This window comes from Bacteriovorax sp. PP10, assembly GCF_035013165.1.
In the GTDB taxonomy this organism is placed as follows: Bacteria; Bdellovibrionota; Bacteriovoracia; order Bacteriovoracales; family Bacteriovoracaceae; genus Bacteriovorax; species Bacteriovorax antarcticus.
Map to the genome: position 1 here is coordinate 1,550,328 of NZ_JAYGJQ010000002.1, position 57,671 is coordinate 1,607,998.

38 protein-coding genes and 1 pseudogene (2 of these 39 cut by a window edge) are annotated in these 57,671 nt (G+C 38.8%); 19 read left to right on the forward strand and 20 right to left on the reverse strand.

The window, feature by feature from the left end:
* From SHI21_RS17515 to SHI21_RS17535, 5 genes are all read left to right on the forward strand, one after another.
* Nucleotides 1–2,712, forward strand: the 3' portion of a protein-coding gene (locus SHI21_RS17515; RefSeq protein ID WP_323578270.1) for a 2-oxoacid:acceptor oxidoreductase family protein. The gene continues 645 nt to the left of window position 1, outside the view; only the last 2,712 of its 3,357 coding nucleotides appear in the window; the start codon falls outside the window, past its left edge; it ends in the stop codon at nt 2,710–2,712.
* Between the two features lie 90 nt (nt 2,713–2,802).
* Nucleotides 2,803–3,228 carry a hypothetical protein gene (locus tag SHI21_RS17520; protein ID WP_323578271.1) on the forward strand — a complete coding sequence of 142 codons (426 nt, stop codon included), beginning with the start codon at nt 2,803–2,805 and terminating at the stop codon, nt 3,226–3,228.
* A gap of 156 nt (nt 3,229–3,384) precedes the next feature.
* Nucleotides 3,385–6,630 (forward strand): hypothetical protein, encoded by a 3,246-nt coding sequence (locus SHI21_RS17525; protein WP_323578273.1) that lies wholly within the window; start codon nt 3,385–3,387, stop codon nt 6,628–6,630.
* 94 nt (nt 6,631–6,724) lie between these two features.
* Nucleotides 6,725–7,450, forward strand: coding sequence for a hypothetical protein (locus SHI21_RS17530; RefSeq protein WP_323578274.1), 726 nt, complete (start codon nt 6,725–6,727; stop codon nt 7,448–7,450).
* A gap of 30 nt (nt 7,451–7,480) precedes the next feature.
* Nucleotides 7,481–8,815 (forward strand): MBL fold metallo-hydrolase, encoded by a 1,335-nt coding sequence (locus SHI21_RS17535; protein WP_323578275.1) that lies wholly within the window; start codon nt 7,481–7,483, stop codon nt 8,813–8,815.
* Here SHI21_RS17535 and acs read toward each other — a convergent pair whose 3' ends face one another.
* Complete coding sequence (acs, locus tag SHI21_RS17540; protein WP_323578276.1) at nt 8,816–10,681, reverse strand: acetate--CoA ligase; 1,866 nt, start codon at nt 10,679–10,681, stop codon at nt 8,816–8,818. It lies immediately after the preceding gene.
* Nucleotides 10,682–10,865: 184 nt separating this feature from the next.
* Between acs and SHI21_RS17545 the strand changes: the two genes are divergently transcribed.
* Nucleotides 10,866–13,364 carry a coiled-coil domain-containing protein gene (locus tag SHI21_RS17545; protein WP_323578278.1) on the forward strand — a complete coding sequence of 833 codons (2,499 nt, stop codon included), beginning with the start codon at nt 10,866–10,868 and terminating at the stop codon, nt 13,362–13,364.
* 152 nt (nt 13,365–13,516) lie between these two features.
* On the opposite strand, the gene SHI21_RS17550 is transcribed toward SHI21_RS17545, so the two are convergent.
* The 10 genes from SHI21_RS17550 to SHI21_RS17595 form a co-directional block, all read right to left on the reverse strand.
* A complete protein-coding gene (locus SHI21_RS17550; protein ID WP_323578280.1) occupies nt 13,517–13,918 on the reverse strand; it encodes a hypothetical protein in 402 nt (133 codons plus the stop codon).
* A 341-nt stretch (nt 13,919–14,259) separates the two neighbouring features.
* A complete protein-coding gene (locus tag SHI21_RS17555) occupies nt 14,260–14,508 on the reverse strand; it encodes a hypothetical protein (protein WP_323578282.1) in 249 nt (82 codons plus the stop codon).
* 35 nt (nt 14,509–14,543) lie between these two features.
* Nucleotides 14,544–14,798: a hypothetical protein gene (locus SHI21_RS17560; RefSeq protein WP_323578284.1), complete on the reverse strand. Its 255-nt coding sequence runs from the start codon at nt 14,796–14,798 to the stop codon at nt 14,544–14,546.
* Nucleotides 14,798–20,191 carry an RHS repeat domain-containing protein gene (locus SHI21_RS17565; protein ID WP_323578286.1) on the reverse strand — a complete coding sequence of 1,798 codons (5,394 nt, stop codon included), beginning with the start codon at nt 20,189–20,191 and terminating at the stop codon, nt 14,798–14,800. Before SHI21_RS17565 ends, SHI21_RS17560 begins: the two co-directional genes overlap by 1 nt.
* On the reverse strand, nt 20,188–22,560 hold the full coding sequence (locus SHI21_RS17570; protein WP_323578287.1) for a hypothetical protein: 2,373 nt from the start codon (nt 22,558–22,560) through the stop codon (nt 20,188–20,190). Before SHI21_RS17570 ends, SHI21_RS17565 begins: the two co-directional genes overlap by 4 nt.
* Before the next feature lie 190 nt (nt 22,561–22,750).
* Entirely contained in the window at nt 22,751–25,303 is a 2,553-nt protein-coding gene (locus tag SHI21_RS17575) for a hypothetical protein (protein WP_323578289.1), read from the reverse strand.
* A gap of 2 nt (nt 25,304–25,305) precedes the next feature.
* Nucleotides 25,306–25,908, reverse strand: coding sequence for a hypothetical protein (locus tag SHI21_RS17580; protein WP_323578290.1), 603 nt, complete (start codon nt 25,906–25,908; stop codon nt 25,306–25,308).
* Between the two features lie 182 nt (nt 25,909–26,090).
* On the reverse strand, nt 26,091–26,534 hold the full coding sequence (locus tag SHI21_RS17585) for a hypothetical protein (protein ID WP_323578291.1): 444 nt from the start codon (nt 26,532–26,534) through the stop codon (nt 26,091–26,093).
* A 135-nt stretch (nt 26,535–26,669) separates the two neighbouring features.
* The gene (locus tag SHI21_RS17590; RefSeq protein WP_323578293.1) at nt 26,670–27,425 is read right to left on the reverse strand and encodes a trypsin-like serine peptidase; all 756 of its coding nucleotides are present in this window, start codon (nt 27,423–27,425) and stop codon (nt 26,670–26,672) included.
* 6 nt (nt 27,426–27,431) lie between these two features.
* Nucleotides 27,432–28,208: a trypsin-like serine peptidase gene (locus tag SHI21_RS17595; RefSeq protein WP_323578295.1), complete on the reverse strand. Its 777-nt coding sequence runs from the start codon at nt 28,206–28,208 to the stop codon at nt 27,432–27,434.
* 252 nt (nt 28,209–28,460) lie between these two features.
* On the opposite strand from SHI21_RS17595, the gene SHI21_RS17600 reads away from it, so the two are divergent.
* Genes SHI21_RS17600 through SHI21_RS17620 form a run of 5 tightly spaced genes read left to right on the forward strand, consistent with a single transcriptional unit; the run spans nt 28,461 to nt 33,766 of the window.
* Nucleotides 28,461–30,083, forward strand: coding sequence for a carboxyl transferase domain-containing protein (locus SHI21_RS17600; RefSeq protein WP_323578297.1), 1,623 nt, complete (start codon nt 28,461–28,463; stop codon nt 30,081–30,083).
* Nucleotides 30,084–30,096: 13 nt separating this feature from the next.
* A complete protein-coding gene (locus SHI21_RS17605; RefSeq protein WP_323578298.1) occupies nt 30,097–30,873 on the forward strand; it encodes an enoyl-CoA hydratase-related protein in 777 nt (258 codons plus the stop codon).
* Between the two features lies 1 nt (nt 30,874).
* Nucleotides 30,875–32,380 carry an acetyl-CoA carboxylase biotin carboxylase subunit gene (locus SHI21_RS17610; protein ID WP_323578299.1) on the forward strand — a complete coding sequence of 502 codons (1,506 nt, stop codon included), beginning with the start codon at nt 30,875–30,877 and terminating at the stop codon, nt 32,378–32,380.
* 1 nt (nt 32,381) lies between these two features.
* Entirely contained in the window at nt 32,382–32,852 is a 471-nt protein-coding gene (locus SHI21_RS17615; RefSeq protein ID WP_323578300.1) for an acyl-CoA carboxylase biotin carboxyl carrier protein subunit, read from the forward strand.
* Complete coding sequence (locus SHI21_RS17620; RefSeq protein WP_323578301.1) at nt 32,846–33,766, forward strand: hydroxymethylglutaryl-CoA lyase; 921 nt, start codon at nt 32,846–32,848, stop codon at nt 33,764–33,766. The genes SHI21_RS17615 and SHI21_RS17620 overlap by 7 nt, the downstream gene beginning before the upstream one ends.
* A gap of 15 nt (nt 33,767–33,781) precedes the next feature.
* Here SHI21_RS17620 and SHI21_RS17625 read toward each other — a convergent pair whose 3' ends face one another.
* The gene (locus tag SHI21_RS17625; protein WP_323578303.1) at nt 33,782–34,177 is read right to left on the reverse strand and encodes a hypothetical protein; all 396 of its coding nucleotides are present in this window, start codon (nt 34,175–34,177) and stop codon (nt 33,782–33,784) included.
* A 103-nt stretch (nt 34,178–34,280) separates the two neighbouring features.
* Here SHI21_RS17625 and SHI21_RS17630 point away from each other — a divergent pair, with 103 nt between their 5' ends.
* The 4 genes from SHI21_RS17630 (at nt 34,281) to SHI21_RS17645 (ending at nt 36,493) form a co-directional block, all read left to right on the forward strand.
* Complete coding sequence (locus SHI21_RS17630) at nt 34,281–35,099, forward strand: enoyl-CoA hydratase-related protein (RefSeq protein ID WP_323578304.1); 819 nt, start codon at nt 34,281–34,283, stop codon at nt 35,097–35,099.
* A 44-nt stretch (nt 35,100–35,143) separates the two neighbouring features.
* Complete coding sequence (locus tag SHI21_RS17635; RefSeq protein ID WP_323578305.1) at nt 35,144–35,491, forward strand: Bor/Iss family lipoprotein; 348 nt, start codon at nt 35,144–35,146, stop codon at nt 35,489–35,491.
* A complete protein-coding gene (locus SHI21_RS17640; RefSeq protein WP_323578306.1) occupies nt 35,488–35,820 on the forward strand; it encodes a hypothetical protein in 333 nt (110 codons plus the stop codon). Before SHI21_RS17635 ends, SHI21_RS17640 begins: the two co-directional genes overlap by 4 nt.
* 226 nt (nt 35,821–36,046) lie before the next feature.
* Nucleotides 36,047–36,493 carry a hypothetical protein gene (locus SHI21_RS17645; RefSeq protein WP_323578308.1) on the forward strand — a complete coding sequence of 149 codons (447 nt, stop codon included), beginning with the start codon at nt 36,047–36,049 and terminating at the stop codon, nt 36,491–36,493.
* 45 nt (nt 36,494–36,538) lie between these two features.
* Here the strand turns inward: SHI21_RS17645 and SHI21_RS17650 are convergent, their stop codons facing one another.
* Complete coding sequence (locus SHI21_RS17650; protein ID WP_323578309.1) at nt 36,539–38,590, reverse strand: ATP-dependent helicase; 2,052 nt, start codon at nt 38,588–38,590, stop codon at nt 36,539–36,541.
* Between the two features lie 332 nt (nt 38,591–38,922).
* Between SHI21_RS17650 and SHI21_RS20705 the strand changes: the two are divergent.
* Nucleotides 38,923–40,368, forward strand: a pseudogene (locus tag SHI21_RS20705) (FumA C-terminus/TtdB family hydratase beta subunit); the annotation flags it as partial.
* 2 nt (nt 40,369–40,370) lie between these two features.
* A complete protein-coding gene (locus tag SHI21_RS17665) occupies nt 40,371–42,305 on the forward strand; it encodes an acetoacetate--CoA ligase (protein WP_323578313.1) in 1,935 nt (644 codons plus the stop codon).
* A 2-nt stretch (nt 42,306–42,307) separates the two neighbouring features.
* Here the strand turns inward: SHI21_RS17665 and SHI21_RS17670 are convergent, their stop codons facing one another.
* Nucleotides 42,308–43,489 carry a hypothetical protein gene (locus SHI21_RS17670; RefSeq protein WP_323578314.1) on the reverse strand — a complete coding sequence of 394 codons (1,182 nt, stop codon included), beginning with the start codon at nt 43,487–43,489 and terminating at the stop codon, nt 42,308–42,310.
* A gap of 85 nt (nt 43,490–43,574) precedes the next feature.
* Nucleotides 43,575–44,024, reverse strand: coding sequence for a hypothetical protein (locus SHI21_RS17675; RefSeq protein ID WP_323578315.1), 450 nt, complete (start codon nt 44,022–44,024; stop codon nt 43,575–43,577).
* An 81-nt stretch (nt 44,025–44,105) separates the two neighbouring features.
* Between SHI21_RS17675 and SHI21_RS17680 the strand changes: the two genes are divergently transcribed.
* Complete coding sequence (locus SHI21_RS17680) at nt 44,106–44,660, forward strand: hypothetical protein (protein ID WP_323578316.1); 555 nt, start codon at nt 44,106–44,108, stop codon at nt 44,658–44,660.
* On the opposite strand, the gene SHI21_RS17685 is transcribed toward SHI21_RS17680, so the two are convergent.
* From SHI21_RS17685 to SHI21_RS17705, 5 genes are all read right to left on the reverse strand, one after another.
* Nucleotides 44,650–45,294, reverse strand: coding sequence for a hypothetical protein (locus tag SHI21_RS17685; RefSeq protein WP_323578317.1), 645 nt, complete (start codon nt 45,292–45,294; stop codon nt 44,650–44,652). The two genes, SHI21_RS17680 and SHI21_RS17685, sit on opposite strands and share 11 nt — an antisense overlap.
* Before the next feature lie 8 nt (nt 45,295–45,302).
* A complete protein-coding gene (locus tag SHI21_RS17690) occupies nt 45,303–47,678 on the reverse strand; it encodes a hypothetical protein (RefSeq protein WP_323578318.1) in 2,376 nt (791 codons plus the stop codon).
* 34 nt (nt 47,679–47,712) lie between these two features.
* Nucleotides 47,713–50,910, reverse strand: a complete 3,198-nt coding sequence (locus SHI21_RS17695; protein WP_323578319.1) for a hypothetical protein — start codon at nt 50,908–50,910, stop codon at nt 47,713–47,715.
* Between the two features lie 244 nt (nt 50,911–51,154).
* Complete coding sequence (locus tag SHI21_RS17700; RefSeq protein WP_323578320.1) at nt 51,155–51,973, reverse strand: undecaprenyl-diphosphate phosphatase; 819 nt, start codon at nt 51,971–51,973, stop codon at nt 51,155–51,157.
* A gap of 66 nt (nt 51,974–52,039) precedes the next feature.
* Nucleotides 52,040–57,061, reverse strand: coding sequence for a hypothetical protein (locus SHI21_RS17705; protein WP_323578321.1), 5,022 nt, complete (start codon nt 57,059–57,061; stop codon nt 52,040–52,042).
* Between the two features lie 343 nt (nt 57,062–57,404).
* Here SHI21_RS17705 and SHI21_RS17710 point away from each other — a divergent pair, with 343 nt between their 5' ends.
* Nucleotides 57,405–57,671: the 5' portion of a hypothetical protein gene (locus SHI21_RS17710; protein ID WP_323578322.1), read on the forward strand. 15 nt of this gene lie beyond the right edge of the window; 267 of the gene's 282 nt are visible here — the first part of the coding sequence; it begins with the start codon at nt 57,405–57,407; its stop codon lies off the right edge, out of view.

A 57,671-nucleotide genomic window follows, 5' to 3' on the forward strand; every position in this document is an offset into this window, starting at 1 on the left:
ATGATCAAAGATCGTTTCCCGAAAGTGTTTGATGTTTTAAAAGCAAAATCTCTAGACTTAAAATTTGGAAATATGGATTCAAAAGTTGGTTTCATCACAAGTGGTGCCGTTTTTGAAATCTTAAAACAAGTTCTTGATGATAACGATGCTCTTGATCGTTTTTCTCTCTATAAAGTGGCAGCACCTTATCCATTAATTGATGACCTATTAGTTCCATACTTAAAAAACCTTGAAACTTTAATTGTTGTTGAAGAAAAAAGAGGATTTTTAGAAACTGAACTAAGAGAAGTGATCAATAGAAACAATCTTCAGTGCAAAATCTACGGAAAAAGCTTTGATGGTGCTGAAGGTTTCCCAATATCTGGCGGTCTAAATTACGATCTAGTTTTAGATAAAGTTTCAACTCTTTTTACCAAGCTTGGTTTGGGCGCTTGCCATCCATCAGTTCCAGGCGTGACGTTAAATGAAATCATGCCAAGAAGACTTCCGACTTTTTGTCCGGGATGTCCGCATAGAGAAACTCTTTCACTATTAAAAGATTTAAGAGGCCATTTAAAAAGACAAAATATCAATCTAATCTCTCATGGAGATGTAGGTTGTTATTCATTATCTTTTCTTGAGCCATTCAAAGAAATGCACAACCTTTCGGCCATGGGGCAAGGGGGAGCATTAGGTTCAGGTCTGGATTTATTTACGACGAATCCTTCGGTTGTTTTAATGGGAGACTCAACATTCTTTCATTCGGGGATTACTGATATTTCAAACTCTGTTCAGATGAATCACGACATCACTTATATTCTTCTTGATAACGACAACACAGCAATGACTGGTCACCAGATGAGTCCACGTACAGGTGAGTCGGTTGAAGGATTTAAACGTCCAGCTCAGGATATGTTGAAACTTGTAACAGCGTTAGGTGTTCAAGAAGCGATTGAAATCAATCCGAGTGATAGATACTTTTATCAGAACTTAATGCGTGAAATGATTTTAAAGAAAGGCACGAAAGTTATTATCTCTAATAAAGAGTGTGCACTGACTTTTCATGGCCGCAAAAAAGCTGAAGAGAGAAAAATCTTTAATAAGAACGAAACCATCCCAGTTCAGAAGTTTTATCAGATCAATACTGATGCTTGTGAAGACTGCCGTGCTTGTGTTGAGTTAACGGGATGCCCGGGACTTTCACAAACTTTTGATGCTTACGGAACGAAGGTCACTATTGATCCACAAATTTGTGTGAGCGATAGTTACTGTACAAAAATTAAAGTGTGCCCAAGTTTTGAATTGGTTGAAGTCGCGGATTACCACCCGACTAAATACCGTGCCAATACCAATGGAAACTCAGTTGATTTGAAAACTGAACTTCCATTACCAGACAGAAAGAAAACTCTCGATTCAATCGCAAGCGGTGTCGATTACCGTGCCGTTGTAACTGGTGTTGGTGGATCAGGAGTCACGACCATTTCACGTGTTCTTGCCGAAGCTGCAAAAGTGATGGGGAACCGCACTGACATTGATTTTAAATTCGTTGATCAAAAAGGTCTTGCTCAACGTAATGGAAACGTAACGAGCCATTTAGCACTATATAAGAAAGGGAAGTCCCACGCTCAAGTTACACCAATGGGTGGAGCTGACGTATTACTTTCTCCGGATTTATTAGATGGATCTCACCACCTGAATTTTTTAAATGCAAAAGGAATGGCGATCCTGGATCAAAAATTCCAGATCCCTTTAACTCTTCTATTAGATAGAGGAGCTGAGCGCGATCCAATTAATGAAATCGCCCTTTCTGAAAAACTGCAAAACGTTTTAAAAGAAAGAGTGAAACTTCTTCCAATGAAAGAAGTGTCAGAAAATCATTTAGGAAAGAGTGTTTACGCTTCGGCCATTATTCTTGGAGCTGCTTTTCAAATGGGATTAATTCCTTTTGACCTGAAAGACTTAGAAGACGCTTTTACCCGCACGATGAAAAAAGCAGAACTTGCCAACAACCTAAAGGCCTTCACTTTAGGAAGAAGACTTGCTCTTGGCGAAGACTTAAGAATCGCCAGCGCAGTGGTTCCGATGATCGATCTTTACGAAGCCTCATTAAAAGACAGTTCATTATTTAACGGTTCATCTTTAGTAGAGCTTTTTAAAGCTAAAAAAAGTGAAATTGTAAAATTGATTCCAGCAGAGTTTAAAATCCCTGAAGAGTTTATTGCAAGATACTTACACGACATGATTATTTTTGATCGTGGAGCACATATCGATTCATTCGTCGGTGATGTTAAAAAACTAGTAAGTTTATACGCAGGATTAGAGTCTAATCTTTTTGCCATGGCCCTTAGATCCATCGCTAAAACTTATTTCATTAAAGATGAAGTCTATATTGCTCATATGATGATCAGCCCGATGAGGAAACTTTCGGACGATACAACGTATGGTGATTTAGGAACGTCATATAAGAAGACCTTCTTAAACAGACCAAGTTTCGATTTGGGCGAAAAGAAGATCGAGTTTGATTTTTCACCTAGTAAATGGATGCTGAAAATCATGAGACACGCGCGCTTTTTGAGAGCTATCCTTACGACTTGGCACAAACAAGAAAGAAAGATCAGCTCTGATATAAGGTCGCGAATCCTGAATCAGGCATTGTCATTTAAAGAGCTTAAGGCGCTGGAAAACATCAAGGGCTACCGTCAGGTTCGCTATGATATGTACAGTTCTTTATAGGCCTATGTAATTAGTTCATACGTCCACCTGTAAGGCCAAAAGGCCGGTTATAATCTCACCATTATAACTTTAAAGACCACAGGTGGACTTATGAAAATCTTCATTACTTTTATCATTCTTACTATTTCATCAAATGTATTTGCAGAAGGTGCCTGGGAACTAAAATGTACGAGTAGCGAAGGGATCTCATTGCATGTTGCTAATGGTATTTCTGAAATGGAAGTTCTTCCGGCTGAAGGTTCAGGCGCACCTATTTCTAAAGCAAAAATTAATCTTGAAGACTATAGCAGCGATGAAGATTTTGGCATTGAAGTTAAGTGGACCGGTGAAAGAGAAATTCTAAGCGATTCAATTGATAGTATTGATGGGCATGATGTTGCCGTTACTGTTTTCAAACAAAAAATTAATATCCTAAATTTTGGAATGATCTTAAAGACTGCTGAGATGACTTGTACTGATTCAGTTACTACAAGCTCAGGGTCTGATGAAACATTATTTCTTAACGAACAAATTTAATAAAGTATTGGCCATGTGCTTGCATTAAGCTCATGTGATAATAACTCCACCAAAATAACGGACTGTTTTTGGAGACCATTAGACACTAGTGTAGTGTCTTTTTGGCCCTAAAAACCGTTTTTTATTATTTTGGTGTCGTCTTGGGAGACTCTTATTATGCGTTTATTCACACGATTATTTTTACTGATCGCCGCCTTAGTAGGAGCTGTTGAAGCGAATGCTGCCGGAGAAATTCCTGGTTACATTGGTAACCAATCTTTTAGATTAAGCGATGATCGCGAATTAAGCGACATGGTAAGAAGAGCAGAAGACGCTAAGATCGAAGTGGTTCGTGCAGAACAATCACAAAATCAACTAGCAGATCAGTTAAGAGTTCTAGAAACTCAAAAACGCACATTAGATGAAAGATCAGCTGCTCTTCAAAGAGAGATTGATTCATTAGCAACAGGCCGCAAAGCACTTGCTGGAAATCTAGAAGTCCTAAAACAACAACCAGAAGTAAACGCTGCTGCCATCACAACGACAACTGCTGAAATCGCAAGACTAGACGCTGAGATCGCTGAAAAGTCTCGTCAGGCCGGAGCTGTAAAATTAGAAAGTGCTCCCTTAAATGTTCGCATCGATCAAATTAGAAATGATTTCAATATTTCAGCAAGAAGAACAGAAGACGCTCGCCAAAGAATGCAAATCGCTGGTCGCAACCAGGAACAATACAGAAATGATTTAATTGTAGCTGTTAAGAAAATTAACGGAGAAGGTGCTCGCGTTGGACAAAGTGACGGAGCAATGGATGGAGCTGATCTTTCAGCTAAAACGGCTTACGATCGCGGAACGGTTGATGGGCGATACGATGGTCAACAACAAGGAACAGTAGACGGGCAAGCTCGTTACTATAGAGCTGGAGCTGAGCAAGGAGACCGCGAAGGAACATCTCGCGCGACTCTTGATGGAAATAGAGACGGAACAAATGAAGGGACAATTAACGGAAATAAAAGTGCAGGTTCAAGAGAAGGACGTGTTGCCGGAATTAAAAGAGGTGATGCAAGTAATGCTGCTGCAGTAGGAACTGACCAAGGTAAAAAAGCTGGAATGGCACGTGCTGTATCAACTGGACAAGCTGATGGACGCAACATCGGTGAACTTGAAACAACAAAAAAATTAGAATCAGGTGAATTAAAATCAGTAAACTTAAATGGATCATTCGCTGGTAGTTTCCAGAGAAGATCTCCAGAATACGCAGGGGACTTTAACGGTCCAAACTACAAGCCAAGAATTAACCACAGCAAAGAAATTATGGTTAAGGCCTTCGCTGATGGATACAACTTTAACTATAGACAATACGCTCGTTTCGAATTCCAAAGAAGAATCGATGCTGATTACAATCAATACTATGACCAAAACTACAGAACAGCTTACGACTCAGCAGTAAGTCGTGAATACCCATCTTACTTTGATCAAGGTAGACGTGATGGTGATGCGCAAGGGTACGCCCGCACTTACCCAATCGTTAGAGCTGAAGCTTACAGAATTGCTTTTGAAAAACTGGATTCATCACCATCAAGATCAAGTGCTGAATACAAAGCTAGTTACACTGAATCAGAACTATTTGCTTTCAACCAAAGATATGAAGATATTAGACGTGCTAACTATGACCGCGTAGAAAGCGATACATTTACAGCAAACATTGCTGCTCAAACAGAAATCTACCGTCAAAAAAGAACGGCAGAAGTTATTGCGATTTATAACAACAACCCAATCTTAGAATTCGTATCAAGTGACATGCTTGATGGCGGGATTAAAGGTGTTGCTCTTCTGGATGGAGTTTTCCAACCAGGTGAGACAACGAACCACAATGTTGTTTTAAGAAATTACGGATTTAAATCGGCAACAAATGTTTCAGTTCAATTAGAAAACGGAGCTGCAGTAAAACTTCCAGAAGTTCCAGCAAGAAGTTTAGTTATTGTTAAAGGTGCAGCTCAAGGTTCTGTGACTGCAGGTTTAGGAAGTGTATTCAGATCGGCCCTAAGTGTTGTTTCTCCACTTGCAACAAACGATGCAGTAGAAGGACGCTTTTATGACAAAGCATCTAATGGAATTGTAAAAGCAGCTGACCAAAAAGCAGTTCGAGTTGCTTACCCATTATCTCTTGCAGGATTATCACTTGAGTCTCAATTGCTAAAAGGATCTAAGAATAAACTTAAAATGACGTTAACGAATAATTCGAAACGTGAATATAAAGGTGAGCTTAAAATTAAGCTTCTAGCGAATTCTCAAAACGCGATCATTACAAAAGAATTCTCTAATGTGGCCGCTGTTGCATCAAGTGTAAGTTTAACTGACGCTGAGATTCTGGTTACATCTGAGCAAGATGTTTATAGAGATCTATCAATCTCTGCAACTGTTGAGCAAAACGGAGTATTGATCGGTGTTTTACCTCAAGACTTCATCACTATGGCAAAAGCTCAGTACGTAGAAAAAGCAAAACTTCCAGTTATCATTGCTGATACTGATAAAAGTTTAGATACATTCGTTGACGCTCTAAATGCTGCTGGTGGAACAGATAAAGTTTCAGTTCTGGACTTATCACTTGCGAGCTTAAACGCAGCGACGATCGCAAACGGTCTGTCTGGTAAAGTGGTAGTGTTAGTAGATAACTCAGACGGGGCAAGTGTTAAGACTTTAAACAGCTTCCTTGCTAAGTCAAAAACATCAGCTTTCTTGATGGTTGATAGTGCTAACCTTGGATTGAAAAACGTTAAGTCCCTTGGATCTCTAAAAGATGCAGCAAGCTTACTATACGGAAAACGTAGAATGTATTTCTCTAACCCACACAGAGCTGCTGAGGTTGTGAAGTCATCTGCTTTCATCCAATCGAGTGTAAACGCAGTACCGTCGGACTTAGTTCTAGCTCAGAAATTTATTATGAGTGGACCAGAGTTAATTGCTGACCTTAAAGTAACGATGACTCCAGAGAGTTATGCAACTCCAAACGAAACGATGAAAATCTTCTCTTTAAGATCTCTGTCTGAAGTTGTAAACATCAATGCTGCTTACGATGAGTCTGGTGGAATTTTCAGCCGTGACAAAAAATGGGCAAAGATGATTGAAGAAGATGGAACACTTTTCCATAACCAAATGAAGGCCGCATCTTCTGGTGGTGTAGTAACGTCAAAACTGCCAATGATTCTTTCTGCTATCGCATTAAGAGACGCTGTGAAGACATCAATGAGTGGAGCTGATGGCGTATCAGACGTTATGAAGCAAAAGATCCAAAACGCAACTAATGGAGTTTTGGACGATATGGAAGATTCATTCAAGAAAAGTTTGAAAAAGGATTTCGGTGCGCTTTATAATAAGGCCTATGACTATGCAGCTGTACACCGCCCATTCGCCATTGATTAATCACATCTTTAAAAAGAATTTTTTAATGAGGCCGCTCCTTTATGGAGCGGTCTTTTTTTTCATACTCATCAATTTAAATCCCGCTCATGCCAGTTTGAAGATCGCAGTCGTTGATACCGGCTTCTGCTCACAAAAGGCCCTTACTAAGTCAAAAACTCATGTTGTGAAGCCCGCTCGTGATATGACGGGGACGAATAGCTACAACTGTAAAAAAATAACGGATAAAGAGCTTAAAGGCGGCGGACGCTTTCACGGACAAAATGTTTTAAATGAATTTTTGTCTTACCTTCCGAAAAAAATCAATCTGACCATTTACCCATTAGTCGTTTATGACAATAGGGGAAATCAAACAGCATCAGCGTGGAAGAAGGCGATAGATTTTGTTGAAACAGAAAAGATAGATATGGTGCTGACGGCCTCAGGATTTATTTCAACTGAAAAAGTTGTGAAAGACCTGCCATCGATCTGGTTTGTTCCATCGGGAAGAACGGAGCGCTCAATTACAAGTAAAACAGTCTTGTTTCCCCAAAGTCTTGCACCAACTCCCAATATTTTTGTGATTGGTGATTATTATGACGGGGAGCAGATTATTTACGATCAGGCCTTGTTATATCAGGATCAAATTGATTACTATTTTCCTTCGGGGAAAAAAGACTTCACAGGGACTTCTCGTGCTGTGGCCGAGGCGATGGCAAAAGCACTGCAAAAATGTTTTATCGAAAAAGATATTATTGCGGCCCACTCACTAAGACTTTGTTTACTAAAATCGGCCAAAACCCTTAAAGATCCTATTCTTAAAAAAGAGTTCAAAACCTTCTAAATCAATTCTTTTAGTGATAAACTTCTCTCTATGAGAGAATCAGTATCAGCAGTATTTACGACAGAAGACCAAATCTTTTTTATCAAGAGACAAAACTACTTAGCAGTTTTTCCTGGATACTATGCCACACCAGGTGGAAAGGTAGACCAGAGTGACAACACAGAAGCACTACCGGGTGATATCTGGCCTGCTCACATTAAGCCGCAAATTTTGCACGCGCTTATCAGAGAAGTAAAAGAAGAATTAAACTACGATCTTTTGGAAGCAATCGCTAAAGGCGAAGTCTTGCGTATTGATGATATCGGTCTGGCCATCACTCCAGAATTCAATCCTTATAGATTTAAAAATTATTATATTAAGATCATGCTTAAGAAACCTCACGAATTTGATATTGATCTTAACGAAGTTGAGTTCGGCGAATGGAATACTCCAGCAAACTTAATTGAAAGATATAGAGCAGGCCATGTGTTAGCTGTACCTCCAGCTGTGACACTGCTTAAAACGTTTGCAGAAAATCCACAGCACGCAACGCCGATTGAAATGACTCTGCCTCACGATCCGGAAACGGAAGTGCCTATGATTGAATCAATCTATGGTGTCCGTCAGTACTTACCGCTGTCGCATACATTCCCTCCGGCCAATAGAACCAACTCTTTTATCATCGGCGATGACGATCAAGTGAAGTATCTCATTGATCCATCTCCAAGAGATGAGGCCGAGCTTGAGAAATTTATTAAGTCAGTTTCGAAAGTCGGTTTTGATAGAATTTTTATCACTCACCATCACCCTGATCATTATGAGTTTTCTCGCGACATCGCTTTAAGATTCAAAGTGCCCATGGAGATGAGTCAGTTTACTTACACAATCATCGGTGCTGAGTATTTTAAAGGAATCGAAATCACTCTTCGCAAAGAAGGTGATGTGATCACAAAAAGTTTAGGCCACGACGTTCGCGTCTATGAAGTACCAGGTCACGATGAAGGGCAACTTGCTCTTGCTCCAGATAACATGAGTTGGTTTTTAGTAGGGGACCTTATCCAAACAATCGGAACGGTTGTGATTGGTGGACCTGAAGGAGATATGCAGAAATATTTCCATTCATTAAACAGAGTGATTGATTTAAATCCTAAAAATCTTATTCCAAGTCACGGGATCATTATTGGTGGGACAAATAAACTTGTTCAAACTCTAAAACACCGTCAAGAGCGTGAAGATCAAATTAAAGAACTACTAGGTTTGGGAAGAAGCTTGAACGAAATCCTGGAAGTCATTTACGTGGGCCTTAAGCCCGAGCTCCTACCGTATGCAATGAAGACGATAGAAGCTCATATCACTAAAATTAATAACGAAGCCAAGATCCCTTAATTAACTAAAACTCTTTTTTTCTGCGATAAGTTTCTCAACGATTTCTGGATTCAGAAGCGTTGAGATGTCGCCGATATTTTCCAGGTCATTTTCTACGATCTTTCTTAAAATCCTTCTCATGATTTTTCCCGAACGAGTTTTTGGAAGACCCTCTGTCACTTGAATTAAATCCGGCTTGGCAATTGGCCCGATAATTTTTTGAACAATATCTTTAATCTCTTTTTCAAGTTCAGCTGGATCACGCTTAGTATTCGTTGGAATAACGAAAGCGTAAAGGCCTTGACCTTTTACCGGGTGAGGAAGTCCAACAACGGCACTTTCTACAATGTCAGGATGCTCGTTGATGGCATCTTCTACTTCTGCTGTTCCAATTCTGTGTCCTGAAACGTTGATAACATCATCCACACGTCCAGTGATTCTAAAGTATCCGTCAGCATCTCGTTTTGCACCATCACCTGTGAAGTAGTATCCAGGGTATGTTGAAAAATAAGTTTGAATGAATCTTTCGTGGTCGCCATAAATAGTGCGGGCAAGTGAAGGCCATGGAGCTCTTATGCAAAGATTTCCACTCGCGACCATCTCTGTGATGATAGTGCCTTTTTCATCCATAAGAATTGGATCAATTCCAGGAAGTGGGAGAGTGGCGTGACTTGGTTTTAATTTCGTAATTCCAGCAATAGGTGAAATCATAATCCCACCAGTTTCTGTCTGCCACCAGGTATCGACAATCGGACAGCGGCCTTTACCAACATATTTATCGTACCAGTGCCATGCTTCTTCATTGATGGGTTCACCAACTGAACCTAAAACTTTAAGAGTTGGCATTTTATATTTTTCTGGAATTTCGTGACCAAATTTTTCCAGAGCTCTGATTGCTGTTGGAGCAGTGTAGAGATGAGTGATTTTATGTTTCTCAATAATCTGCCATAGGCGATCAGCGTTCGGATAAGTAGGAACTCCTTCGAACATAACTGTCGTTGCACCATTTAATAGCGGCCCATAAGTCAGGTAGCTGTGTCCTGTAACCCAGCCGATGTCGGCCGTGCAAAAGAAAATATCATTTTCTTTATATTGAAATACATCTTTAAAACTTTTCCCAACATGAACCATATAACCAGCAGTCGTATGAACTAGTCCTTTTGGTTTTCCGGTTGATCCTGAAGTATAAAGAATAAAAAGTGGGTCTTCTGATTTTACGGGAGTCGCCGGGCAGTGAAGTTCAGCACCTTTAATCAAAGCATCGTAATAATAATCACGGCCTTCTTTCATTGTGATTTTTTGATGAGTTCTCTTCACAACTAAAACAGTCTTAACAAAGTCCAATCCTTCAACGGCTTCATCGACCATGTCTTTTAGTGGCGTGGTTTTATCACCTCTATAAGCTCCATCATGAGTGACAACCATTTTAGCATTCGAGTCTTCCAAGCGTCCACGAAGCGATAGAGGAGAAAATCCTCCAAAGACAACAGTATGGATGGCCCCGATTCTCGCACACGCTAAAATCCCTATCATAAGCTCTGGAGTCATTCCCATATAAAAGCTTACGATGTCGCCTTTACCAACTCCACGGTTCTTTAAAAGATTCGCAAAACGGCAAACGCTTAAGTGCAATTCACCATAAGTTAAAAAGCTCGAAGGCTCATCTGGATTATTGGGTTCAAAGATCAACGCTTTTTTCTGGCGGCGGTCTTCAAGGTGTCGATCAAGGCAGTTTTCAGTGATGTTAAGTTCGCCACCATTAAACCATTTCACGTCGGCCTTAATGAAGTCACCACTAATTAGTGTGTCCCATTTTTTCTTCCACACGAAAGTGTGAGAGAGCTCGCTCCAGTAATTTGCCTGTTCGTCAGTTAATATCTTCGTCATGTTTACCTCTTATTTATTAAATAATTTTAGATCAATAAAATCGGGTATGACAAATTTTAGAGGCACTAATTTTCAGAGGAGATTCTAATAATTACCTGTTTTTATAGTCAGAGGGGGGAAACGTAGTTAAATGCTCAAGATTTATCAGAAATACCCGATAAGATTAGTAGGTAGGAGTCTCAATATGAAGATTTTTGTAAATTTAGTCGTACTCGTTGCAGCGTTTATTCCGCCAGCTTTTGCTGCGGAAACCAGTTTTACTTCAGCGGCCGACTCATTAGGACTAGCGCAAAAACCAGTGACTCTCTTGTTGGATAAATCTTCAACTGAAGGTGTGAAGTTTTCAGAAGCAACTGCAACAGGTTGTAGTCAGAGTATTGATACATTCCAAAATAATAAGTTGATTGGATGGGCACAAAGTAATCAAAGTGTTTCAAAATTTTTCACATGTACAGACACAAGAAATATAAATCTTCTTCGCTTTAGTACATCATCATGCCAGGAAGCTATCGCTTGCCGAAAAAACGTTTCACAGATGCAGGTGAATTCTGCTGGTGCCGATAAGTTAATGAACGAAATCGTCGCCAAAGACTATGCGAAAAATATTCTGGATCAAAACTCTGAAGTGATGGACCGCTTAGAAATCCTAAGACAATTTGCTCAGAAAAAATTTGATATCAAAGGTGATAAATGTAATTCACGTTACCAGCCTAAAAAAGGTGGAGTTTGTAATTTAAGTTTATTAGATGAAGTCTTCGTTGATCAACAGGCAAACTGTAAGTTTGGTAATGGCTGCTTTAGTAAGGGCGAAGCGACTGTTTTAAATTTTAGTAGCTATAAAGAAAAAGAAAAAATACCTAAGGTTGCTTTCGTTATTGAATATAATGAATACCGTATTAATGAAAAAGTACAAAAGAGTGTAGACACTGATTCTGCTTATGTAAATGAGCTTGCAGAGCTGGTGACTTCCGAAGAATTTAAAAACGCTAATTCAGAACAAAAAGGTGACATGTTCCTGGCAAAAATGGAGCTGGGTTCAAGAGACCGTTATAAAGATCCGGTTCTGGCCTATGATTTTGATTCTGTTTCTGAAAAACCAAAACTTAAAAAAATGTTGAAGTTCAGACAACTGGCTTCAATCTATGAAAATAAAGAACTAACAAAAGAATCTTTTGCATCAAGCTTTAATACATTCAGAAAAAGTCGCGCAGAGGCCGTATTAGGGGACTCAAGTTCAAGTTGTACTGAAACGACAGATATTAAAAAAATATGTGAAGACATGACAACACTTTCTCTTGGAAAAACGCTATCGAAAGACTCTCTTTCAGTTGAGCATCTTTCTTCACGAGATTTAAAAAGTGAAAAAGACTTTGAAAGATTCAAAAGTTTCATGGGTGACACTTTCAATGAAAAAGATTACGACACTCTTGTAAATGCCAGAAGATGTTTATCATTCGGATTGGCGAGCGAAGAATACAACGACATGGCCTCTGATAAAGGACATAAAGGAGCAGGTGGTTTTGGATCTGTTGTCGGAGCAATGGCGGCCGGACCAAGCCAGGATGCAGTTGATAGCACAAGAGAAAAGCTTACAAGTTATATTGGAGAAACTCCTTCTGCAAAAAGTGATTCAGCAAAAGCAATCGAGCCAAAACTTGGTGATTCGGCCGAAGTGGATTCGAGTGCGAGCATAGATAGTGCTCTGGCAGGGGCCCAGGCCACAAGTTCAAGTTTTGCAAATCAATTCAACCAAAGCTTCACGCCTGGAGCTTATGGAATTGATGAAGACGATAAAAAAGATAAAGCTGAAAAGAAAGAAGAAGCCGTAGCAGCGCCAGTTGTTGCTGCTAACAATGCGGCCAATGATACTAAGATGACCGATCTTATGAAGCGTCTGGCATCAGCTGAAGAAAAAGTTGATAAGATGAAAGCTGCTAACGAAGAAGCAGAAAACAATAGAGTCAAACAAAAGAAAATTGATGAAGAAAATGCGCTGATCAAAGATCTTAAAGGGCAAATTGCTGACCTGAAGACCGCAAAAGAAAAGAAAGAGTCTTCTGCCGCAGTTGCAGTGGCCGCACCGGTCGTAGAGCAACAAAAATCTCAGGCAAATAACGTTTACGCTTCTTCATACAGCAATGGTTCTTCAGGTGCCCCTGCAAGACAGGAAGCAGCTCCAAAGGCCGCTGATAATTACGATGCAGGAAGAGCGAGCAATTCAGCAACGAACGCCAATTCTTCTTCTGGAAGAAGTGGGATGAACTCTGCGACTCTTACGTCTTCTAATAATGCCGACAACAAGGTTCTTCCCTCAGGGATCGTTATCACTACAGTTGATGGTATGACGACAGAAAAGGCCACTCAGACTATTTCTAACCGTATCCTGGAACTCAACGGTACACCTTTTTATATTGAAGAAGGTGGGATGGTTAAAGAGATTATTGCAGTTGTAAAAGATGGTAAGGTTCTTCTTGATGATAAAGGAAACCCTATCTATGAAAAAATCGTAAAAGGTAAAGTTGGTGATAAGAAGTTTGCTAAAGCTAAGGAAAAGGGCCGTGTACCGGCTGCGATTACCGATGCAGCGGACTTGAAACGTGATCAGGAAGAAAAGATGAAGCGTGAGAGAGCTGAGTATCTGAAGCTTAAGAATTTAACTAATGGGATTATTAAATCTAAGTAAGAAGTGAAATTCATGAGAATGTTTATTTTTACTTGATGTTGATTACAGTTCTTATGGGATGTGCAGTGATTTATGAAATATCACTGCACAGATTATGGTCAGAATTGTAGGCAATATGATTCTTCTGTTTTTTTCATATTCTTAGGCCATGTTTATTTAATTTCCGATATTAAAGATGATTTAACTTCATACTTCAGAATTGGATATGCAAGTAAGTACATAAGGACAGCAAGTAAAATCATTCCCAAAGTCCATTTAAGTATTAAAGAATTAGGTACATTGAAAATGCAAAATACATAAAACCCACCATAGACTGTAGATATAAAGTACTTTGACCATTTATTAATGAGCACATCAGCTACTACTTGGTCTGAAAATTTACCAAGCTTTATACTATCAATCTTAATGGCACCATTTAAAATTATTGTACTAAAATTAATTTCATCTTCATATAAAGTTAATTCCTCACCTTGTTCATCTTCAAGCCACATACGAAATCTTCGATTATCAATTTTTATTTTTTTCAATTTTGGTATTTGATATGTAAATTTCATTATTCAATTTCTCGTATGTTCAAGTTTAGCGTTCACCGTTAATTCTTAACCTTGCACAAATAGTGAATATGGAAGAAAGAATTGGTGGTAATAATATTTTTTATTATTTTCTAAGGTTTTTTAATTTAAATCCTACTTCTTTTTTCTGAAAATCATAAAATAGAAAAAAAGGGCCATACCAAAAAATACAGCTAGTTTTTGATTCATGGATTCTAAGTACAATGTCCTTCCATATCCTAGTTTAATATCTTTACTAATTTCAAGTGAACTTAGAATAACTAAAATAAAGGCAGAAAGAATGGAGTATAGGATACTTTTCATATTAGCTCTCATTAATAATTTTAAGACTTTTTGTTTTTGCGAAATTCTTCAGTTTTATCTTCTTTTTTCTTTTTTAAGTATATAGGTCCATTGAAGAAGATATAAAAAGCTATAAAAGAGACGATAAGCGATGTAATGAATTCAAAAATATTATTTACTCTAATTAAGTCTGCTGTGAACTTTTGCCTAGGAGTAATAAATCCAAAATAAATAAAGAAAGTAAATATTATTGCTAAAATAGTTGGCGCTATAATTTTTTTGTTTTTCATATCTTTTAAGTATCAAGTAATCACTATTGGATTGATTATTTTTTATCTTTCCTGAAGTTTTTTAATTTAAATTCTTCTTCATTTTTCTTTTTATATAGAAGTATATTACCATTTAGTATGAAAAAAAGTAGTCCCCAAAGAATTACAACAAATACGGCTAAGTCATGTTTGTTTTTTACAAGTAGTGGTCTTCCCGTCGGAGAGTGCATTGTGAAAAATTCATAATAGCCTAGTAACCCAAAGAATAGAGATATCAAAAATGCAGTTATTATATTTTTTAAAATTTTCATTAATAGTCCTCATAAAGCGAATACATATCGATCATTCTTTCAAGTGTAAATTTTAACATTTCATATTTATTACTTGGTATTTCTGTTGGGACTGAGCCTGTTCCAGAAAAAATATCACCCACTGCACTTGCTATAGAAGCAGTATAGTCTGCCACCTTTTCAGGGTTTTTAGCAATATACATTCCAACTGACACTCTTGCTACGTTTAGTTCCAAACTGGTGGTTAGTGCTAAAATTCTTGCACCTGCCATGCCGCCAGCAATCGCTGGGCCGCTAAGACTTGCAGACGCAAGCATTCCAACACCACCCACTATAACTTTACCAAGGTTTTTTTGAGCTTGTGCTTTATATGCAAGTCCTTCAGTAGAGTTCCACTTCTTAAAGTCATCAACTTTAAGCTCTTCTCTAAAATTCATGTTGAAAGACGCTCCATCGCTCGCAGCGAGATTGTAGTGCCCCGTAGGATCGATGAAATTAACCGGGTCACCACTTGCATACAAGAAAGGAGACCAATTCCCAGGAAGCCCTTTTAAAGCGTTTGGATTCCACTTAACAAGATTATCAGCAGATCCCCATAACCCTAAGGCTGGAATATATTGTCTAGTTTCCGACTGCAATACTTCACCATTAAAAAATGGATGCTGAATTAGCCCCGCAAACGCCCATGGGATATTCTTTTCAAGATCTTTATCTCCCAAAACAGACTCTTTCTCACCCCATTCATTATACACACGTTCAAAAGCAAGAGAATCTCCTTTTGGTGAGACAAGTGCAATTAAACTTCCAAGGTGGTCAGTTAGGGCAGGATAGAATTCTCCAGCATAAAGGACTCCTACTATTTTTCCCTGAACTCTGATCGCGCGAGTGTATTTACCTTGAACCTGGAATTCATCAGCATTCATTTTAAGAAAACATTCGTTTAAAGATTTAAAGTTTTCAGGGCAAGTACCTTTCCATAATTTATCAGGAGAAACGAAGTTCTTGAAAGTTCCGTATTGAGGATGAGAAATTTTAACTAATAGGTCATTTTCGTACTCGAAATGGAAGTCATTAAGTTCAGTTAAGTTAGATTGGGCATAACTTACATTCTTAGAAATGTTTGTTAAGCGTGGCTGCTTTTTTAAGAATAAGTTTTCAGAGTAGCTATAAGCTTTATTTTTTTGAGATAGACCATGGAAGCGGACATTTGAGTATAGCTTGGAAGGTTTTCCATTATTCATTTCATTATAGATAATACCGACAGATTTAGGTCCATTCAAGGCCATTTGAATAGAATCTATTTTTTGAAAAAGGTCATAGTTAAAATTTAAAATAACTTTATTATTGAACTCAATTAAAGTTGGTTTTTGGCCGGCATCGTATTCAATTGATTTAATAAAAGGGGCCATCGATGCTAGTTGCCCTTCTGTGAAATTATAAGAAATATTATAATTCTCTTTCTCTGTTTGGATATTTTCGTTCTGCAGACGATCGAATGAATCGTAGTTTAGAGATGTTTTTGTGTTGTTAAATGACTTTTGAATTAAATGTCTAGCGCTATCAAACGTATTTTGAGCGAGTAGAGTTTTTCCATCAAAAAGTGATTTACTTGATAGTGGCAATCCTTGTTCATATGAAAAGCTTGTTTCAAGGGCAGCAGTTAGAGAAGAGTTTTTAGTTAATAAAACTCTATTGTATGCATCGTAATTGATATCACCTGATATCGATGATGTTTTATTAGCTAAAGGTGAAAATTGTTGAAACATTTCATCCCAAGGCAAGCTTGCTGAAACAGTTGAGCTTAATTTTCCAAATTCATCATATGAGTATTTTGCAGCAATTTCTTTTACGCTTAAAATTTGGCCTAATGAACTAACCGAAAAATTAACACTTTCAGATGGCGTTTCGTGCGCAATTACCTGACCACGCTCATTGTTCCAGAATGTCGTTTTTTTAATGATCGAATCGTTTAATGATTCAGATTGTTTAAACATTCCTTCGCTGTCATAAGTAGATTTTTTTAAGAAATTAACATTAAAATTATTCCATGAACCACTAAGAAGTTCATTCTTTTGGCGTCCAAGTGCATCGTACTCGTACGATAATGCTACACTTGCTCTTTCATCCTGGAAGCGAGGAAGTAGAGAGCGAATAGGTAAGTCCATATCGTTATAAGTAACGACCTTTTCAATAGTTGTTTGCTCATCTAATAATTTACGAACTTCAATAATTCTTCCAAAGCCATCGACAGAATACTCTCTAGTCGAATCAGCGGTAGTGATTTCAAATTTAAGATCATTTTTTGTGAGTTGGTAAAGGTTAACTTTTTTATCATCTGACTCACGATCTACAGACAGAAGAACTTCATCAGTGCTCCACTTATAATAAGTTGCTGTAGAGTTGATTGATGACATATTTACAAAGTTTGTAACGAAGTCATAGTCGAAGTGGCGAGAGACTCCATCTTCCTTCAAGTCGGAAATAAGGGGAGTCGTAAGGTGGTAAGTGTATTGAGCAGCTTTACCTCGTTGATCAGACGTTTGGGCAATTCTCCCTAAGAAGTCATAAGAAAAATAGCTTTCAATACCAGCTTGTTTTTTAGTAATTAACTGTCCATCTTCGTCGTATACCATCAATACGTCAGACTGAAGTTTTTTTAAGTTTTCATCAAACGTTTGTGAAGATTTTTGAAGTACTAGAAATTGGTCTTGATTAATTTCATAATTACTTAAAGAGTTGATGATGTTCGAGCTAGATCTTGAAATGTCTTTCTTTGTTAAGTAAACGAGTTGTAACAAAGGTGATGATACTTCGTTAGATGAAATTAATTCTTCTTTCCCATTGCCTTTCGTAAAGCTCATCTGGTGTTGTAAGTAAGAGTAAATACGATTTTCACCTAAGTCTTTTTTCTCAGCATAAATGTTAGTAGTGCTACTCGCTAAAGAACCATCGTTTTCAAATGTCTCTTGTTTTAAAACTCTACCATTTTTTCTTGCTCTACTTAGAAAGAAGAGTGGGCCATTTTGAAAATCCTGGTCAAATGTAGATGTTTGAATTCTACTTAAATCCATTTGCGCATTATCGATATTTTCTAAATAAGTACTTTCCTTTGAGTCTTTGTGGCCCAAAAGAATATTGAATTGATCAGAAATGCGAGAGCCACCGTATTCATAAACTTTCTTATAGGTAGGCTGCTTAGTAATTTGAGAGCTGTATTTAGCACTGTCGCGGCCATTGATAGGTCTTGGTGAAAATAGTATTGATGAAACAAGTGCAGACCCATTATGGTATTTGTAGTCAACTTGAGAGTAACCACCAAATGTTACATTTTCTTTGACCATTAACTTTACTGGAGCTGGACGACGGACCTTAAATTTCATTCCGTCTTGAAGGTAAACGAGTGATCTATCCTGACGATCGACATAAGAAGCGAAAGCTTCTACAAAGCTTAGCTGTCCGTCATTCTTTAAATCAATAAGTTCAACAGGTGCGCTTGAAATAGGCAGATCACTAGAAGGAGTGTTGAAGAGTTTTTTAACATCTTCTTTCGTTAGCTCTATCGTTTTACTACTTCCTGGTCTTGCAAATAACGTAACTTTATTTCCTGTAAGTAAATCAGGAATACCATCGTTGTTATAATCAATAGGCATACTGTATTGATTGCAAGCTAACTTTTCTGAGAAATTAACTTTTGTAAGCTTCGAAGCATTTAGTACAAAATGAAATTTTCCATTTTCAAGATCCTTAGAGTACTTACTTAAGGCACTACGATCCGAAGAGACTAAAAAGGCAGATAAGATTGAACCTTTTTCTTGGAAGATATCGTCTTTGTTTTTTGTTAGAAAATCATAATAGGCCACTGCTGTAGAGTTTTGTTTTTGGCCAGCATATATACCAGATAAAGATCTATCAAAGTTTTTCAAGTCATTATCGTTATCACAAATGATAATATCTTTTTTACCATTATTATCAATGTCGATAAACTTAGGAATGGCCAAGAGCTTCGTTTCAGCATTTAGCGAATGAACTTCCCAAGATGATTTTTTGTAAGTTGTTTCATTAACAGTAAACTTTAAGAACTTAATGACATTCTCTTTTATTGATAGTGTCGTGTCTTCTTTGTAGGTCAGAGACCCATTTTTATTTATAGCAATGTAGGTTGTTAGTTTTTGTGGAATGTTATTCAGAAGCACTTCCAACTGGGACTTTGAAATTCCAGGGGTGCAGATCATTGAATCGTAATCGCACTTAGGTTTATATGCTTTAAAAATGGCCTGAGCAGCAGTATTGATTTCTTTAATGTTCAGGACAACTTTATCAAGATATAAATCACCATTTAAATCAACGTAGAATGCTCCAGAGTTCTCAGATGTGTTTATCCATTCTAATTGCTTTAAGTCTGATGAATAAGTTAGTGCAGAGTTGGCCTTAAAGGCAAAATCATTTCGTTCTTGAATTGTAGAAAAACTTTTTTCTGAAACGAAAGCATATTCTGCTTGAAAGATTTTTTTGAGACTTCCTTTTTCATTTACGTTTGTAAGATACTCATCATTGTATGAAAAATTATAAGTGATAGTACGGTCGCCTTGAGTAATCTGAATATTTTTAATACCCAGGACTTTGTCTTCAAGATTTCCATTATAGTTTTGAATTTTAGTTGTATCGATAGAATAAGATATTTTTAAGGCCCATAGGGAGTCCATGTCTTTGATCGCAGAAACATGTTCCTTCTGATAAAAGAATCTTAACCCTTGATTTTTAATTCCAAAAACATGGGTTGGGTTACCAGCTTGATTGAAAATCCATGTCTCTCCATTCGTTTTTATTTGTGCGAAATAGACTTGAGAGTTTGAAGTAATTTGAACGTATAAAGATGAATCTTCCCCGGATTGATTTAAGTAATAAGATAATGATGAAGCAGGCAATTGTAAGACTGCTAATACTTTCTTGATTCTTTCTTGCCCAAAATTAGAGATAGAGGTTTTTATTAAAACCCCAGGTGCTGAAATTCCAGTAATTGTTAATTCATCTTGCTCTACCTGAATTTTAGGCATTTCAAGTGAAAGACCAATACCGTATCCAATATTAAAATATTGAGATGAATTGTATTTAAAATTTAATCCTTGATAAGACTGGAATCCCTTAGGAAAAGGAATTGAAAATGATGTCGTTAAATCACCCAAGTATTGGTTGACTTCAGTTTTAGGTCTCTGAACAATTCTCTTGTCGAAATAACTTTCAGTATATTTTGCAGATCCAGACGAAGATGAAGAGTCTCCACTGATTTGTACATCAGGTATTGAGGGAAGCTGAGCATTGCCATCTTTTCCTGGATCATTTTCACCCGGGCCAGTCACTTTAGTGAATGCTGAAAATGAAAAAATCAATAATGTTACAAATAATGAAATTTTCATTTGATGATCTCGACTGAACCATTAAGGCCTAGAGATCCATTTGAACCAATTAGATTAGGCTGACCAGGATAAGTACATAATGCAGATTCTCCGGGAACACCACCTGGGCCACCTAACGAAAGAGCAGGGTATGAAGAATCAGATTTACCAATAATTGTAATATTGCCACCGGGACCACCTTGGCCGCCGTTTCCACTAATACCAGCATAGCTGTGAAATTTACTTAGGATGCTGTCATATTGATTGGCCACTGCAGGACATCTATCCCCATCACAAGAAACGGCATAATCAATACCACTGTAAACTTGATACTCATTAGAGCTATTACAAGTTGGAGCATTGATACCTTGATTTCCTCTATATCCCTTCAGTCCCATTGAGAATACGGGAGTTTCAATAATCGTTCTCGATCTAATCACTAGTTTAATACTAGCTGCACCTGGACCAGTTAGGCCTGGGTATGCTTGGGACGGAGCAATTGCAGGTGTCACTCTTCGAGAAACTGTATAAACAGGAATTGACTCTGGCGCTGCACATTCATGATTGCCATCATTACCTGTTTTTCCACCGCCACCTTCACGACAACGTACTCTTACCGTTTTGTAACCTGTTAGTACTTGTGTCCTACCTTGTTGAATAGGATTACTTCCTCGTGATACATTTTGATTAAGTTCTTTATTTAAAACTAAGAGTGAATTAATAAAATTATAATTACTATCAATTCTTCCACCGCTAATACTGTTAACTTCAAGTTGTAATTCTTTTTCTGTAGACGAAATAACCACAAGTGGGTGAAGGATTAATTCAGAATCAGTATGAAGATTTCCAGTATAAATACCAGCTGGTAAATAAATGATTTTTCTCGAATCTTTTGTTGTTGGAGTTAAAGAATTCAAGTCGGAAACTTCAGTTATTTCTCTTAGTACGAGCAGGTCTTTTAAATTATTTTTTGAAGCTTCATACATGTTGTAAACGTATTCATGCCTTTTGTTTTTAGAAGCTTGATCATCATTCTGATCTTGAAAGCCATGTTCAGAAACAATGTTCAAAATTAAGTTTGTTAAGACATATTTATTATAAAGAGAAAAATATTGTTTTAAATCTTCACGTTTTACAATGTGAAGTTCATTAACTTCTGCGTCCATTAAGCTGTTTAGTGTTGTGATGTAGTCAAATTTCTTATTTGAGATTTTATCTTTTAGGAAAGATATGCATGGAATTTTTTGAGTGCGATCAACTCTTAGAGTATATGTTTTTATGATGAGGTCTAACTCTTTAGATTTAAAGTTTAAACAGCTTTCTTGGAACAATCTTGTATATGTGTCAGTATTATTATTGAGAGAGTTAATTAGATCAAAATAAGTGGTAGTAATAAACTTATCTTGAATTGCTGCAGTTTCTTGAATTGAAAGCGAATAGTCGGAAGCAACCTTTCCAAGGTATCCATTAAATGCTTTAAAAGCATAATCAAGAGTTTCAAAATATCCTAGTCTTTGATCAAATCCCAGTTTTTGCAATTTTTCGATTTTATTGCTGGCAATAAAAGAAATATTTCCAAAGTAGTTGCTGATATCTTCTTTGTCTTGAATAAAATCTGTTAGATTTTTTTCTAGAGCATACATCGAAAGTTTTTTAAATAACTCAACTTCGTTGAGGTTAGAATTTTCATTGATTTTGATTTGAGACAGAATTTGATAGAAGACAGTATAGAGCCCATCACTAGAGTCAAGGATCTCATTGGCCACTTGATAAGCAAAAAAAGCATCTTGAGGATTTTCTTTATTGGCCTGAATTTGTTCTTTTAAAAACTTTACGATTGTTGCGGTAGGGATCATTTCCTGATTTTGAGTCGCAAACTTCTTTTTAAGATAAATAGTAATATCAAAAATTAAATACTGCTCGGCCAGGCTTAGTTGAGTTCTATTCTTTCTAGTTCCTAAAGAGTTATAAAGGGTCTGTAAGGCATTTAAAGCAGAGCTTGGGTCATTATCATCAATCTCAAGGACGATCGTCGATCTTTTGCCCTCTAGGGATGCATTAAGCATGTTCAAATACATGCTGATACGACCATTGAAAATCGCAAATAATTCAGCTCTTAGGTTAGAAGCATTGGCCTGGGTATATGATTTTAAAGTGGCAGAACTTAGGTATTGATTAAAACTTTGCAGAAGATTCTCATCACTACCAATACCTTGAACTAATAGCGTTGCTTGCTTTTTTAGTTCAAGTTCAGCATTCAAAATTCCTGCATTATTTTCTGTTTTTTGTTCATTTTGTTCCACTGCCAGGGAAGAGGCAGCAGGTCCCGATTCGTTCTTTGAACATGCAGTCAGTATTAATACTAAGATAATTAGAGGTAGAGTCTTCATTGGAAGCCTTTTTTAAAGTGTTTGATTAATTTTAAGGTGATTCTGAAACGAATAGGGCCGGAACTAATAAAGCATGTAGAAATTACAGGTGTACGGGGGGATTTATCTTAATTTTAGAGACTTTTTTTGATTCTTAAGATTGATAAGAGCTGATCTTGATCCGATTTTTAACTAAAACCAGAGTGGGGATTTAGTTCCCACTCTGATTTTCTTTCGCGAATTTGTAATCAATATACTGCTTAAAAAGCGGACTCTTCATTAAAAAGTCATTCAGCTCTTTATTCCTAGGATCCATAATCGGGCCTAAAATATTGGCCCCTTTATAGATAAAAGACTTAACCGGAACTTCATAAGTTTTACTTTCAAAAGTTACTTTCAGAGTAAACGGTCTAGTTGAATCAATCCCAAGCTTCTTTAAATTCTCAGGAGACAGGTGAGACAGTTCATCAACTGTTAGGGTTGAACTCTCAACACCAGACTGAATTAAAGCAGCTGTATTATTGTTTTTCCCATCAACCTTAGCATTTCCACCGGCCGTAAGTTTTGCAGCTGACCCAGAACCTGAACTGGCCGATCCGCCACCCATTGATCCACCTGATCCACCGGCACTTCCGCCACCGCCGCCAGAACCGTTACTCGCAGTCGATCTATTGGCCCCATCATCTGTTGAACCTGTCTGAGCAAAATTTCTGTTATCAAGTTCACGACGATAATCTTCAAGTCTGTTTGCTTTGTCATTTAAGCTTTGCTCTAAACGCTTTAGGCGCTCTTGCTCAGCACGGTTAACCGGAGAGACAAGACCGTTAGAAGCACTGTAAGCTTTATTTCCTAATGCACTCTCAGAAGCTGCGATGGTGTCATGTGACGCTGAAATTTCTTGTTTTGTACTCTTGATATCAGCAATCATTTTTTCCATTTCATCACGAAGGCGAGAGCTTTCATTTAACGAATCAGATTCAATGACTTTTTGAGCTTTGGTCTTTGTTGTTTTTGCTGCAAAATTTGTTTCCAGACCTGTTCTCTCAGCAGATGCTGTTTTCGCCTGAGGGGCCGTTTGTGTCATTCGAGTAGGAGTGTAAGAAGGGCGCACGCTTGAATTGTCTGCAGTGGTCGCTACTGGGGCCTTATTAGGTTGTTGTGCCTTCATGACTTCTGGAGTTTTGTAGACTGGATCAGCAGAAGCGAGTTTTTTCTCTGCGAATTCTTGTTTCTTTTCTGTTACAGCAAAAGTAGTAACGGGTTTTCCTAGTGCTTTTAAGCTTCCTTCTACACCGAAGTAGTTTGAAGCGAAATTGGGAAGGCGACCGCTGACGATTTTTTCTTCTGTTGAGTTTGAAGTGTCTGTACTAGATGTAGCAGATGAAGTTGAAGATGCTTTTGTCGCAACTTGGTCTTTAGAATCTTTTTTAAGTTTCTCTAAGCTTTCCATGTAGGCGATGTTTTTTAAACCTTGGACATTACAATTATTGCCTACGGGGATTAGGTCACATCCTAATGATTTCCGTAATTCTGCAGATGCCAAGGGACCACCGGTTTTGCAAGAATTTTGTTTTTTTGAGTTTGCATCCTGACAAGTATACATTGAGCAAAATTGACCGACGACTGTCTTGCTTTTTTCCTCGCTTTCTTCTGCGCGAATATTATTGGTAAAATCATCATACCAATTGTCAATTGATGCTCCATTTTCAGATAATGACTTATTAGATTGTGACATTTTTTTTTCTTTTGCGAGACATTGTAATCCATAAGCGGTTAGAACTGATGGTTCATTTGGATCAGTTGGATCACTAAAGTCTACTTCGTACTGATCTTCCATCGAGTCAGTTGTATTGAGTTTATTGAATAAGTTTCTAGAAGCATTATCATCTAAACTTCCTAGTTCTGTAATGTCAGAGCAAAGAAATTCATTTAAGTTTTGAGTTATGCGACCACATTGATCAGCAAGCGTTGGTGCGAGTTTTTGCTGGTTTTTTGAATCAAAGAAAAATTTAGCGATGTAATCCTTAGCTTTACTACTAGCAGGTTTATTTTTTACATAGCTTAGAAAGCTTTCAACAAAAGCTGGGTCTTTTGCATTTTGAATAATTTTGAGTTGTGGATATTCTTCGAAAATTTGACTATTAAAACCATTTGAATTTATGCTTCTAGCGATTTCTTCAGCAGATACTTCATCAAGCTGACTTTGAAGCATAAAACTACCAGCAGCACCAGCGATAGGGCATTGAAGAGTATTTTCTTTATCATTCATTCCTAGATCAGAATAAAATTTACCGGCCATAATTCCATATAAGCTTGAATCATTTGAAAACGGAGTATTCTTACTCTTTGGTAGCTTGCTTTTCAATAAATCGAGTTTGTACTTTTGAAGAGGTCCGCTATTTTTGCCACCACATGTTTCAATTGATTTGATTGCATCAAGGCGGCAGCTTTGAGCAACATCTTTACTATTCATCATTAAATCTTGCCCATTGGCATTATAAAATGTTGTTAGCATTGAAATATTTTCAGAGTTTTGTTTAATTTGTGTAGCAAGCTTATCTGCTAATTTACCGTATACTTTTTTTCGATGTTCTTGCTGAACTAATGGATCACTCGCAAGATTTTTTTGAAGAGCGCAATCATTAACTAAATTTTCTAAAGAGCTTGGTGTTGGAGGTGCATTATAACCACTACATTTTACTTCATCTGCTAAAGCGTATGAATAATTTAAGCTATAAAAAATAGTAAATAAAATTGTTTTCATTTCTATGGACACTTCTTATTTGGATTTTTTGCGTACACGCCACCATGGGCACATAACATCTTTATAATTTTTTCTAGAGGAGGTTGTTGTTCAGGTAATGGATAAGAATTATTTTTTCTTTGAGTTTCAATATAATCGAGAAGAGTCTCACCTTTTGAATTTTTTGCATTAACTGCTTGATCGAAAATTTCAGGTTGTTTTCTTTTTTTAGAATAATAAAGCCAAATATTATTTAAAAATTCTTCACGCTTATTTACATCATCTGCAATTGCATGAAGCATTGGACTTTTTACAGAAACAGAATACCCAGCGGGTTGGCAAATTGGATCAGTTAAATATCTTTCTACTGGATAGCCAGTTGTTTCTAATTCCTTAATCATTGTTCCAACCATTTCCTGTGGAATCTGGGCGAACTGCATACAATACCCTTGACTAACAAATTTCTGTGTCTGACCACCTTGAACAATTTTGCTTAAATCATCAAGCGAGTTATTCGATGGCAATCCCGTAACATTCTTTGGCCCACAGTTCACACAATCAGTTGCAAACGCAGTCGTCGTCAGTAGGAAAGTCCCACACAAAAAATATTGAAGCAGTCTGCTCATAAGTCATCCTTTTCTTATTAGAGTTCAAGATAAGTGTCGGTTACTTTAAGAAGTGTCTTTAAAGAGTAAGCATTTAGTTGGTAGATAGTGGTGATAGTGGAAAGTTTTGCTCAGGGAAGAGTTTTAAAGTCGGATATTAGAAAGCACTAGCAGCTGAATAACCACTAGTGCCAGTAGAGTAATTAGTTATTGCAAGATAGTTGTTGAGTCCAGTCACCCCAAGTAGAAGAAAGAATTTTCTTTTCAATCATCCCTAGAGTTGTACCGTCATCAAATCTAATGGCAACGTTGCCTTTCCAAATATATCTTCCAGACTCGCTGATCGCAGCGATGTAGTAAGTTGAGTAACGAGTTCTAGCGACAAAAGAAGATTGTCCTGGCAGGACCTGGAAGTATCCTGGAGATAAATCCCATGTGCCATCAAGCTTTACGTAAGCAAGATAAACTCTGATCGTTTCGTGGCATAAATTGGCAAGGATAAGACGGTCATGATCTTGGGCCTGAGCTGATTTTTCTTGAAGTGATCCAAGGTCTTCTTTAGCGCCTGCATTTGTTTCGAAAGTAAATTCATTAGCGAATGACGGGATTGAGAAAGATAAAGCGATACAGATTAATAACAACTTCATAAGGCCTCCTTTTTGTTGTGGATAATCTTTTTAGAATATCCAAGGAAACCATGTCAATTATATTTGTTTACTTGATCACTTCTTGTTAAATAACTTGTTTTGTTGAAGTGTTGTCTCGATAAAGTGTTTACGAAATTAATTAGCAAGATCTTTCGTTACTGTATTAGCAGGAAAGTTCACACCGTTTTTCCAAGCATTGATAGTATCAAAGTTTTTTTGATTAATGATCACGCCTGCGTTTGTTTCAGAAGAACCCCAAGAGTGAATTCCATAAATCGTTTCCTGGGCCCCTGGAGCTTTTGCAGAAAAAAGACTGCTACCAGACATCCCGCTACTCGTATCGCACTTGTAACGAATTTCTGTTCCTTTAATGGTCGCAGGGCAAGTCACTGACCACATCGTATCTAGTATTTCATCTTGTGGGTAACCAGTGATGCGGATTTTTTTTAGTGAAGACTCATTTGTTACAACTTGGAGTTCGGCCCAGCCCGTTTTAGTTCCAATTGGTGCAGCTAATTCAACGACTGCAAAATCATAAGCGACATCAAGACGATCCATAAATTCTTTTTGAATAAAAATCTTCTTCGCTTTGATTTGGCCAAATGGATATGTGCCATTTTCTATTTGTCTTGGAGTGAAAACCAAATAGTTTGTTAATTGTCTGCCATAGACATCATACACACAGTGTCCTGCTGTGATGAAATGTTTTGGGCCAATCATAGTTGCGGTACAGCTCGTATTTAGTTTTCCAACGAAACTGTAAGGAGCTTTGGATGTATCAGTGATTTGCTCTCTTAGGTATTGTCCAAAAAGTTCTTTATCGCCAATTTCGATTTCAGCGAAAGCTTGGAAAGAAAATGTTAGTGCTAAAAGAATTAATAATTGCTTCATAAATTCCTAAGGTTTTTCGTGAACTGTTGTAACGTCAGTTTGCTCAGAACTATTTTTCCACGAGTAAACTAGCTCGTAATTATTTTGATCGAAGAAAACTCCACCATTAACTTTCCCAATTCCCCAAGTATGAACTCCTGAGACTGTCGGGTTATTGCGATCTGATGGAAGAGAGAAAATAGCACTTCCAGACATTCCACCGAAAGTGTCACACTGATAAATGAGTTTTTTATTTTCTACAGTTGCCGGACAAGACACTGTCCACATCGTTCCCAGGTCTTTATCAGCAGGGTAGCCTGTAATTCTAATTTTATTATAGTATTCAGCTTCAGGAAGCGCTCTGAATCCACTCCAACCAAGAGTCTCGCCAATGGGCTCAGCAAGTTCAATCACTGCAAAGTCTAAACTTTTATAACCTGTTTCAATAAATTTTTGTTGAACGAAAACTTTTTTCCATTCGATGACGTATGGTTTTTCAGTAGCACTCGTGCGAGCAGGAAAAAATCTTAAATCATTTAGCCATTCAGTTTTATCGACATCGTAAACACAATGTCCGGCCGTGATGATGTGACGAGGGCCAATTAACGTCGCCGTACATCCACTTGCAAGTTGTCCTACAATTCTTTCCGGGTATGTTGAAGCGTCTGTGATTTGTTCTCTAAGAAAAATTCCAATAACTTTTTTAGGTGCACCGATTGAACCAAACGAAGACGTTGAAAAATTATCTTCGGCAAAGAGTGAGATTGAAGTTGTAAGCAGTAAAAGAGCTAAGACCATTTTCATTGAGAGATTCTCCTAAATTGATGGGAATTTATAAGTTACTCAACGGGTCACGTCAAACGCCAACAGGGGGCTTAACGCCATGAGTATGTAATATATTCTTACCCTGAAGCAATTCTTCCCAATTTTGACCTTTGCATATGAAGAATATTGACGATTTAACTCCAAATTTCCCTGCTAAAAGCTTTACGGAAAAACACCTTTTTTAGTAAACTATCGGCTACTAAATTAATGCTTAAAGTTACAAGGATTTTCATGGACGTTATCGAGTCAACAATTGACGTAAACTCTGCTGAGTTTAAAGAAAACCAAAAATACCACCAAGGGCTTCGCGAGGAGCTATTTGAAAAATTAAAAACTGTAAAAAATGGCGGCGGTGCTGATCAAGTAAAACGTCATCATGACAGAAAAAAGTTTTTACCAAGAGAGCGTATTGAAAGAATTTTGGATGAAGGATCTCCTTTCATCGAACTTTCATCTCTTGCTGCTTACAAACTTTATGAAGACGATGTTCCTTCTGCCGGAATGGTAACAGGGATCGGCCGTGTTCATGGAATCGAATGTCTATTTGTTGCTAACGATGCCACTGTAAAAGGTGGAACATATTTTCCAATGACAGTTAAAAAGCATTTACGTGCTCAAGAGATTGCTCAAGAAAACTCTCTGCCATGTATTTATCTTGTTGATAGCGGAGGAGCATTCCTTCCGAAGCAAGATGAAGTATTCCCGGATAGAGATCACTTCGGACGCATTTTTTATAACCAGGCACAAATGTCAGCGAAGGGAATTCCTCAGATCGCAGTTGTTCTTGGATCATGTACAGCGGGTGGAGCTTACGTTCCAGCGATGAGTGATGAAACAATTATCGTTAAAGGAAATGGAACAATCTTTTTAGGTGGACCTCCTTTAGTTCAAGCAGCAACGGGTGAAATCGTGACTGCTGAAGATCTTGGTGGTGCTGATGTTCACACACGTATTAGTGGTGTAAGTGATCACATGGCCAACGATGAAGAAGAAGCTTTCATCATCACAAGAAACATTATTGAAAACTTAAACTTTAAATCTCCTGGGAAACTTCAAGGTTTACTGGAAAGAAAAGAAGTTAAGGCGCCTCTATATCCAACAGAAGAGATCTTCGGGATCATTCCAAAAGATACAAGAAAACCATTCGACGTAAGAGAGATTATCGCTCGCTTAGTTGATGGATCTGAATTTCATGAATTCAAAGAGCGTTATGGAAATACATTGGTAACAGGTTTTGCTCGTATTCACGGTCAGCAAATCGGGATCGTTGCTAACAACGGAATTCTATTTTCAGAGAGTGCTCAAAAGGGTGCTCACTTTATTGAACTATGCGGACAAAGAAAAATCCCTCTGCTGTTTTTACAAAACATCACAGGATTCATGGTTGGACGTCAGTACGAAAATGAAGGGATCGCAAAACACGGTGCTAAAATGGTGACGGCCGTTTCAACTGTTCAGGTTCCAAAGTTTACAGTGATTATCGGTGGATCTTTCGGAGCAGGAAACTACGGAATGTGTGGAAGAGCTTATTCACCACGTTTCTTATGGATGTGGCCGAACTCTCGCATTTCAGTAATGGGTGGAGAGCAAGCAGCGAAAGTTTTATCAACAGTAAAACAAGGCGGGCTTAAAGCTGCAGGTAAAAAAGAAATGTCTGCAGAAGAAGTCGCAGCTTTCGAAAAACCAATTTTAGATAAATACGAAGTGGAAGGAAGTCCATACTACTCAAGCTCACGCCTGTGGGATGATGGTGTAATCGACCCAGCTCAAACTCGTGACCTATTAGGATTAGCAATCGCGGCTTCACTGAACTCTGGAATTGGAGAAAGTAAGTTCGGCGTATTTAGAATGTAATTAAAAGGATTATATGTTTTATAAATTAGATATTGATACAAGAGGAGTGGCCACTGTGACGTTAAATCGTCCAGAGCTACACAATGCTTTTAACGACGAACTGATTCGTGACCTCATCGCATGTTTTACTGAACTTGAAACAAATTCTGGAGTTCGCTTAGTTGTTTTAACTGGTGAGGGAAAGTCATTTTGTGCAGGCGCAGACCTTAACTGGATGAAGCGCATGAAAGATTACTCTCACGAAGAAAACGTGAAAGACTCGCAACAGCTTGCTGAGCTCTTCACTGTGATCAATCGTTTTTCTCGTCCAGTAATTGGAAAAATTAACGGTTCAGCATTAGGTGGTGGTGCAGGTCTGGTTGCTTGTTGTGATTACGTTGTTGCTGTTGATACAGCGATGATTGCTTTCACAGAAGTTCGCTTAGGTCTTCTTCCAGCTGTTATCTCTCCATTCGTTATTGCAAAAATCGGAGAGAGTCACGCGAGAGCAAGTTTCTTAAGTGGAGCAAAAATTAGTATGTCTCGCGCTTTCATTATGGGACTGGTTCACCATGTAACAACAAGTGAAGGACTGGATGCTGAAATTGAAAGAACGATTGCAGACTTCTTATTAGCTGGCCCTGTGGCCGCGACAAGAGCAAAAGAATTAATTAACAGAGTTGTTCGTAGTGAAACGATCGAGGATGCTCGTGACTTTACTTGTGAAATGATTTCAAAAGCACGTGCAAGCAGCGAAGGCCAAGAAGGCATGAGTGCACTATTAGAAAAAAGAAAGGCGAGCTGGTATTAATATGACAAAAAAAATTACAAAGATTCTGATCGCCAACAGAGGCGAGATCGCTCTAAGGGTTATTCAGACCGCTAAAGAGATGGGAATTAAAACTGTTACTCTTTACACTGACGAAGAAGTAACACTACCTCATTCACATGCTGGAGACGAATCATTCAATCTTGGATCAGGACCATTAAAAGATACTTATCTTAACCAAGATAAGATTATCGACATTGCAAAAAAACTTGGTGCTGATGCTATTCACCCGGGGTACGGATTTCTTTCTGAGAAATCTTCTTTTGCTAAAAAAGTAAGAGACGCTGGAATTAAGTTCATCGGTCCTGCTCCAGAAGCAATCGACATGATGGGTGATAAAAAAACGTCTAAGATAAAAATTCAAGAATTAGGTGTTCCTTCTATTCCTGGATATCACGGTGACAATCAAGAAATTGAATTCCTTGTTAAGGAAGCAAAGAAGATAGGTCTTCCTGTTCTTATCAAAGCTTCTGCCGGTGGTGGTGGAAAAGGGATGAGAATTGTTTACGAAGAAAGCGAGTTCCAATCAGCTCTTGAAGGAGCAAAACGTGAAGCACTAAACGCATTTGGTGACGACACTGTTTTATTAGAAAAATACATTACATCTCCTCGTCACATTGAAATTCAAGTAATGAGTGATCAACACGGAAACCACTTTCATTTATTTGAAAGAGAGTGCTCGATTCAACGCCGTTACCAAAAGATCGTTGAAGAGTCTCCAAGTCCTGCGGTATCTCCAGAGCTTCGTGCAAAAATGACAGCTGCAGCGATTAAAATCACAAGCGGAATCAACTACGAAGGTGCGGGAACAATTGAATTAATTCTTGATACTGATGGAAGTTTTTATTTCTTAGAAATGAATACTAGATTACAAGTTGAGCACCCGGTTACTGAAATGGTGACAGGTCTGGATCTTGTTCGTTTGCAAATTATTGTGGCCCAAGGGGATAAACTTCCTTTCTCACAAGCTGACGTGAAGCAAAGAGGACATGCCATCGAAGTTCGTTTATACGCAGAGGATCCAGACAATAGTTTCCTTCCTAGTATTGGAACAATTAAAAAAATTGGTAAGACAACAGTTCGTGACACTCGTCTTGATTGCGGGTATGTTGACGGAAACGCCGTGACTATTTCATTCGATCCTATGCTGGCAAAATTGATCAGCTGGGGAGAGACAAGAGAGATCGCTGCTCAGAAATTAAACCTCGCTTTAAATGATGTTTTATTTTTAGGGCTAAAAACCAACCGTGATTATTTAAAACGTATTTTAACATTGCCGGAATTCCATGAAGGGAAGACGTATACGCATTTTGTTAAAACCTATGAAGAAAAACTGCAAAAAAGGCAACCGACTAAAGAGCAAATTGCTATGGCAGTGGCAGCATTTTTGCTTAAAAAAGATAGTGGTACAAATAATAATAGTGGCACTCACTCAGGATCAAAAACAAACAGTATTTGGGAAAGCCTAAGTGGCTTTAGGAACGTATAATATGAAAAGACAAATTGAATTAAATGACGAACTAATCGACATCGACATTCTTGAACAAAACGCACGCTTTGTTCTTTTTAACCTCGATGGGACAGAATACGCCGTTAACCTTGGTAACGTCGAAGATTACAAATATAACCTAGCTTACAACAGCGGTAATACGACAGTTGTAGCAGTCGATGCACACTTTGTGGTTGATGGGGTTGAGTTTGCGATCAATGCACCAAGAAGAAGCAGATCAAAAGGAAAGAGCGCTGATCACGGTCAGATGACTAGCCCAATGCCTGGTAAAATTTTAAAGATCTTCGTAAAAGAAGGTCAGGAAGTTATTCCGGGAACTCCGATTTTAGTTATGGAGGCCATGAAGATGGAGCATACAATTAAATCGAGTAAAATTGGAAAAGTAGAAAAAATCCACTTTAAAGAAGGTGACCAGGTTCAAGGTGGAGTGGAGCTTGTTAAGTTATGTTAAATAGTTTGCCGAAAAAAGTTCGTATCGTCGAAGTGGGTCCACGCGATGGACTACAAAATGAAAAAACAATTGTCTCTCTTGAAGACAAAGTCACTTTCATTAAAATGTTATCTCAGGCGGGTCTTCATGAAATTGAGGCCGGAAGCTTTGTTCGCGCAGAAAAAATCCCTCAGATGAGTGATGGGATGGAGCTTTATTCAGCTCTAGTCAATGATGGGTCTCTAAAAAATACAAAACTGATCTCTCTCGTTCCAAACGAAAAGGGATTAGATAACGCCCTTTCTGTGGGCGTAAAAGAAATTGCCGTTTTCACGGCGACTTCAAATACTTTCAACTTAAAAAATATCAATGCAACTGTTGATGAATCTCTTAAACGTATCGATGGCGTTATGGCCCGTGCGAACAAAGAAGGTTTAAAGACCCGCGCGTATATCTCGACAGTATTTGGCTGTCCTTATGAAGGGAAAACCAGCATCGCAGAACTTAAGCGTGTGGCCTACCATTTAGAAAACCTTGGCGTTCACGAGATCTCTCTGGGAGATACAATCGGTGTGGCCAATCCATTACAAGTTAAAGAGACCATCGAATTCTTAAAAGCAGATTTCAATCTGAACTTTTTTGCAATGCACTTTCACGACACTCGTGGAATGGCCGTGGCCAATATCTTAGCGTCACTAGAGTTAGGGATTACAAGCTTTGATTCATCAGCTGGTGGATTAGGCGGATGTCCTTACGCGAAGGGTGCTTCTGGAAACGTGGCAACTGAAGATTTAGTGTATTTATTTTCGAACATGGGAATAGAGACGGGAATCGACATGGAAAAATTGGCCCAGGCCTCTAGCTTCATTCTCGGTAAACTTTCTAAAACTTCTGCTTCAAAAAATCTTACCGCTTACTTAGCTGGAAAGGCCTAGGACCACTTTTAAAAATTACTTAGAGTGGATAGCAGCGAAATCAAGAACGATTGAAACTGCTTCTTCTACAGATAAATCAGCGTTTTGTTCTAAAACGTTATTCACAGTGTATCCAAGAATTTCGCTCATTTCACCAGTTTGTAGGTAGTTTTGAGCATCGTTTTCTACAGCGATAGCAACAGCTTTAAGGTTGAAAGCTACTGATGTACCAGCAGTTGTTACAAGTGGGTTTGAAACAGAAGTTCCAAGAACAGTTCCACCAGTTACAGCTGAAGTTCCAGCAGAAGAATAAAATGGGTCTGTGTAACCTAATGGTCCAACAGTGTATGGTCCATTTGGTCCTGAACCTGTTTCAGATGCCATAGCACCAAGTGAAAGAGCAAGAGTAAGGATAACTAAAAGTGATTTCATAAATTCTCCATTTGTTGTTTTGAATGAAAAAAGATTTAACATAGATGAAAAATATCTCTACAATTAGTGAAAAAGTTACTTACTCATGTGTGGAGATTTTTCAATGAATTTTTATTTGCAACAGTTTGCTGACCTGGAAATAACTGTAAAAAATACCCACCAATTATGGGTAACACTAAATAATCCCGACCAAATGAACGCTATCACAACTAATATGATCAACTCGCTGACTGAAGTGTTAACTCACGCAGACTTCGATAAAAATATCCGAGTAGTGGTGCTTACCGGCAAAGGTAAAAACTTTTGTGCTGGTGGCGACATTAAAGCAATGGAAGAAAAGTCAGGAATGTTTGCCGGAGAAAGCAACGAGCTAATGGCCCGTTACCAGCACGGTATACAGAGAATTCCTCAGTGTATTGAAAACCTAAGTGTCCCGGTGATTGCCATGGTAAACGGGGCCGCAGTGGGCGCTGGATGCGATCTATCTATGATGTGCGACCTGCGTGTCGGGAATTCTAAAACAAAATTTGCTGAGACCTTTACTCGTATGGGACTTGTTCCCGGCGATGGCGGGACTTTCTTTCTTCAAAGAGTGGTTGGATACGCTAAAGCGATGCAAATGTTTCTCACTTCAAAGAGTATTGAAGGTAGTGATGCTCTTGCCTTTGGATTACTCAACTTTCTGTTCGAAGATTCATCAATGGAATTGGAAACAGAAAAACTTGCTGAGACAATCGCTAGTCTTGCGCCTGTTGCTCAGAGATTGACGAAAAAAGCGATGAAGGTTTCTTATATGCATGATCTGCAAACGTCACTTGATATGCTGGCAAGCTTTCAAGGGATCTCACAAAGAACCTCTGATCACTTCGAAGCGATCAATTCTTTCAAAGAAAAACGCTCGCCTAATTTCTTAGGCGAATAAAAAAATTTGACATTGAAACTTGAAACAATAGACAATCTAAAGAGATGAAAAATCTTACGTTATCCATTTTGTTGCTCGCATGCTCTGCTTGCTCAACAATGGAATTCAACACCAGCGGAAGAGAGGCCTTTAAATTGGCAGCTCTGAAAAGCAGCGAAAAGCAGGTAAGTGTTGAAGCGACGAAAGACTTTTATTTTTGGGGAATGAGTCCGGAATATGCCGAATTCGATCTTCAAGATGAGATGCAGGGACAGGGAATTTATAATCCGTCTTATGTGGCCGTCGAACAAAGATACACTTTTAAAGATATTTTCTTCACTTTCATAACTTTGGGACTTTATTGTCCAGTAACTTATAAGGTCACGCTCCTTTCAAACGGAGAAGTGAAATGAAAAAGTTATTCGTCATGATGGCATTGGTGTTATCTGCTACAGGATGTGGCGCTCTTAGGATTAACCCAAAAAGTTGTAAGACTGATGCCGTATGGGGGACTTCTCCAAATGCAGTAAGGGGTATTACCCCTGAAGAGCAGGAAGAGGAACGAGTCATAGATATTAAAGCGAAAGAGCAATTTTTCGTTTTCTATGACAGAGATATTAGACTTCGCGACCTGCTACAAGAGCACGGGATAAAATGCGAAGAGGTTAAGAGACTTCGATTGGTCATGAGTACATCATGGTTTTTTTGGAGAGAAGTTTCGCTCAAAGTTGTTAAGCAGTAATCTAGTTTTTTGAATTTGATGCCAGGGATTGGCAACATTCATTTTAAGTGAAGGGCCAAGGATGGCCCCTTTTTATTTCTGCCCTCAAAACCCTATATAAAGTACATGTCTTTTGTTGCGGCCTTTTGGGATCGTTTTTTCAACAACACAATGCGGGTCGCTTAATTGCCTTCATTCTCATTATAAGTAATAAGCATTCCAAGATTAAACAACCTTGGAGTTCAATATGTTCATTAAAACAATCCTAGCTACTGCAATCCTTGCTACATTATCTTTGTCTCAGGCCTTTGCTCAGTCGACAGTTTTTTCATGTGACCAATTAAAATTAGTTGCTGCTGAAGGTGGAGCTGAAGATTTTCCAGGTGCACGTGCTCAGTTGAACGAAGAAGCTGGTGTTTATTACGTTGCATTTTATGATACGGAAGGAACACAAGCGCCTTTCATCAATGAAGTGGCAAAAAAGAAAAACCTTTCTAAGAAAGACGTTAAGGATTATGCACAATTTGCATACGTACTTGATACAACTATTAACATTAGAGCGATTACAGCTGGAACGGTTTATGTAAGTCCAAAGAAAGAGCTTGAAGTTGGGTTGATTGCATTAAAAGATGCAGAAGGTAAGATCGTTGCTAAGGTTTTTAGCCTTGGAAATGGTGTTGGGGTTTGTAAGTAATTTTTTTTATAATGAAAGGGGCCGTTTATCGGTCCCTTTTTTTGATTACTCTTCGTCGAGCGACCCAAGCAAATTAGAAAAGAAACTCTTTTTATAATCAGTCGCTTCTTCTTCCGTCAAATGTCCAAACGTCGTTCTATCCTGCTCACGATAAAGATCTTTATTCTTCAACTCATTCAAGAATCGAGATTTAAACCTCGGCATATCCTTCCCAAAGAGCTTTCTCTGCTTACAGTAAGTCATAATCAGTCTGGCCTGAGCTCTGGTAATCCCAACATAACAAAGCCTGCGCTCTTCAGAGATATCCTCTCCTTGAGTGATCGTCTTTTTATGCGGAAGCGTCTCTTCTTCAACACCAACTAAAAATACTGTATCAAATTCCAGACCTTTTGAAGAATGGAGAGTCATCAGCGTCACTTCATTCTTACGAACGTCGTGGTCTTCGCCGTCGTTTAATTCTTCTTTATCCTGAGAGTCCTGGAGAAGTAATCTTTCACAGAATGTTTTTAGGTCAGCATTCTCTTTGTAGTAATTGGTAAAACGCTCACTCGACTCGATAAAGTACATAACGTCTTTTCTTCTACGTTCAACTTGTTTGGCGTTGTCGTATTGTTTGTCGATGAAGTTTAAATAATCAATTTCTTCAATCAGCGTACTGATTGACTGAGCAAGCGGGTAAGTTTTAAAAACTTGTTTATACTTTCTAATGAGTTCAACAAATTTCACAATCCCTGCAGATCTTTGTGGATCGATGCCCGGGTATTTCTCTAGTGCTTCAAATAGCGGAATATTATCTTCTGCCGATTTCGCCAGGTATTTTTCCAGAGTCACGTTACCAATCCCTCTATGAGGAATATTTAAAATCCTTCTAATGGCCATCTGGTCATTGGGATTTAGGATAACGAACAAGTAGCTCATTAAATCTTTAACTTCTTTTTTATCGTAGAATTTTTGGCCACCGATAATCGTATAAGGCACCTGACTTAAACGCAATTGATCTTCAATGGGAGGAGCTTGCGTGTTGCTTCGGTATAAAATGGCGATGTCACCAAGATGCCCGCCGTTACCTTGATGGCGAACGACTTCTTCAACGATCACTTCCGCCTCGTGTTCCATATTGGCCATGGCCCATAGAAGAGGGATGTGATCACTTTTCTTTTGCGACCAGAGAGTTTTATCACGGCGTTTTTTATTTTCTTTAATAACGTGGTTGGCGAGATCCAGGATTGAACTAACTGAGCGGTAGTTTTCTTCCAGCTTAACAACCTTGGCACCCGGAAAAGTTTTTTCGAATTCAAGAATGTTTGTAATGTCAGCGCCACGGAATCCGTAGATAGACTGGTCATCATCACCAACAACACACAGGTTATTGTGAGTGACTGTTAAGTGACGGACTAATTCAAACTGAAGCGTGTTGGTATCCTGATACTCATCAATCATGATGTATTGGTATTTTTCAGAATAAGCTTTAGCGACATCCGGATTATTGCGAAATAATTTAAGAGTTAAAAATAAAATGTCATCAAAGTCGATGGCATTAAAGAATTTTAGTTTTTCCTGATAATACCTGTAAGCGTATTCCGTTGCATGCGAGTACGGGTCTTCAGGATTAAAATGGTGTGAATCCGCATAATCGTCTTCAGTGATACCAGCGTTTTTTAAAAAACTGATTTTACTTTGAACGTCTTTTGTATCGAATTTTTTATCAGCGTGATAATGCTTAAGTGCCTCACGGACAATACTGATTTGATCAGATTGGTCATAAATCGAAAAATTTAAATGATAGCCGAGTTTATCAATTTCTTTTTTCAGGATGCGAACACCCAGTGAGTGGAAAGTAAGTAGGGCGATTTTTCGCGCCTTTCTAGAACCCAAAAGAGTGATTACCCTTTCGCGCATTTCCTTGGCGGCCTTATTCGTAAAACTTACCCCTAAAATTTGATCACTTGGAAGCCCCAGGTTATCGACCATGTTGGCGATTCTGTAGGTTAGTGTACGGGTTTTCCCAGAGCCAGCTCCGGCCAGGATAAGGACCGGCCCCTCGACCGTTTCGGCCGCTTCTCGCTGTTTGTCATTTAAACCACTAAGGGAAATCATAGGGAAAAAGAGTACTAAATCCTAGGGAGTCTTGCTATAATTTTTATACTTTAAAATTTCTAAAAACTATCGGAGATTCGTTTATGGCGATGAAGAAAAAGTCTATGAAGAAACCTATAAAAACTGCTGCGAAAAAAGTGGCGAAAAAAACTGTTAAAAAATCAGCACCTAAAAAGGCAGCGGCGAAAAAAGTCGCTAAAAAACCTATTAAGAAAGCTGTTAAAAAAGTAGCAGCAAAAAAAGCTCCAGTGAAAGCAACTGCAAAGAAAGTTGTAGCAACTAAACCTGCTGCGAAAAAAGTAGTCGTAAAAACTTTAGGATCAGATACAGAACTTAAAGCGTCACTTGTAGAACTTATTCGTGTAACAAGTGCTGAACTTCCAGATGACGTTCAAAAAGTTATTCTAGAAGCACTAGAGCGCGAAGAAAAAAATACCACTGCAGAATATGCAATGAACATTATCAAAGCAAACATCGAGCTTGCTAAGAAAAAATCTCAACCACTTTGTCAGGATACGGGAACAGTTTTATTTTTCGTTTCTCACCCGGTTGGATTTAGTCAGTCAAAATTTACAAAGATGCTTCAAGACGCTGTCGTTGAAGCGACAAAAAAAGGTTACCTTCGTCAGAACTCAGTTGACTCGTTAACTGGTGCGAACTCTGGTGTAAACCTAGGGCCTGGACATCCATCAATTCACTACCACGAACACCAAAGTTCCAAAGTTGAAGTAAAACTTATGTTAAAAGGTGGAGGGTGTGAAAACGTTGGTGCTCAGTATTCACTTCCAAACACTGCTCTAGGAGCGGGAAGAGATTTAGATGGTGTAAGAAAAGTTATTCTCGACGCTGTTTTTAAAGCTCAAGGTAAAGGATGTGGGCCAGGAGTTCTTGGTGTCACAATCGGTGGAGACCGCGGAGCGGGATACATTGATTCAAAAGAGCAACTTTTAAGAAGAGTGGATGATACAAATTCAATTCCATCTCTTGCTGAACTGGAAACTGAAATCGTGTCGACTTCAAATAAACTTGGAATCGGGCCTATGGGCTTCGGTGGAAAAACAACTCTACTAGGATGCAAGATCGGAGCACTTAATCGTCTTCCGGCATCTTTCTTTGTTTCTATCTCGTACATGTGTTGGGCGTATAGAAGACAAGGAATTGAGATTGGAACAAATAACAAAATTAAGAAATGGTTGTACTAAGAGGTTTATATGAAAAAATTAAGCTACCCGTTTTCTCATGAAGCAGTTCGCGAATTAAAAGTAGGAGACATGGTTCTTATCACTGGTAAACTTTTTACCGGAAGAGATGCCGTTCATAAAAGACTTCACGATGGTGTTAAGCCACCTGTGGATCTTAGCAATCAAATTATTTATCACTGCGGTCCGGTTATCCTTCAGGATAAAGACGGTACATACCATGTAACAGCAGCAGGACCCACAACATCAATCCGCGAGGAACCATACCAGGCTGACGTAATGAAAGATTACGGAATCGTGGGAGTTATCGGTAAAGGTGGAATGGGCCCTAAAACTCTTGCTGGTTGCAAGGAATACGGATGTGTTTATTTCCATGCTATCGGTGGAGCTGCTCAGGTTTTAGCTGAGAAAATCGACTCTGTAGATGCAGTTCACTGGTTAGATCTTGGATCTCCTGAAGCGATCTGGGAATTATCAGTTACTGAGTTTCCAGTTGTAGTAACAATGGACGCTCACGGAAATTCACTTCACGCTAAAGTTGAAGAAGCTTCAGCAGCAGCTCTAAAGTCGGTATTGTAATTATGAATACAAGTTTGTGGACACCATCAGCGGATAGAATTAAATATTCAGAAATGACTGCTTTTATGCAGGCGATGAACCGTGAACACAAACTGTCGATGGAAAGCTATCAAGAGCTTCATCAATTCTCGATTACTCATAAAGATTTATTCTGGAAATCGCTGATTAATTATTTCGGCGTAAACTACAGAGGAAGTCTGGATCCGGTTTTACTAGAAGAAGGGTTTGAGAACTACACTTGGTTTTCAAATGTTGAGTTGAACTTTGCCGAGAATTTATTGAAAAATGGGAAAGATGGTGACGTCGCTCTTAATTTTCAACATGAATCGGGAATGTCGAAAAAAGTCACTTACAAAAATTTACGTACAGAAGTTAAATCTCTTCAGGCCTATTTGAAAAAAAATATGTCTGAAGGGGACGTTCTTGCGGCCTATATGCCTAACATCCCTGAGACAGTGGTTTCGATGTTGGCGACAACTTCATTTGGTGGAGTTTTCACTTCGACTAGTTGTGATTTTGGTATTGAAGGGGTTTTAGACCGCTTCGGACAATCAAAACCTAAAATTCTCGTTGCAGCTGTTAGTTATGAATACGGGAAAAAGCATTTTGACCTGACAGAAAAATTATTAGAAATTGAAAAACGTATTCCTTCTCTGGAAAAAATCATCTTGGTGGATTTCCTTGGAAAGGGTTATGACATTTCAAAATTTGCGAAGGCCGTCGATTACAAAACAATCATTCAAGAACACCAGACTGATGACCAGATTGAATTTACCAAAGTTCCTTTTGCTCACCCCGTTTATATTATGTACTCGTCGGGAACGACGGGGAAACCAAAGTGTATTGTTCACTCTCAAGGTGGAACACTTGTTCAGCTGATTAAAGAGCACGGTCTTCACTGTGATTTAAAACAGCATAAGACGACTTTCTTTTTTACGACTTGTGGTTGGATGATGTGGAACTGGCTTGTGGCCGGACTGTATTTTGGCTCTACTGTCGTTTTATATGAAGGGTCTCCTGCAGAGCCTTCTCCTGAATACTTCTTCAATATGATTGAGCGCGTTGGAATTAATATTTTTGGAACCTCTCCAAAATTCTTAAAAGCGCTTGAAGACACCGGTGCGAGATTTACAAAATATCCGACACTGGAGACGATTTTATCCACAGGATCGCCACTTCTTCCTGAGCAGTTTGATTTCGTTTATAACCACATTAAAAAAGATGTTCTCCTTGGAAGTATTTCAGGTGGAACAGATATCGTTTCTTGTTTTATGCTCGCTTGCCCGATTCTTCCTGTTTATAAGGGAGAAATTCAGTGCCGTGGTTTGGGTCTAGATGTTCAGGCCTTTGATGAAAATGCTAAAGGTGTTGTTGGAGTTGAAGGGGAGCTCGTATGTGCTCAGACTTTCCCAAGCAGACCAATCTATTTCTTAAACGATGAGAGTAAAGAAAAAATCAACGCTGCTTACTTCAATCAGATCCCCGGTGTGTGGACTCATGGAGACTTTGTAAAAGTCACTGAGCATGGCGGAGTGATCGTTTATGGCCGCTCTGATGCGACTTTAAATCCAGGTGGTGTGAGAATTGGGACTGCTGAAATTTACCGTCAGACAGAAGGATTAAACTATATCCTGGACTCTATCTGTGTGGGACGCCCGACAGATGGCGACGTGGATGTTATCTTGTTTGTGAAATTAAAAGACAAAGAAGAGATGACTCTGGATCGCAAAAAACAAATCAAAGACCTTATTAAGAAAAATACGACACCAAGACACGTTCCCCGTGAAATTATCGTGGTGAAAGATATTCCTTATACGAGATCAGGGAAAAAAGTGGAGTTGGCGATTACGAGAATTCTCTCAGGGAAGCCCGTAACAAATGTCGATGCCCTTGCTAATCCTGAATCGTTGGATGAGTACTACCAGTATAAAGGTTAATTCTACTGAAAGATTTTTGAGCGCATTTCTTCAATAACCTTTTGTGAAGGTTCTTCCTTATATTTAGCTTTATAAGCGTGAAGCATGCGCTCTAGTTGCTCTTCTTTTAAATCCATTTCAGATTTTTCTTCAGTTGTTGTCACATCAAGAACTTTATCTGAGATGTCTTTAAAGAACTGAATGAACTTAGCTTTTTCTTCTTCCTGAGACTCCGCCGTCTTAGGGTTTTCTTCTGAGTTGTATTTATCAAAATAGAAGTAGAAGCCGATTGAAAAAGCGATTGGCTTATAAACTCTTCTAAAGCGCTCATAATGATCAATCATATTTTGCTTTTTTAAGTACTCGATTAATTCCTGGTCATGGGCCTCTAGGCCATCCACCATGATTTTTTCTAAAAGCTCATCCGGGATATTCACTCGCTCAAACCACGGAAGATCGTAAGGAACCGCAAGGTATTTCCAGATTTTATGCTGGAAGAAACGTTTTACGGTATATCTTCCACGCTCTAGTCTCGTATAAGAATCTTTTTCAGGAATGCGCTCAACCATTCCTTTTAATCCCATCAGTAAAACATCTTCCTGAACCATGCGCATAACTCTGGCGTTCATACGTGCCGTTTTATTTTTTGTAAAATAATCCATCAAGGTAACAGGTGGGCCTTTTAAGATAATCATTAAATCAGCAGCAAAACCATTCAGGTCGTTGCGGGTTAACTTCGAAGTTAAGTTCATGTACTTAAAGTGTGACTGCAGTTTTCTTAATTTAAAAAGACTAAGTTTTTGTGCTTCATCAGTCAGACCTTTTTCATTGTAAAGTTTCGTTTGAATCAGGCGCATATTGATGACTTCAATCAGTGCCATTTTCTGTTCGATACTTACCGGATTGATGTTGGAGAATTCATCATTTCCGTCTTTATAAATTTCCATCCAGCGGAAGTATTCCTGGTCATTGAAATTTTCGAAGTCATGAGGGCCCATGACTTTGTTCCAGATTGTATTTTTTAATTTGAAGAGTTTTTCAGTGTGAGCATTGGCCGCGATGGCGCGAAGAATTCTTTCTTCCTGAGCAAGAGGACTAATAATTTCACTCACCATGCCCTGGCAATCACTGGCAATCGAGCGCTCAGGCACTTTGACTGCTTGTAAATTCTTGCTAGACCACAGTCCGAAGAGACTGATGGCCATGAAGACGAATATATAGGGCGTGTATGTTTTTATGGCTACTCCGATAATATATTCTTATCGGATGATTATACTCGGATATTGAGGGCTATTTACAAAATTCTTGAGGTTTAATTTTGTAAGTAGGCGTGCAGTAATCGCTCCAAACCCCGCGATCATACGTCGAATAAGCGTAAAACCAGCTGATGTAGTCGTCTTGAGACGCTAAATAAGTTTTACTCGCTAGAGCATCCGGAACTACGCCATTTACAGAAAAACACCAGCCGTGGGCGCGCATTTTTGTATCAGAAAGAACTTCCATGGCATCGAGGCCAATAGGAGAGTTTGCTATCATCGCGATGCCATCAGCTGATCCAATGTAAGGAATCTTGTTCGCTTCAAAAATATCGATACTGATTTTACCGGCGCTGTCACTTGTATCAGTGATGAATACACCAGCGTAGAGCGGTTTCTTAGAGCATGGGCCGATGACGTCAAAATAAACTGCGTGAGCAGATAACGAACAAAGCATAACAGTGAGTGATAACAACGTTTTCATTATTTTTGACTTCCCTTTTTAAAGATGGCGAGGATAATAAAGTTAATTAGTACTGTTCAAGTCTAAAATCAAGGAGGATCTATGAAGGCGTATAAAAAACTTAACATCACGGGACTTATATTAGGTCTTTTCTTAACGGTAAATACAGCATCTGCTGCCTTATTATTAGAGCCGCATTTAGGCTTCAATTTAGGGTCATCTGGCGACGGTGAGAGCTACAATGGTAGTCAACTTGGTATGCGCGTTGGATACCAGCAATTAGGTTTTATGACTGGTTTAGATTTCACTCGCTCAACTTACGATCAGGATTTTGTTGTTGCCGGTGCAAAAGTCGCAAACGACATGGAAAGAAATGAATGGGGTGTATTCGTTGGATACAACTTCCCAATTTTTATTCGCGCGTGGGCAGCTTATTACTTTTCTAACACAACTAAAAGTACAACATCTAATTTTGAGCTGACAGGGAACACGACTGAGCTTGGAGTCGGATTTACTGCTCTTCCATTCTTAAGCGTGAACTTAATGTATCGTATGATTAATTTAGATGAGCTTAAAGTAGCTAGCGGAACAAAAAGCAGTACCGATGTTTCAAACAAAGAGTTTGTTATCGGAATCAGCTTACCGCTTACTTTGTAACAATTCCACTTTCATTGATCGGGGGGAGGAACAATCCTCCTCTCGGTTTTCTGATATGCTCCTGAACTGTGCGATCCCATGTCTCAACAACTGAACCTGTTTCAGAATCAACTAATGCTTTAAAGCTACTTCTGTTCCCATCTTTTTGCAGATAAGTCACAGTTACTTGTTCAAGGTAGCGGCCTTGTCCTTCGATAATTTTTATAACCGGAACTTCTTCTTTCACCATCAATTTTGTATCGGCAGGCTGAAATCTCATCAGGTCATTACCCATGACATCTTTCCATTCAGGATTGATCGTGTTCACCATTTGCAATTCAGTATTTTCATCTTCGTACTTTTGACTAACGTCTCCAGTAAGAATGCGATTATTTCTCACCATAAAACCTTTGTAAGGATTTACGCTGGCGATAGCACGATTGGCCTTAGGAGCAACTGCTGGCTCTGGAATTTTGGCGGCCTTAAATTCTTCAGGTGTTGTTTTATGAGAGTCGACGACAGCATCCGGATTTTTGACGAAGGTCTTCCACTGAGTTTTCATCAGCACCATATTTTTAGACTGCTCTTTCTTGATATAAAACGTTATACCAAAAGCAACTGTCATTGATAAAATAAAGAGAACCGTTTTTTTCATTTACTCTCTTAGTCTGTAATAGGTATTTGAAGGTGAATAATTTTATACGGCTTAGGGCCGTTATATTCCACATCTTTAAAGTCGTTGTTGTTGTTAGCGCTGTCATGGAAGCAGTCTTCACAATTCGTGAAGCGCACTCTCATTCGGCAATCTACGACTGTTCCTGGAGGAATACTTTTTGAAACTTCAAATAAAAGAACGTTCCCCCAATCCAGACTGTATGCTTTACCAGTCGTTGGATCGGCCATGGTTTGTCCCCATGTCGATTTAGGATTAATTTTTGAGTACTGTGCTTTGTCTGCACCTTTGATTGCTCTGATGAAGCAGTCTTTATCGTTTGTTTTATCCAGACAAGAGTTGCTATCAATCGCAACTTTTTGTTTGAACTCACGTTGAGAAATCCACTTCGTTGCCGTTGAATCGTTGTACTGAACGAAACATACTGGTGCAAAGTCACCTGGAGTTGCAACCGCTGTCCATGGAGCTGCACCGATAGCGTCACAACCTTGTACGGATGATCCACCCTCTGAGTCAAGCGGCCATGTATCAGTTGAAAGTCCAAAAGTATCAAACTTACACGGACGACCTAGGGGAACACCACCTACTAGTGTCGTTGAAGTTGCATGGTCCCAGTCATTAGCTAAAATTTCAATTCCACCCATTGTTGAGTTTGAATTGTTATAAAGGTTAAGAGCGATGGCAACAACTTCACCAGGGCTCACTTTACTGTTGTTGTTATTAAATCCTAGATCACTTGGAGTTTGAGTCGAAAGTGTTCCGATGATTCCAGACGTTTGAAGTTGAGTGATCCCTGCAGCGATTTGTGCTCTGTTGTCGATAACGTAAGCAGAGCTTGCTCCTGTTGTTGGATCGAGAATTAAATTACTTTTTGAAATCAACACTGATTTTTTTCTGTTTGATGTTGTCACCTGAGTGTTGACCTTAGTCGTTCCATTCGTCAGGTTTCTGTGTTGATTGTATGTTTTAAATAATAGAAGCCCATAGCTGTCTAATAGAGACTCGATATTATCTCTCGTATAATAACTTCCGTTACAACGATTTAGTCCGGCATTTCCGATTGTGTTGAGTAAGTTTTTAGCAATTGTCTGTGTGAAAGATCTATAAGTAATAGAGTTGATAGTATTAAACCATAAAGATGAATTCAGAGCGTTCATGTTCACTTTAGTAACGGCACCATTCTCAGTTCCCTTTGATGTAAGGTCACCAAGCTCTGCCATTGTTTCATTTAAAATGTACATGACATATTCGCGGGCCACAGCATTTGAGATCGAACATTTTGATTCAAGATCCTGAGTTAAAGCTACCAGGTAGTGAGAGATAATCATCCCTGACATGTGGATATCTTCAACCGGTTCAAGTGGATAGTTTGGATCGTAGGTAATGTACTGCGGATAACTTAAACGTGAATCTTCATCAGCAGCAAGTCCTGGAGCATGAAGAGCGTCTGCTTCACTCATTGGTCTTGAGCCACGAAGATTTCCTGCGGCCCATTCACCCCAGTGAGTTCTTCCGTTTACGTAGTAACTAAAAAAGTCTGATAGACCTTCACCGATAGCACCAGCTTCGTTGTAAAGGTTATTACTCATCTGCACTTTTGTTAAAGAGGCAGTGTTTCTCATGTTGAGTTGAAGTCTTTGCATGAAGTGACCAGTTTCATGATAGATAATTGTACTATCATGGGCCCAGTGAAGTTCTTTGTTTGCTCCTGTGTGTCCAAAGCATAAAGACTCAGTGGCCTGGTCGTAATAAGCGTTGTTAGTGACATCGCAGTTTGAAAATGCCAGAAGCATTTGTGAGTTCAATTTAAATGTTCCGTCAGTTTCTCTAAGCCCAGATGGAATTGCAGTATCGTAGACAGGGGCGCCTAATGAATCATAAGCACCGGCCAGACTCATTCCAAGGTTCGTAAAGAACTGATCGAAGAGTTTATTCATGTGATAAAAAGTATTAACTTGCAGGAATTCAGCTGTTCCTGTTTTAAAGGCCCATTTTCCATCAGTTGTTTGAAGGGGAGAAACAGCTTCTCTCGTGTCTAAAACTTCAAAGCAATAAGTTAATCCTGAACAGTTCGAATTAGATTGTAAAAATGAATTGCTGGTAATTGTAACAGCAGTCCCTAAATATTTATTAAGATCGGCCGTAATCGCTAGGGAAGCATTTCCTGAAAGGATGATAGGGTTGTCTTTTAAAACCCTTCCTTGAGTGACTGCAACGTTTGATGAACCTGTCGTGGCGTTTGCACTGGCACGTCCGCGGACGTTGCTGCCGGCATTCGGCACACAAGACGCAAGAATCCCAGACACTATTGCTAATGTTAAAGATTTTTGGATCACTGAATTTAGAACTCTGTTTTTATTCCCCATCGTATCCCAACTTACGTACAACTAGTTTTTCAACTTATTTAGCAGTTCCCAATATCGCTGCATCGAAACTCTGAAGCAGAGAGGCCCCGAAGTTTTTTCCTGTATTTGTATTGCTTGCCTGAGCATCACAAGTTCCATCAACCTGTTGTCCCAGACGGCTTAGTTCAGTAACTTTTGCTTCTTCTTTTGTCGGAGTAGGCGGCGTTAAAGAAGCGAAGACGTTGTTAAGCTCGATCTTTTTTCGTGCTTTTTCAGTGTTTGCATAGTTGTCATCTTTCTTCCCTTTAATGTCTGCGATCTGCTTTGTGATAGCAGTCGTATCCGCTTTAGGGTCAGCAGTAAGTAATTTTACTTTCTCTGCTTCTTTTGCAGTTATCTCATCTTCGTATTTCTTTTTGTTTTCATTTCCATAATCTTTTAATTTGCTAGTTTCAGTAGGGTAATCACCCATGTCAAACTTAGCGATTGATTCCATCTGACTACAAACAGACTTGTTATCATCTTTATCTGTTTTATAAGAGGCGATACCATCAAAAAAATCAGCTGTAGAATCATCAAGGTCATCAATTTTTGACATAACATCTTTTAGAGACTTAGCATCTTTTAGTAATTCTTTATCTTCTGCTGACATTTTTTCAGCAGCAGCAGCAATAAAATCTTTATCGCTCTTTAATCCACTTTGTCCTTTGCATAGAGAATCAAAAGAAATTTTTGATCTTCTGCTCTTTTTTGTATCTGTTCCTAAAGAAGCATTAATTCTTTTTGTTTCTGCTGCTTCCTGAGCTTTACAAAGATTTTTCTTTTGTATGCTTAACTTGGCGTAGGCCTCTTCATCTAAGCAATAGTCGGGAATAGCGTCTTTAGAGTCATTGTTGTACATATTACAAACATTTCTAAATTTCCCAGTGTACTTAAGAGCATCGTTAGTAAGACGAGCAGAAATCTGGTCAGCATCTTCAGCTAACTTATCCGCACCATTACAAGCTCCCAATGGGTTTTCTGCCATGTCAGTATATTTCTTACAGAACATTCCTGTTTTAGCATCTTGCTCAGCTTGTTTCTTTTGTCCTTCGCTGTTGTATTTTGCAAGGTCTTTTGTGACACTTGAAATTTGCGCTTTACACTCGCTCGCAAGTTGTCCCCAACGTTCTTTTTGAGAAGACATTGCTGCTTTTTGCTTACCGATATAGTCCTCAATTTCAGCATCAACTTTTGCCTGCTGATCTTTAAATATTTTTTTAAGTGAATCGATCTTCTTTGGAAGATCATCCATAAAGGCCATGCTTCCATCTGCTGCCAGGTCTACACCGTAAGTGTCTTTCTTAAGTTCCGGCATCGAGATGAACATGTTTTCAGGAATTGTGAAGTTTGTTCCAGGGAAACGTCCCTGAATAAGTTTTACCATTTCCATGACGTTTGCTTTTTGAGCATTGTAAAGTTGGTTAGAGCGGTTAACCATTGTTTCAGCGTTAGCATTAAAAGTTTTAGCAAGAGCATTCATTTTTGCTTTTCTTGTTTCAACCTGATTTGTTGCTTCTGCATAACAGCCGTTAACTTCGTTAGCACACTGACTAGCATGGTTCATACAAAATGAAGGAGCAGTGTGATCAAATGATTCTGGAGTTCCACAAGTTGAACCTGATTTTTTAGCTTCACCGTTACAGCTTAAAACCTGCTCAAGAACTTTTGTTCCAAGGTTAGAAGCGTAGTTGTCATGAAGAGCTTTTAATTCTCTTAATAAAGCTTGTCCACGGTCAACTTTTTTCTGTTGAGAAACACCGTTTGATCCAGTTGCAGTATTAGAATTATCTTGAACGTATTTCTTTTCACATTTATCAAGTGTTTTAACATAAAGATCATAAGGAGTTTCGATAACTTTTTGTCCATCACTGTTTTGATAAGTAATAGAGATATCTTTATAAGTTTCTTCAAGCGCTCTGATTTGAGTCAGTTTGTCTTCAATGAAAGCGTCGCTGTTTAAAATATTTGCAAGAGCAGCTTTATATTTATCACGAGCTGTACCAGCACTTCCTGTACTTCTTTGTTGAAGGTTATTTAAGATTTGATCTGTAGAGATTGCTATCCCAGATTTATCTGCACCAGTTACACAGTTGTTGATATATGTTTTTCTAAAGAAATCTTTTGACTCTGCTAAGAAATCCCCAAAATCAACTGAGAAGTTCTTATCCATCGTTGGAAGTTGATATCCAATTTTAGAAAGTTCATTTGCGATTCTATCTTTGGCCAGTTTAAATTCCTGTGCTTGTTTCACAGTCGCTGCACGCAGTGACTGGAATTTTGAAGTCTCAGTGCTTTTTCCATCGAAATAATCCTGAAGACCTGAAGCAGCGATAGAGTTCTGAATATTTGTGATATCAGATCTTAATTCAGCTTCAATGGCCGTGCGGTTTTGATTATAGTCTGCAGCTCTTTTATTTGCAGGAGCAATAGACTGCTGAATCTGAAGTAGACCTACTTGAGATCCTTTCGCCAGACCTTCTTCACCAATAACTGACTGACAGCTTGAAGAGAAGTATTTTGCAAAAGCAGTTGTCTTGATATCAAGATTATTTTTTGAAGCACCCATCAACTCGTCATTCGTTTGTGATAGTTGCTCAAGAAGTTTTTTGTTGTTGGCCTTGAATGTTTCTTTGTCTTTGTTTAACTGATCCTGAAGGCGAGTCAGGTTGTTGATCATCTCGATGATTTCTGAATCGATTTTTTTAGTTTTATCAGTAAGACATTTTAGTCCAGATGGATAAGTTGCATTTGTTGCTTCATTCGACATCTGGTCGTAGTAATTAACCCATCCCTTAGCGATAGACTCGTAAGTGATCATGCTTGAAATTTGCATTGCTGATTGCGCAGGATCGGGAACTGTTTCCGAACAAACGTTTTGTGGCATTGTGGCCATCGTTGCTGGAAGAGGGCACTCTGGAAAATATTTTCCAGCAGCTTGATAGCAGTAAGTACCATCAGCATTTTTACAGCTTGGACTTAATTTTTGCATAAGTGCAGCGTTTTTTTGCGCCATAATTTGCTGTTGAATCATTTGTTGTTTTTGACCAAGGAAAGCTCCGTATGTTCCAAGCGCAATGTTGGCCACGCTTAGAATATCTTTTCCTGTGACGTCAGCAGCTTGTGCTGTCGTAAAAATAAATGAAGTTTGCACCAATGATAAAATCAAAGTGTGAACTGCAAATACTTTTATTAAATGTTTTAGTTTTCTCATAAACAGTCATTCCTAAAGCTTAAGGATCATTCTTTAATCTGATCGGTAGTTTTCAAAAAACTCTGATACTTAAGCCTATTTTAATGCCTGACAGTTCTAATCATCCTCTTTTTGCCTGCTACAGAGGTAAAGATTCGGAAGTTTCATTGGAAGTGTATTGTTTTTGAGAGGTTAGGAGGAGCTAACTCAATAAGATTGAGTGACAGCTCCGTCCCTGTAGGTGACAAATTTTTGGGGCAGTTTTTTACTTCATAAACAGGTAATAAACGATCCCGAAAACGATCCTGTAGATCGCAAAGGGAGTAATACTAAGACGTTTTAAAACCACCAGGAAGCCTTTTATTCCGACTATTGCAATCAGGAATGAGACCACGAATCCAACCAGGAGTTGAAGGAGGTCAGAACTTGAAAACTGTGAGTAGACTTTTAAGAATTCATAGATCGTTGCCGCCGAGATAACCGGCACTGAAATTAAGAATGAAAAATCGGCCGATGTTTTAACATCTACTTTTCTAAGCATCCCCGTAATCATCGTCGCTCCAGAGCGAGAGACCCCTGGGATTAAGGCAAAACACTGCCCAAGGCCAATAATCAGAGCATCCAGGTAAGTGATTTCATCCAAACTTTTAATGGTCGCTTTCGGTTTAAATTTTTCAACTACGATCATGATCACACCTACAAAAATAAGTGAGAAAATAACCACGTCTGTATTGAAGAGGTGGGCCTTAATAAATTTTCTTGTGACAAATCCAATGGCCAAAACTGGAATGATGGCAATCGCGATGTGAATCAGGTTAAGTCTGTTTGTCGTTTTTTGAGTCGCCAGAGTTTTTAGTTCTTTAATTTTTTGCCAATTGAAAAATTCGTAGAATCTTTCACGGTAAAGATAAACGACAGCAAGGATGGCACCTAGTTGAATGATGATGTTGAATGAATCGCTTTTGGCGTGATCAAGATGAAGCCATTCGCTGACAATAATAAGGTGGCCGGTAGAGGATACGGGAATGAATTCTGTTAATCCTTCCACAAGTCCTAAAATCGCTGCGACAATCAGTGCTTCCATGAATATTTCTCACTATAGATTCAATTGTAATGAATCTATTATGAAAGCACTTCTTGTGTTTGACAATTAATTCCCGCAGCTAATAATTGTTAAATCATCGCTTGCAGTAGAGCTTGACGCCAGGGCCTGAGGGACACAGTAAACGTGGTTGTTGAGTTTTAAACCTTTATTGTAAAGATCCAGTAGACCGTTGATGTTATCGGCCGCGTTTCCTTCAAGGAAGCGGTAGTACTTAGCGTCTATCTCTGTCTGACCAGGAGTTTTTAATCTTGAAATAAGGATCCCGTAGGCCAGAGTCCCCGAAGCACACATTGACTGCTCACAAGCAAGTTTAGCAGCGTAAGCAGCGTCTTTAATATACCCGTACTGATCGAATAAAGAGAGACTCAACTTCTTAGCTTCAGAAGAAACATATCTGTTAGTGTAAATACTCACGTCGATATAATCCGGCAGCTGACATTTTAATGTCGTTGCATTGATCATACCTGTACAGCACTTAGCTGGGTCTGCACCAGTTGTCATCTGAGTTCCTGCTGGAAGACAACTTACAACTTCATCAGCTTTGAAAACTTGTTTGTAAGACTTAAAGTTTGTCGTATCAGCAGCTGAGAAGTAAGTATTCCCTATTGCATCCATATATTCTTTTTGGGCCCCGACAGCAAACATTTGCGTAGGTGGCAGGTAAGTCGCCGTTGGTGCGGCCGGATTCGTAGGGTATCCTGCAGCTCTGTTACCTGGGTATGACTTACAAGATAATCCATTTTCTGCTGTTCCAGAATAATAATCATCAGACTCAAGAGCAATTTGAGGAATCCCCATCAACTCAAGACGGGCAAGATAATTTAAGACTTCTTTCCCTTTCGATGTTGTCGGAGGAGTTTGAGCAATTGGACAACTAGGATCGTCCGCCTGATAACCAGCACAAGTATAACCACCAGTACCAGCGTACCAGTTCATACATTGGAAAGTTGTCGGAGTGAAAGTTTGGAAACGACCAACTTCCCACTTATGCGTTCCTGTTGCGAATGAACGGATCCAGTCACCAGAGCAACTTGTTTTATCAGCGAAGCCCGAGAATGTGCGCCACTGATTATTTAATTTTGTTGAATCCTGACAAGTTGTTGCACCAGGAACTCCCGGTGTCGCTGTACACTGATCAGTAATCGCAACTCTTAGTTCAGGGTAAGTCGTAGGATCAGTATTCGTTTCTTTATACATTGTAGCAGCACGAGTGTAACGAGTAGGTGTACTGATAGTGTAATCAATACCAGGAACTTTCGTCATATCCAGACCATTGGTCTGATTTGAAGATGGAAGTGAAATCGTTCCACCGACATCGCGGCAGCAACGGTTATTTTTTGGATCATATGATGTACTTGTCTTAGCAATGGCCTGAGAACAAATTAGTTCTTCCTGCCAGAACTTCACTTCATATTTATTCAAGATGGCCGTGACAGTTGTGTCGTCAGCGCTGATTGATTTTAATTTATCAGAAATTGTTTTCGAAGGAGCACAGTCCATATCTGTAAAACATGATGCCGCAGGAGCTCGCATACAACTGCTTTCTGTAAATGAAACGGCCGTTAGTAATGCACTCTTGGTTTTTAATAAACCAAATGTGATTCCTTTCGTATTGAAAATTGAATTGAAAATATTAAGGGCGTTCGTTGAAACCGCTTGTGAACCCGCATCGTATTTCAGCAATGGATAGAGCGAGAAGTCTGCCGATGGATCAGGTGTCGTATTGTGATATAAGTTTTTCGACGAATCCATAATCGAACAAGAGTTTAAGTACACTAAAGACTTAAGTGGAGTATTTAATTTTTGAGTCATCCCGATACCCAACACTTTGTCACCTTTAGTGTCTGCTGTTGTAGGGATGGCCGTATTTTGTTTTAAGAAAGAAGTCTGTTCAACATCGCGACCAGGAACACACATTGCAAGTGCTCTGTTGGTATTTAAGTTTTTAAGTGTTTCTGGACGAGGAGTTTCCACTCCATTCCACGCCATTGGTCTTCCAGGTATTAAAGCAGCAAGACCAAAAGTATCGACTGTACTATCTGTACGAACTTTCCCAAAGCGAACAATTCTATTATTGAAGTTAGCTGATGACACACCATTTGTTGAAATCGTCTGGCAATAACTGTTATCAGAACAAGTGTGCATTGCCTGACTTGTTGACTGATTGAAAGTAGAGTTAACGTTAACATTTCCGTAACTAGGAGTACAAAGTGCCCCACGTCCACGGTACACACAACGTTTACCTGGATTTGTCACCCCAAGAATACTTGCAAAATTATTGTTGTCGTTACTTGTTTCCGGAATTTCTTTTCCATTAGTATCAAACTTCGGCCACGATGTTGTGATTTCATTGACAGCAGCACAAGAGTATTCCCAACCAAGAGTTGTGGCACAGTCATTATCTGTCGAACACTGATGGAACTGCTGACATTGAGCTCCGTCTGATTTGTAATCAGATGTGTTCATGTTTGAAGCAAGAGGGTTAAGAGATCCATCGTTCACAGTTACTTCAAAAGTTGATTCAAGAGTCAGGTCACCCATAGCACCGTTAACGGCCACGAATAATTTTGAACTCTTTGCCTGGATACGACGGTTTGTTCCGATTGAGAACCATTTCACACCATCGAAAGATCCGATAACAGATCCATAATCAAATCCATACCAGTCATACTGATATCCGTTAGCGTATAAGAAGTGCTGAGCACGCATACGATTTAATCTTTGAGTTTGACCAGATGATTCAGTCCCGTGAGTCCATGGAAGCATTGTCGCAGGAACCACACAAGCGCGTCCAAATTTCATGTCATCTGATCTTACACCATTCGACATTGAGCGGTTCGTTTGTCCAAGTAGAGGTTCCACACCACTACCAAATTGTGTTAGTGGGAAGAGTTTATTTAATTGTGAGTAGTAATCATTTCCACACTGAATACAGTTTGAAAAAGAACCACGGTCTACGAAGATATCGTAAGTGTTTCCATTTTTTACTGCGACTTCATAAGCTGGTTTTGCTGAGCCGTTTGTATATGAAAGAGTTCCGTAAATTTCATTGAAACCTGTGTAAGTGTCTTCTGTACTTGCTAAGTTTGTAATGTCCGTCACGTTACTTGGGTTAAGAAGATTGTCACTTCTGTATTTGAAAGCTTTTCCTTCTTGAGGAAGAGTGTTTGCATTTACTGTTTTTTGAGAAGTCCCAAGACTATCAAAAAATCTTACTGGAACTGTTTTAGAGCTCAGGTAAATTTTCTGTGAAATAGGAGGATCAACTGGTGCCGGATCTGGATACACGCAGGCATAATCAACAATTTTGTCAGATGTATTTTTAACAGGAGTCAAAGTACAACTTGTATCTGGACATGAGCAAATCGTTTTAATTTTTGCCAATGCTTCGTCTTTAGATGCCATGACGTTGTTGGCACTTAAGCTTAAGTCAACAAAGTAAGAGATACGAACTTTTTGGTCTTTAAAGATCTTTAATGTATTCACTGGTAAAAACTGAACAGAGCTTTGTGCTCCCTGAACTAATTGCCAGTCGATATCTTGTTTTTGTAGTAGACCATCAACTTCGACTGAAATCGCTTTTGATGTATTGGCATAATAAGGAAGTTTGAAAATATTTGAAGTCGGGAAGTGATCCGTGACACGTCCTCGGCGGTGAGCTGCCTGAGTGTCACCACTATTTTCCTGACCTTGAATATAATACTTTTCACATTTCGCCAGAGTTGAATTAATCTTCACGCAACTCGCGTCGACTTTATACTTAATGACTAAATCTTGCGACACTGATGATGCCGGTTTATACAACATTTTAACAGTCGCGCCTGAAGACAGGTCGTCATTATGTAAACCTTCAATATGCACAGGAGGTGTGATTAGATCTTCATAAGGATCTCTATAAAGTTCACCGTCAGTTTTTACTGAGTAGTCGTAAACAACAACTTCACCATAAAGAATTTTTTCGATACTTACTAAAGTTGGTTTATCAACAGTAAGGTGAGTGAATGTACTTGCGAAACTTCTGTCGTCAGCACCAGCTGAATAAGTTTGTCCGATAACAGCGTTTTTATAGGTCTTAGTACAAACCCCGTATTCACCTTCAATTTTTGTCGTACAGTTATAAAGATCTTCAAGATCCTTCACTCGCACACCAGCTTCGTTTACCGGATCAACAGGTTCTGCTGGATTTGTGGGAGTGTTAACTGGAGTAGAACAAATAAAATAGTATTGAGGGTAAGAATAAATATTCGATGGATTATTTAAAATATCCTGCAATGCCTGAACGTATTCATTTGATGATGTATTCACGCCTGGTTTGATTGCTAAGTCTTTCACACACTGGCCTGAACTGCAGCAGTCATAACCTTGAGATTTACATTGAGATGTTTCAGTACATGTCACTCCAGTAGGAGTTGTTGGAACCGGATTATTGGTTACAGAAAAAAGAAGTTGTTTCGTCGCAATTTGAGAAAGCGCGATACCACTTGTGTTGTATAACTCCAGCGACTGACTTGCATATGAACTTGATGTACAAGTCCCTGAAGGACAAATCTCTGCCATTTTATATTTAGGAGTTAGCGTCGGGTAGTAGATATAAAGCTGGTTGATTAAACCAGTCTTTTGGCAAAAACTTTGGTTGGTCGTACTGTCAGACGGAGTTAAGTTGTAATAGTACTCAAGGGTCTGAGTTGTGAAGTTATAAACTGAGCGAGGAATCGCTGCCAGTAAAATAATTTTATTAACTGTTGATTGAGTAAAACGCGAAGATAGACAAACAACTGTCGATGTTCCGTTAGCTCTGATGTAGCCGTCGACATCTTTACCGCGAAGTTGAAGAGAGTCCGAATAAGACATATCTAAACTTACAGTCGATTGATAGACAGTCGCACCATTTTGAATGAAGTTTGATCCACTCGTAAAAGTAGGAACCTTTGTCTGACCGGTACTCGCATTTGCTGCTTTTGATGAATTCTTTTTACCGGTATTTGTCGGCATACAACTTTGTAAAAATACTGAAAGAGAAATTACAAGAAATGTAATTCTCCCAAAATTTTTAAATAGTGTTTGCATGCTTCTCATTTTTTATTCAATTCCATACACGAAGTTCTTAAATCTATTCGGATTTCCAGGGATAACCTTTTGTTAATTTTAATGGTCTACGAGAGGGGTAGGTTTTTATTTCCCCATGCGCTCAGTTTTCACCGGCTTGTACGATTGTGGAAAGACTAAGGAAGGCGTTTTTGTGCCTCGAAAATCAGGCAAATGTCTATTTAAACAGTTTCTGCCTATATTTAGGTGCTCTTTCAAACATGTTGAGATCACATTGCGAAACCAAAGCCCGAGTGAAATACTCAAGGATTTTAAAAAAAGGCCCGATACTCAGTGAAGTACCAACCCAAAGGAGTCGTACCTCATGCTTAAACTTAGTGGTCTTTTTATTGCTGTTCTATTTTCATCGGCGCTTTTTGCGAACGAAGAAGATCATTCTATTGAACAGAAATTGGCCGCACTTAAGTTGGAGCGCATGCAGGCAGAAGTGATGATCAAGAGAATGGTGCATAGTGGACGCATGAACGAAGTTGAAGCGGTCAAAGCTAAAAGAGCAATCGCCAGCGTTAAAGAAGAAGACTTAGCAGTGATTCGTACAGAAGCACTAGAGACTTTGAAATCATCACAGTCT

Excerpts from the sequence above, each read along its gene's own strand:
- SHI21_RS17680 (WP_323578316.1), top strand. The coding sequence starts at position 44,106 with ATGAAGGCGTATAAAAAACTTAACATCACGGGACTTATATTAGGTCTT.
- SHI21_RS17575 (WP_323578289.1), bottom strand. The coding sequence starts at position 25,303 with ATGAAAACAATTTTATTTACTATTTTTTATAGCTTAAATTATTCATAC.
- SHI21_RS17565 (WP_323578286.1), bottom strand. The coding sequence starts at position 20,191 with ATGAAAATTTCATTATTTGTAACATTATTGATTTTTTCATTTTCAGCA.
- SHI21_RS17555 (WP_323578282.1), bottom strand. The coding sequence starts at position 14,508 with ATGAAAAACAAAAAAATTATAGCGCCAACTATTTTAGCAATAATATTT.
- SHI21_RS17550 (WP_323578280.1), bottom strand. The coding sequence starts at position 13,918 with ATGAAATTTACATATCAAATACCAAAATTGAAAAAAATAAAAATTGAT.
- SHI21_RS17705 (WP_323578321.1), bottom strand. The coding sequence starts at position 57,061 with ATGCAAACACTATTTAAAAATTTTGGGAGAATTACATTTCTTGTAATT.
- SHI21_RS17560 (WP_323578284.1), bottom strand. The coding sequence starts at position 14,798 with ATGAAAATTTTAAAAAATATAATAACTGCATTTTTGATATCTCTATTC.
- SHI21_RS17690 (WP_323578318.1), bottom strand. The coding sequence starts at position 47,678 with ATGGGGAATAAAAACAGAGTTCTAAATTCAGTGATCCAAAAATCTTTA.
- SHI21_RS17525 (WP_323578273.1), top strand. The coding sequence starts at position 3,385 with ATGCGTTTATTCACACGATTATTTTTACTGATCGCCGCCTTAGTAGGA.
- SHI21_RS17580 (WP_323578290.1), bottom strand. The coding sequence starts at position 25,908 with ATGAGCAGACTGCTTCAATATTTTTTGTGTGGGACTTTCCTACTGACG.
- SHI21_RS17675 (WP_323578315.1), bottom strand. The coding sequence starts at position 44,024 with ATGAAAACGTTGTTATCACTCACTGTTATGCTTTGTTCGTTATCTGCT.
- SHI21_RS17615 (WP_323578300.1), top strand. The coding sequence starts at position 32,382 with ATGAAAAGACAAATTGAATTAAATGACGAACTAATCGACATCGACATT.
- SHI21_RS17630 (WP_323578304.1), top strand. The coding sequence starts at position 34,281 with ATGAATTTTTATTTGCAACAGTTTGCTGACCTGGAAATAACTGTAAAA.
- SHI21_RS17635 (WP_323578305.1), top strand. The coding sequence starts at position 35,144 with ATGAAAAATCTTACGTTATCCATTTTGTTGCTCGCATGCTCTGCTTGC.
- SHI21_RS17685 (WP_323578317.1), bottom strand. The coding sequence starts at position 45,294 with ATGAAAAAAACGGTTCTCTTTATTTTATCAATGACAGTTGCTTTTGGT.
- SHI21_RS17535 (WP_323578275.1), top strand. The coding sequence starts at position 7,481 with ATGAGAGAATCAGTATCAGCAGTATTTACGACAGAAGACCAAATCTTT.
- SHI21_RS17650 (WP_323578309.1), bottom strand. The coding sequence starts at position 38,590 with ATGATTTCCCTTAGTGGTTTAAATGACAAACAGCGAGAAGCGGCCGAA.
- acs (WP_323578276.1), bottom strand. The coding sequence starts at position 10,681 with ATGACGAAGATATTAACTGACGAACAGGCAAATTACTGGAGCGAGCTC.
- SHI21_RS17695 (WP_323578319.1), bottom strand. The coding sequence starts at position 50,910 with ATGAGAAAACTAAAACATTTAATAAAAGTATTTGCAGTTCACACTTTG.
- SHI21_RS17670 (WP_323578314.1), bottom strand. The coding sequence starts at position 43,489 with ATGGCCATCAGTCTCTTCGGACTGTGGTCTAGCAAGAATTTACAAGCA.
- SHI21_RS17640 (WP_323578306.1), top strand. The coding sequence starts at position 35,488 with ATGAAAAAGTTATTCGTCATGATGGCATTGGTGTTATCTGCTACAGGA.
- SHI21_RS17595 (WP_323578295.1), bottom strand. The coding sequence starts at position 28,208 with ATGAAAATGGTCTTAGCTCTTTTACTGCTTACAACTTCAATCTCACTC.
- SHI21_RS17605 (WP_323578298.1), top strand. The coding sequence starts at position 30,097 with ATGTTTTATAAATTAGATATTGATACAAGAGGAGTGGCCACTGTGACG.
- SHI21_RS17520 (WP_323578271.1), top strand. The coding sequence starts at position 2,803 with ATGAAAATCTTCATTACTTTTATCATTCTTACTATTTCATCAAATGTA.
- SHI21_RS17625 (WP_323578303.1), bottom strand. The coding sequence starts at position 34,177 with ATGAAATCACTTTTAGTTATCCTTACTCTTGCTCTTTCACTTGGTGCT.
- SHI21_RS17570 (WP_323578287.1), bottom strand. The coding sequence starts at position 22,560 with ATGAAGACTCTACCTCTAATTATCTTAGTATTAATACTGACTGCATGT.
- SHI21_RS17645 (WP_323578308.1), top strand. The coding sequence starts at position 36,047 with ATGTTCATTAAAACAATCCTAGCTACTGCAATCCTTGCTACATTATCT.
- SHI21_RS17545 (WP_323578278.1), top strand. The coding sequence starts at position 10,866 with ATGAAGATTTTTGTAAATTTAGTCGTACTCGTTGCAGCGTTTATTCCG.
- SHI21_RS17590 (WP_323578293.1), bottom strand. The coding sequence starts at position 27,425 with ATGAAGCAATTATTAATTCTTTTAGCACTAACATTTTCTTTCCAAGCT.
- SHI21_RS17600 (WP_323578297.1), top strand. The coding sequence starts at position 28,461 with ATGGACGTTATCGAGTCAACAATTGACGTAAACTCTGCTGAGTTTAAA.
- SHI21_RS17585 (WP_323578291.1), bottom strand. The coding sequence starts at position 26,534 with ATGAAGTTGTTATTAATCTGTATCGCTTTATCTTTCTCAATCCCGTCA.
- SHI21_RS17620 (WP_323578301.1), top strand. The coding sequence starts at position 32,846 with ATGTTAAATAGTTTGCCGAAAAAAGTTCGTATCGTCGAAGTGGGTCCA.
- SHI21_RS17665 (WP_323578313.1), top strand. The coding sequence starts at position 40,371 with ATGAATACAAGTTTGTGGACACCATCAGCGGATAGAATTAAATATTCA.
- SHI21_RS17610 (WP_323578299.1), top strand. The coding sequence starts at position 30,875 with ATGACAAAAAAAATTACAAAGATTCTGATCGCCAACAGAGGCGAGATC.
- SHI21_RS17700 (WP_323578320.1), bottom strand. The coding sequence starts at position 51,973 with ATGGAAGCACTGATTGTCGCAGCGATTTTAGGACTTGTGGAAGGATTA.